Raw genomic sequence first — 57,671 nt, forward strand, 5'->3', positions numbered from 1 at the left:
TCCTGAGACCCCGGAGGCCCCCGCGCCGAAGCCCGCCACCAGCGGCCCGACGCCGGGCACCTCCATCCCCACCGGTGGCTCGCTCTTCGACATCGTCGCCCCGGAGACCCCGGCCCCCGCCGTGAAGGCGGAGTCCGCTCCGAAGGCGGACCCCGCCGCCCCGGCAGCGGAGGTCGCGGACGAGGCCGAGCCGCAGCCGGCGGCCGAGCCCGAGCCGACGGTCACCGAGGAGCCCGAGGCGACGGTCACCGAGAAGGCCGAGGCGCCTGCGCCGAAGCCCGCCGCCAGCAGGCCGACGCCGGGCACCTCCATCCCCGAGGGCGGCTCGCTCTTCGACATCGTCGCTCCGGAGGCCCCGGCCCCCACAGCGGCGGCCGAGGTCGCCCCGGAGCCCGAGCCCGAGCCGGAGCCGGAGGCAGCCGTCACCGAGGCCGAGGAGGCCACCCCGGCAGCCCAGGACAGCGTCGAGGTCACCGAGCCGGAGCCGTCCGAGGCGGAGCCCGAGCCGGCGGACGAGGCCCCGACCGTCGAGCCCGACGCCACGGAGCCCGAGCCCGAGGAGAAGCCGAAGCCGACGTCCAGCGGCGCGACGAACGAGCCGCGCACCGACGTCGACATCCACGGGAGCAGCTCGCTCTTCGACCTCTGAGCAAGCCTCACCCGATCGGGGTGATCCGGTGCCACCTCATGGCACCGGATCACCCCGATGGTCATTTCGCCCCGCCCCCGATCGCTCAGCCCCAGCCCCCACCCCGTGTAACGCGGTGTCCAGGCGTCTGAGTGCGCGTTCTTACGCGTGTGCAGTAGCCCGGACACCGCGTTACACGGGCGGACGGGCGAGGACGACTCAGGCCCGGCTGCGGCGGGCGACGTACGCGCCGCAGGCGAGGGCGGCGAGGAGCAGTCCCGCGACCCACACGACGACGCCGTCCCAGCCGGCGCCGCCCCACGCCGTACCGACCCAGGCGCCGAAGAGGCTGGACCCCGCGTAGTAGCCGCAGACGTAGAGCGCGCTGGCCTGGGTGGCGTGGGGGCCGGCGAGCTGGGGCGCCCAGCCGCTGGCCACCGCGTGGGCGGCGAAGAAGCCGGCCGTGAGCACGACGAGCCCGACGACGACGAGGGGCAGCACGTCGGGCACCGTGAGCAGCAGGCCGCCGAGCATGACGAGCACGCCGCCCAGGAGCACGGTGGGGCGTCCCACGCGGTCGGCGGCGAAACCGGCGACGGCGGACGACGCCGTACCCGCCAGGTAGGCCAGGAACACGAGCCCCACGATGGCCACGGGGAGCGCGAACGGCTCCTCGACGAGCCGGAACGTGAGGTAGTTGTAGACGGCGACGAAACCGCCCATGAGCAGGAACGGGATGGCCACGAGCGCCAGCACCGCGGGGTCGCGCAGCAGGGCGCGGAAGGCCCGGGGGCGTACGGCGCCCGCCCGCCGCCCGGCGGGCCGGTCGTTGACCGCCGGGGGCAGGAGCCACCAGAACGCCGCCGTCGCGGCGAGGGCGGCCGCGGCGAGCAGGGCCAGCCCGAGGCGCCACGAGCCCAGGTCGGCGACGCCCGCGGTGACGAGCCGGCCACCGACACCGCCGAGCGAGTTGCCGGCGACGTAGAGGCCCATCGCCCCACCGATGCCGCTCGGGTGCACCTCGGCGCCCACGTGGCCCATCGCCACCGCGACGACGCCGGCGAGCACGAGACCGAGCAGGCCGCGCAGGGTGACGAGCACCCCGAGGGTCGGGGCGACCGAGCAGGCGAGGGCGAGGGCCGTGGCGAGCAGGAGGCCGGCGCGCATCGTCCGGACCCGGCCCCACCGCAGCGCCATCGCCGTCACGGGTACGACGGCCACCGCCAGCGCACCGGTGCTGGCCGAGACCGTCAGGGCCGCGGTGGCCGGGTCCGCGTCGTACGCGACCGCGATCTCGGGCAGCACGGGCTGGGTGGCGTAGAGCATCCCGAACGCGGCGAGCCCGGCGCAGAGCATCGCGAGGTTGAGGCGGCGGTACTCCGGGGAGCCCGGTCGGTGCCGCTGCACCCCGGTCCCGTCGTCCACCACCCGGCCAGGATCCCAGCCGCCTGGGAGCGCCTCCCCACCCGGGGTGGTCCTGGTCGTCGAGGGCCTCAGCCCTTCATCGCCACGCCCTCGCGCCAGTAGCCCATGAAGGCCACCTGGCGCCGGTCGATGCCGAGGTCCTTCACGAGGCGTCGTCGCAGGCCGGTGACGAGTCGCGACTCGCCCGCGATCCAGGCGTAGAGGCCGGCGTAGGGGCCGTCGACGGCCGTCGCGGTGGCGTCGGCCACCTCCTCACCCGCCCCGGAGAAGACGGGCGTCTCCCAGACGAGGTCCTCCCCGTCGTCCTCGACCGGCTCGGCGTCGTCGACGCCGGCCTCGTGCGCCAGCCGCGCCGCGTGGGCGTCGGCGGTGCGGTCGAGCCGCTCCAGCACCCGGTCGACGATCGCCGCGCCGCGCTCGGCGCCGTCGCGGGGCAGCCAGACGACCTCGACACCGGCGGGGCCCACGACGTCGTCGAGCACGTCGTCGGTGCCGGGCACCTCGAGGTACGCCGTGCCGTGGGCGCCGGCGGGGAGGTCGCGGAGCACGCCGTACACGGCCGGGACGGCGGTCTCGTCGGCGACGATCAGCAGGTCCGTGGCGTCGCCCGGCTGCCACTCGATGCCGCCGTAGACATGACCGCGGCGGGGCGCGAGCACCAGCACCCGGTCGCCGACCGTGGCGGCACGGGCCCAGTCGTTGCCGGGACCGGACGACTCGCCGTGCTCCCCGGGGTCGTGCACGACGATGTCGACCACCATGCGGGTGTCGACGCCCTCGCCGACGATGTCCCGGATCGTGTAGGTGCGCATCGAGCCGCGCTCGTCCTCGGGCACGGCGAGCCACGCGCCGTACCAGTCCTCGGTCGGCTCGATCACCGGCAGCCGCCCGCCCACGCCCGGGAAGACGAGCTTGATGCGCTGGTCGAGGATGGGGCCGTCCGGGCCGAGCTCGGCGAACGAGTCCGCGCCCAGCTCGACCCGCACGAACGACGGGGAGACACGACGGACGGCGCGCACCTCGGCCACGTCGAGGATGGTCGGGAGGCTCACTGGTTCTCCTTCATGTTGTCGAGGGCCACGACGGCACCGCGGGCCGGGCGACGCCCGACGGGCAGCACCAGCGGCGTGTGGGAGACCGGGTCGGTGATGACCCGGTTCTCGAGCCCGAAGACCTCCAGCACGACGCCCTCGGTGACGACCTGCTCGGGCGTGCCCTCCGCCACGATCCGGCCCTCCTTGAGGGCCACGAGGTGGTCGGCGTAGCGCGCCGAGAGGTTGAGGTCGTGGAGCACCATCACGATGGTCGTACCGGCGCGGGTGTTGAGCTCGTGGAGCAGGTCGAGCATCTCGACCTGGTGGGCGACGTCGAGGTACGTCGTGGGCTCGTCGAGCAGCAGCAGGTCGGTGCCCTGCGCCAGGGCCATGGCGATCCACACCCGCTGGCGCTGGCCGCCGGAGAGCTCGTCGACGATCCGCTCGGCCAGGTCGGTCGTGTCGGTGAGGGCGAGCGCCTCGGCCACCGCCGCGTCGTCCTCGGCGCCCCAGCGCCGGAAGGCGCTCTGGTGGGGATGCCGACCGCGGCCGACGAGGTCGACCACGGTGACGCCCTCGGGCGCGATCGGGTTCTGCGGCAGCAGACCGATGCGCTGGGCCACCTTCTTGGTGGGCAGCGTGTGCACGGCCTCGCCGTCCAGCAGCACCGCGCCGCCGCGCGGGCGCAGCAGGCGGGCCATGCCCCGCAGGAGCGTCGACTTGCCGCAGCCGTTGCCGCCGACGATGACGGTGACCTTGCCGTCGGGGATCGCGACGGTGAGGTCGTGCACGATCGTGCGGTCGTCGTAGCCGAGCGAGACGCCGTCGGCGCACAGCCGGGTCGGGGCGCTCTCGGAGCCGGTCAGGGGCGTGGCCGCGCTCATCGCGGACTCCTTCCACTGGCCCCTCGGGCCATGAGCCAGAGGAGGAACGGGGCACCGACGGCGCCGGTGATGACGCCGGCGGGCATCTTGACCCCGCCGATCAGGTACTGGCCGACGTAGTCGGCGCCGAGCAGGATGGCCGCGCCCACGAGGGCGGCGCCCGCGATGCTGGTGCGCCCCTTGTTGAGACCCCGCGCGATCGGTCCCGAGAGGAACGCGAGGAAGGCGACCGGGCCGGCGGCGGCCACCCCGGCCGCCACGAGCAGCACCGCCACGAGCATGAGCAGCTCGCTGCGACGTGGGGTGACGCCGAGCCCGGACGCGGCGTCCGTCCCCAGCTCCGTCACGCGCAACGCGGCCGCCGACCACCACAGCAGGGGGAGCAGCACCACCAGGACGATGACGATGGTGCGCACGCGCGACCAGTCGGCGTCGTTGAGGCTGCCCGACAGCCAGCGCAGGGCGAGCTGGGCGTCCCAGATGGCGGCCCGGCTGAACAGGTAGTGGATGACGGCGAGGAGCGCGGCCCCGGTGCCGACGCCGACGAGCACGAGCCGGAAACCCCCCGCACCGCCGGCCACCCAGCGCACGAGCAGCGCGGTGGCCACCGCTCCGATCGCCGCCGCCAGCGCGACCGCGTCGCCCCGCAGGTCGAACGTCAGCAGCGCCACGACGGCCGCTGCACTCGCGCCCGTGCTGATGCCGATGATGTCCGGGCTCGCCAGGGGGTTGCGCAGCGTCGTCTGGAACACGGCCCCGCCGGCGCCGAAGCAGAGGCCCACGAAGACGGCGAGGAGCGCGCGGGGCAGCTTGGACTCGGTGAAGATGTACGCCGCGGTCGGGTTCCCGATGTCGCCGCCGAACGCCAGCACCGCCGCGTCGGGCAGCGTGAACGTGTAGGAGCCGAGCAGCAGGTTGACCAGGAACAGGGTCGTCACGGCCGCGGCGAGGCCGAGCAGGACGACGCCGTGGCGGCGGCGCGGGACCCGGCGGGCGCGGCGCACCCGCTCGATGTCCGGACCGGGTGCGGTACGTCGGGGGCTCGCCGTGGTCGTCTCGTCGAGGGCGGTCACAGGCTTCCCAACCTTCCACGACGGATCATCACGAGGAACACGGGTGCGCCGATGACGGCGATCATCACGCCCACCTCGATCTCGCCCGGCGGCAGCAGCACCCGGCCCAGCGCGTCGGCACCGACCATCAGCGCGGCGCCCCAGGCGGCGCTGAAGGGCAGCACCCGGGCGTAGTCGCCGCCGACCTGCATCCGCACCAGGTGCGGCACGAGGAGGCCGAGGAAGACGATCGGACCGGCGACCGCGACCGAGGCGCCGACGAGCAGCATCAGGGCGACCCCGACGACGGCCCGGTCGCGACCGGTCTTCCGGCCGAGGCCCTTGGCGAGGTCGTCGCCGAGCGCGAGGGCGTTGAGGATCCGAGCGCTCGCGAGCGCGAGCACGATGCCGGCGAGCACGAAGGGCAGGGCGGTGAGCACGACGTCCTGCTCCTTGCCGGCCACGCTGCCGATCTGCCAGCGGCGGATGGCCTGCAGCGTGTCGCGGTTCGTGAGCAGCACGCCCGTGGTCCAGCTCGTCAGCGCCGCCGTGAGGGCGGCGCCGGCGATCACGAGCTTCGCGGGCGTCGCGCCGCCGCGGCCGATGCTCGCGACGAGGTGCACCCCGAGGGCGGCCAGTCCCGCACCGACGAAGCCGAACCAGATGTACTCCGAGAAGCCCGACGCTCCGAGGTAGGTGATGCCGACGACCATCGCGAAGGCCGCGCCGGCGTTGATGCCGAGCAGTCCCGTGTCGGCGAGCGGGTTGCGCGTCAGGCCCTGGATGGCCGCGCCGGCGACGCCGAAGGCGGCGCCGAGGAGCAGGCCGACCCCGGTGCGGAGCAACCGCGCCTCCATGAAGACGTGGTCCGGGTGGTCCCCGTCGAACAGCGCGGCGAGCGGCACGTGGCGCGAGCCCAGGAGGAGCGAGGCGACGCAGACGACGACGAGCGCCGCGAGGACGATCGCGACGCTCGTCGTGAGTCCGAGGCGTGCTCGGGTGTTCCGTGCCCGGCCGGCTGTGGCGGTCCGGCCGGGCAGGTCGGGAGGAGCCTGTGCGGTCACACGCTCAGAGCTCGCCGGTCGTCGGTCACGTCTGCGGCTGGCCGTCGACGGCCAGCGCGAGCTTCGGGATGAAGTTCTCCATCACGTACTCGAGCGCCAGCGGCGACGGTGCGGAGAGCCCGGCCGAGTCGGCGGGCGTGATCGAGATCAGCGTGTTGCCGGCCGCGACCGGCGGGATCTGCGAGACGAGCGGGTTCGCGACCAGCTGGGCCGCCTCCTCCTCCGAGGTGGCGTACGCGATGAACACGTCGGCCTCGAGCTCGGCGGCACGCTCCAGCGAGACGTCGAAGTAGAAGACGTCGTCGGCGCCCTCCGCGATGATCGGCGGGTTGACCATGCCCATCTCCTCGAGGATCCGGGGACGGTTGTCGACGCTGGTGTAGAGACCGACCTTGGAGAGGTCCGTGGCGTCGAAGTAGCCCCACAGGAACGAGGCGCCCTCGAGCTGGGGGTGCTCGGCGACGGTGTCCGTGAGCAGCTGCTCGGTCTCCTCGGTCACGTCGGCGGCCAGCTCGGCCCGGCCGAGCGCCTCCCCGACCATCTCGAGCGACTCCTGCCACGTGGTGGTCCACTGGACGCCCGGGTAGCCGACGACCGGGATGCCGGCGTCCATCAGCTCGTTGAAGTCGTCCTCGGTGATGCCCGAGTTCGTCGCCAGCACCACGTCGGGCTCGAGCGCGATGATCTCGTCGACCGGCGTGCCGTCGGTCGTGTCGAGCAGCTGCGGGTCCTCGGCCCCCTCGATCTCGGCGAAGGCCTCGTCGAACCACAGCGTCCGGCCCTCGTCGCCGCCGGCCCAGTCGTTGCGCTCGATCGCGATCGGCGCGACGCCGAGCGAGAGGGCGACCTCGGAGTCGGGACCCAGGGCGACGACCCGCTCGGGCACGTCGTCGATGGTCACCTCGCCGAAGCTGGTGTCGATGCTGACCGGGAAGACCTCGGCGTCGGCCGACGTGTTCGCGGTCGGGTCGGCCGCGTTGTCCGCGGTGGAGGAGCCCGTGGAGCAGGCGGTGAGGCCGACGAGGGTCACGCCGGCGGCGGCGACGAGGGCCGACGTACGACGGAGGGGGAGCTTGCGCAACGAGCTGTCCTAACGAGGGGGGATGACAACCCCACGGACGCTACTAAGGCCAGCCTTACCTGTGCAAGCCCTCGCGAGACCGCATCACGGCCCCGGACAGTGACTGCCGTCACGTCCGACCCCGCGCGGAGCGCCCCTCAGATCTCCGTGCGGTGGAAGTTCTGGAACGACCGCGACGCCGTCGGGCCCCGCTGACCCTGGTAGCGGGAGCCGTAGCGCTCCGACCCGTACGGGTGCTGCGCGGCCGACGTCAGGCGGAAGAAGCAGAGCTGGCCGATCTTCATCCCCGGCCACAGCTTGATCGGCAGGTTGGCGACGTTGGCGAGCTCGAGCGTCACGTGGCCCGAGAAGCCGGGGTCGATGAAGCCGGCCGTCGAGTGGGTGAGCAGGCCGAGCCGGCCCAGCGACGACTTGCCCTCGAGCCGCGCCGCGATGTCGTCGGGCAGGCCCACGACCTCGTACGTCGAGCCGAGCACGAACTCCCCGGGGTGGAGGATGAACGGCTCCTGCCCCACCGGCTCGACCGGGCGCGTGAGGTCCGGCTGGTCCTCGGCGGGGTCGATGTGGGGGTAGAGGTGGTTGTCGAACACCCGGAAGAAGCGGTCGAGCCGTACGTCGACCGACGACGGCTGCACCATGTCGGGCTCGAACGGGTCGAGGGAGACACGACCTGCGTCGATCTCGGCCAGGATGTCGCGGTCGGAGAGCAGCACGCGCCCAACCTAGGCCATGTAGGCCGCTTCCGATCCGTGCACTGCACAATGAAGCCATGCCTACCGCGCCGCCGTACCACCGCTTCGTCGCCCTCGGGGACTCCTTCACGGAGGGTGTCGGCGACCACGACCCCACCCGCGCCAACGGCGTGCGGGGCTGGGCCGACCGGGTGGCGGAGGCCCTGGCGCGCCAGACGGACGACTTCGCCTACGCGAACCTCGCGATCCGCGGCCGCAAGCTGCTGGGCATCCTCGACGAGCAGGTCGACCCCGCCCTCGCGCTCGCGCCCGACCTCGTCACGATCTACGCCGGCGCCAACGACATCGTGCGCCCGAAGGTCGACCTCGACACGTTGGCCGAGGCGTACGACGTCGCCGTGGGCCGCCTCACCGCCACCGGCGCCCAGGTCGTGCTCTTCACCGCGTTCGACCCCGGCAACGGCGGCATCTACGCCCCCATCCGCGGCCGGTTCGCCCTCTACAACGAGCACGTCCGCGTCATCGCCGACCGCCACGGGGCGACCGTCGCCGACTCGTGGCGCATGGCCCACCGCCTGCCCGACGGCGTCGTCGCGAGCGACGCCCGCCTCTGGGACGTCGACCGCATGCACCTGGGGCCCGCCGGCCACCAGCTCGTCGCGATCATGGTGCTCGACGCGCTCGGCGTCACCCACGACCTGGAGCCGCTGCCGCTCGACGACCTCGCCGACGTGAGCCGCCTCGAGCGCCTCCGGGCCGACGCCGCGTGGACCAGGGGGTTCCTCGTCCCCTGGATCCAGCGCCGGCTCACCGGACGGTCGTCGGGCGACTCGATCAGCCCTCGACGCCCCGGGCTGGCCCCGGTCGAGTAGCATTCCCTGCGGTCGTCGGTCAGCCGACGTCCATGCGGACGTAGCTCAGTTGGTAGAGCGCGACCTTCCCAAGGTCGATGTCGCGAGTTCGAGTCTCGTCGTCCGCTCCATGTCCTCACCCACCTTCGGCGGCTTCCCCGAGGCCGCGCTCGACTTCTACGACGACCTCGAGCTCGACAACACCCGCAGCTTCTGGCTGGCCCACAAGCAGCAGTACGACGACGCGGTGCGCGCCCCGATGCTCGCCCTGACCGCGGCGCTCGAGCCGGAGTTCGGGGCCGCCAAGGTGTTCCGCCCCTACCGCGACGTCCGCTTCCGCACCGACAAGACGCCGTACAAGACGCACCAGGGCGCGTTCGTCGCGGCCGGTCCCTCCTGCGGCTGGTACGTCCAGGTGTCGGCCCGCGGCGTCAACGTCGGCGGCGGCTTCTACCGGGCGGACGCCCCCCACCTCGCGCGCTTCCGGGCGTACGCCGCGGACCCCGACACCGGACCGCTGCTCGAGGAGATGCTCGCCGACCTCCAGGCCGACGGCTGGAGCCTCGGCGGCGACCGGCTGAAGACCTCGCCGCGCGGCTACAGCGGCGACCACCCGCGCATCGGGCTGCTGCGCCACCGGTCGGTGACGCTCAACCGGGACTACGGCTTCGAGCCCACGACGATCGGCGTGCCGGCGCTGCTCGACGACGTACGACGCGACTGGCAGGCCCTGCGCCCGCTGGTGGAGACCCTCGCCGAGGTGCTCGAGGACCCGTTCGCCCCCGACGTCGACTGAGTCGTCGACCGAGCCGTCGACCGGGCGCTCAGCGCGTCTGCCAGGCGTCCTCGTCGGCGGTGCGCCGCGTGACGACCTCGGGCAGCTCGCCGGTGGCGAGCTGGGCGATGGTGACGTTCTCGAAGACGTCGCGCAGCGAGTGGCGCGCGGCGATCCACACGTGCTGGAGCACGGCGGCCGAGTCGTTGTAGGTGACCGACTCCGGGCGCAGGCCGTAGACGGAGACGAGCGGGCCGTCGACGGCGCGGATGACGTCGGCCACGGAGATCTCGGCGGCGGCGCGCTGGAGCCGCCACCCGCCGTACTGGCCCCGCTGCGACACGACCACGCCGGAGCGGCGCAGGTCGGCGAGGATCGCCTGGAGGAAGCCGTGCGGGATCTCCTGCAGCCGGCCCAGCTCCTCGGCGCTCACGGGCCGTCCGTCGTCGCGTCCCGCCATCTCGATGAGCGCCCGGAGGGCGTAGTCGGACTTGGCAGAGACGCGCATGCGGCGATTCTGTCAGACGCGACGCCCGTCACGACCGCAGGCGGCGGGTCGGACGGGCGGTCAGGTGGTCGCGGGCTCGCGCTCGCCGGCCCGGGCGGCCTCGAGCCGGCGGGCGATCCGCTCGTGCTTCACGGCCCAGGCGATGCCGCCGATCCACAGCACGGCGAGCGTCCCGGTCACGGCGCCGACCTGGCCGCCGCTCGCGCCGAGCACCTCGGCGATCGTCTTGGAGTTGGTCACCACGATGAGGCCGCCGGCCGCGACGCCGAGCACGCGGGCCGGGAGGATCTTGACCAGGTACGCCGCGATCGGCGCCGCGACGACGCCGCCCGCGAGGAGCGCGATCGCGTAGCCCCACTCGATGCCCGCGGCCCCGAGGCCGAGGAGGAACCCGAGCGAGCCGCCCACGGCGACCACGAACTCGGACGTGTCGATCGAGCCGACGACCTTGCGGGGCTCGAGGCGACCCGACGAGAGCAGGGACGTGGTGCCGACCGGGCCCCAGCCGCCGCCGCCGATCGCGTCGAGCGCGCCGCCGAAGAACCCCATGGGTACGAGGAAGCCCGCTCCGGGCCGGCCCTTGAACGTCGGACGGCGGCCGCCGAGCACCAGGAACCGGAAGATCACGTAGAGGCCGAGGGCCAGCAGGATGCCGGCGACCCACGGCTTGGCGACGTCGGCCGGCAGCGAGACGAGGAACGTGGCCCCGATGAAGGCGCCGACGAACCCGGGGCCGGCCAGGATCGACACGGTCCGCCAGTCGACGTTGCCGAGCTTGTGGTGGGAGAAGCCGGAGACGAGCGAGGTGCCGATCTCGGAGAAGTGCACGGCCGCCGACGCCGCGGCCGGGGCGACCCCGACGGCGAGGAGCAGCGTCGACGACGTCACGCCGTACGCCATGCCGAGCGACCCGTCGATGAGCTGGGCGAGGAAGCCGACGACGCCCAGCACGATCAGCTTGCGCACGGCGGGTCTCCTCGTTCGGCGGTCCCGGGGCCGATGTCGACCGCAGGAGGTATCTCGACCAGAAAACCTAGGTTAGGAGCCCCACCCGGACGCGTCGCGTTCGCATCCCGAGACATCCCGACGGGGCGCAGCCCGGGAGGGCGGCGCCAGAACGTGACCGATCAGCCGCGACCAGTTCGTCGGTTCGACTTGAAATTGCCGCGCACCCTGAGGATGATTGAAGTTACTGGCCGGTAGCGATTGCGTCGGCCCACCCCGCACTCCTGAGAAGGTGGATGTAGTGAGCCACTACAAGAGCAACCTCCGCGACATCGAGTTCAACCTGTTCGAGGTGCTCGGCCGCGACGAGATCCTCGGCACCGGCCCGTTCGAGGACCTCGACGGCGAGACCGCCCGGTCGATCCTGGCCGAGGTCGAGCGGCTCTCCCGCGAGGACCTCGCCGCGTCGTACGACGACAGCGACCGCAACCCGCCGGTCTTCGACCCCGCGACCAACACCGCGCCGGTCCCGGCCAGCTTCAAGAAGAGCTACGACGCGTGGATGGACGCCGAGTGGTGGCGCCTGCAGACCACCGAGGAGCTCGGCGGCCAGAAGGCCCCCGCCTCGCTGGTGTGGGCGCTCGGCGAGTTCGTGCTCGGCTCCAACGCGCCGATCTGGATGTACGCCGCCGGTCCCGCCTTCGCCGGCATCGTGCACCGCAACGGCACCGACCGCGACAAGCGCATCGCGCAGCTCATGATCGACAAGCGCTGGGGCGCCACGATGGTGCTGACCGAGCCCGACGCGGGCTCCGACGTCGGTGCCGGCCGCTCGAAGGCCACCCCGAACGAGGACGGCTCCTGGAACATCGAGGGCGTCAAGCGCTTCATCACCTCGGCCGAGTCCGACCTGCAGGACAACATCATCCACCTCGTGCTGGCCCGCCCCGCGGGCGTCGAGGGCGTCGGCGGACCCGGCACCAAGGGCCTCAGCCTCTTCGTCGTGCCGAAGTACCACTTCGACCACGAGACGGGCGAGCTGACCGGCGAGCGCAACGGCGTCTACGTCACGAACGTCGAGCACAAGATGGGCATCAAGGTCTCCAACACGTGCGAGGTCACCTTCGGCGACCCGCAGGTCGGCGGCGGCGAGCCCGCCCGGGGCTGGCTGCTCGGCGAGGTCCACGACGGCATCGCGCAGATGTTCCAGGTCATCGAGAACGCCCGCATGATGGTCGGCACGAAGGCCATCGCGACCCTCTCGACCGGCTACCTCAACGCGCTCGACTACGCCAAGAGCCGCGTCCAGGGCGCCGACCTCACCAACTCGGCCAAGACCGCGCCGCGCGTCACCATCACGCACCACCCCGACGTACGCCGCTCGCTCATGACGCAGAAGTCGTTCGCCGAGGCCATGCGGTCGCTCGTGCTCTACACCGCCTCGTGGCAGGACCGCGTGCTCATCGCCGAGGCGGCGGGCGAGCGCGACGAGATCGCCGAGAAGGTCAACGACCTGCTCCTGCCGATCGTGAAGGGCTACGGCTCGGAGCGCTCGTGGGTGCTCCTCGGCACGGAGTCGCTGCAGACGTACGGCGGGTCGGGCTTCCTGCAGGAGTACCCGATCGAGCAGTACGTCCGCGACGCCAAGATCGACACCCTCTACGAAGGCACCACCGCGATCCAGGGCCAGGACTTCTTCTTCCGCAAGATCGTCAAGGACCAGGGCACCGCGCTCGGCCACCTCGCCGGCGAGATCAAGGCCTTCATCGAGTCGGAGGCCGGCAACGGTCGCCTGAAGACGGAGCGTGAACTGCTCGCCACCGCGCTCGACGACGCCAACGCGCTCGTCGGCCTGATGATCAACGACCTCATGTCGGCCGACGCCTCGTCGGGCGGCGACATCCGCAACGTCTACAAGGTCGGCCTCAACACCACGCGCCTGCTCATGGCGCTGGGCGACGTCGTCTGCGGCTGGCTGCTGCTCCGCGGCGCAGAGGTCGCGCTCGGTGCGCTCGCCGGCGACCCGGGCAAGGACAAGGCGTTCTACGAGGGCAAGATCGCGGCGGCGCAGTTCTTCGCGCAGACGAACCTGCCCCGCATCTCCGCCGAGCGGAAGATCGCCGAGGCCGTCGACCTCTCCCTGATGGACCTCGACGAGTCCTCCTTCTGAGGCACCTGCACCACCCAGCACGTACGACGACGGCCCCGGGCGCTCCGCCCGGGGCCGTTGCCGGTTTCACCGGCTAGGTGACGAACCCGGCACCTGTCACGCGAACCTTCGTGCGCCAGGTGCCGGTTTCACCGGCTAGCCGGTGAAACCGGCGCAGCCTCCCGCACCGCCCCCGTCAACCGGCCGATCAGCTCGGACGAGATCCGCCAGCGCTGCCAGTAGAGCGGTACGACGAGCGGGCGCCCCGGCGACAGCTCGACGACGTCGTCGCCGCGCCGTCGGGCGGCCGCGAGCTGGCCGTCGAGGTACATGCCCCAGCCCAGCCCCCGGCGCACCGCCTCGGCGAAGTCGACGGTGGTCGGCACGCGGTGCACCACCACGGGCTCCGGCCTCCCCGTGGCGCGCAGCCACTCGTGCTGCAGGTCGTCGATCTCGTTGAACCGCACCATGGGCACGCCTCGCCAGTCGACCGCGTCCGGTCCCCCGGCCCGCGCGAGCAGCGACGCGTCGACGACGGGGTGGTAGCTCAGCGACCCGATGGCCTCGACGCTGCAGCCCTGCACGGGGTGGGCGTCGGAGGTGACCGCGGCGAGCACCTTGCCGTCGCGCAGCAGCCGCGCCGAGTGGGCCTGGTCCTCGACGAACAGCTCGAGCGCGACACCCTCCCAGGTGGCGACGGCGTCGAACACGTCGCGGAACCAGGTGGCGAGCGAGTCGGCGTTCACCGCGACGGCCACCCGCCGTACGCCCGACGAGCCACCCAGCCGCTCGGCCGCCTCGGCGCCCATCAGGGCGGTCTGCCGTCCCAGCGCGGCCAGCACCTCGCCCGCCTCCGTCGCCCGGCACGGCAGCGACCTCGTCACCAGCACCTGGCCCACCTGGGTCTCGAGCGCGCGGATCCGCTGGCTGACCGCCGATGGCGTCACGTGCAGCGCACCGGCCGCCGCGTCGAAGGTGCCGTGGTCGAGCACGGCCACGAGGGCCGCCAGCTGGGCGGGTGGGTACATGAAGCAACGCTAAGGCATCGCCAGATTCATTCGCTTCCCTGCAGAGCGCCGCGACCCTAGCGTCGTCGGCGTGGACCTCCTGCCCGCCGGCGCCACCGGCACCCTCCTCACCGGCCTCCTGACCGGCCTCACCCTCATCGTCGCCATCGGCGCGCAGAACGCGTTCGTCCTGCGCCAGGGGGTCCTGCGGCGGCACGTCGGGCCGGTCGTGGCGGTCTGCGCCGTGTCGGACGCCGTGCTCATCACGGCCGGCGTCGCAGGCTTCGGCACCCTGGTCACGGCCGCGCCCGCGCTGCTCGAGGTGGCGCGGTGGGGCGGGGTGGCGTTCCTCGTGACGTACGGCGTGCTCGCCCTGCGGCGCGCGGGCAGCGGCGCGGCGCTCACCACCGACCAGGCGGCCGGCTCCGTCGCGGGCGCCGTCGGCGGCACCGCCACCCGCGCCCTGCTGACGGCCGCGGCGCTGACGTGGCTCAACCCGCACGTCTACCTCGACACCCTGCTCATGCTCGGGTCGGTCGCGCAGCACGAGGGCCCCACCCTGCGCTGGTGGTTCGCGGGCGGCGCCGTGGCCGCGAGCCTCGTGTGGTTCACGCTGCTGGGGTACGGCGCCTCGCGCGCCCACCGCGTGCTGGGACGGCCCGGAACGTGGCGGGTCGTGGAGCTGCTCATCGGCGTCGTGATGCTCGCGGTCGCCGCCCGGTTGGCGCTGCACGCGCCTGCGTGAGACCGGCCCGGGGTACTGGGACGTCGTCGATGGGAGCCACTCCCCATGGCTGTTCGTGGTCGCTGCGGGGCGGCGGCGGGCGTGGCGCTCTCGACTAGGATGGAGCCGATCCCCCGACCTTCCGTTGCCCCCCTCCGCTGCCGCACTCCACCGGCCGCGCCGACCACGAAGGCCGCACCACGTGCTCGCAGTCGTCCTCGCCCACTTCGTCGCTGCCATGATGGCGCCCGCGCTCGTCCGCCTCCTCGGCCGACGGGCGTTCCTGGCGCTGGCGCTCGTCCCCCTCGTCACCACCGTCTGGGCCTTCAGCCTGTACGGCGACGTGCGCGACGGCGGCACGGTCACGACCGTCGTCCGCTGGGTGCCCGGCCTCGACCTCGAGCTCGCCTTCGCCGTCGGCACGCTGCAGTGGGTCATGCTGCTGATCGTCGCCGGCATCGGCGTGCTGGTGATGAGCTACTGCGCCTGGTACTTCAAGGACGGCGACAAGGGCCTCGTCATCTTCACGACGAGCTTCACGGCCTTCGTCGGCGCGATGCTCGGTCTCGTCATGTCCGACGACCTGCTCGTGCTCTTCGTGTTCTGGGAGCTCACGACGATCTTCTCCTTCCTGCTCATCGGCTTCGAGCCGACGAAGCGCGCGAGCCGGCTGGCCGCGATGGAGGCGCTCATCGTCACCACGCTCGGCGGCCTGGTGATGTTCGTGGGCATGCTGCTCCTCGGCCAGGAGGCGGGCACCCACCGGATCTCGGAGATCCTGGCCGACCCGCCGAGCGGCACGCCCGTGACGATCGCGATCCTGCTGATGCTGGTCGGCGCGCTGAGCAAGTCGGCGATCTTCCCGTTCCACTTCTGGCTCCCGGGCGCGATGGCGGCGCCGACGCCGGTCAGCGCCTACCTCCACGCCGCGTCGATGGTGAAGGCCGGCATCTACCTCGTCGCGCTGCTCGCCCCCGCGTTCGCGACCGTGCCGGGGTGGCACCTCAGCCTGCTGACGCTGGGCACGGTGACGATGCTGCTCGCGGGCTGGCGGGCGCTGCGCCAGATCGACATCAAGCTGCTGCTCGCGTACGGCACGGTCAGCCAGCTCGGCTTCCTCACCGTGATCTTCGCGATCGGGTCGCAGACGGCGGCCCTCGCCGGCCTCGCCGTGCTGCTGGGCCACGCGCTCTTCAAGGCCACCCTCTTCCTCGTGGTCGGCATCGTCGACAAGCAGACGGGCACGCGCGACCTCCACGAGCTCTCCGGGGTGGGCCGGGCGATGCCCGCCGTGGCCGCCGCCGCCGTGCTCGCCGGGTTCTCGATGGCGGGCATCCCGCCGCTGCTCGGCTTCGTGGGCAAGGAGACGGTGTTCTCCGGCCTCATCGAGCTCGCCCACGGCGAGACCGCCGGCGTGCCCGGCTGGGCGGGCTGGCTCGTCGTGGCCGGCCTGGTCGCGGGCTCGGCGCTGACGGTCGGCTACACGACCCGCTTCCTCTGGGGCGCGTTCGCCTCCAAGCCCGGCGTCCCCGCGACGAAGGTCAAGCCCCTCAACCCGGCGTTCGCCGTCTCCCCCATCGTGCTCGCCGCGCTGAGCCTCGGCCTCGGCTTCGCGGGCGCCGCCCTCACGACGGCCTTCTCGCCGTACGCCGACACGCTCGTCGCCGGCGAGCACGAGGAGTACCTCGCGCTCTGGCACGGGTTCGGCCTGCCCCTGCTGTTCTCCGTCGTCGCGGTGGTGGGCGGTCTCGCCCTCTTCTGGGTGCGCGAGCCGCTCTGCCGCTTCCAGAAGCGCACCGCGCTGTCGGTGAACGCCGAGGGCGTCTACCGCTTCCTCATGCGCGGCGTCGACCGGATGGCGGTCGAGGTCACCGGTACGTTCCAGCGCGGCTCGGTGGCGGCCTACCTGGCGATCATCCTCGGCGTCGTGCTGCTGCTGCCGGGGTACGCCGTGGTGCGCGGGCTGCTCGGCGACGAGACCCGGATCAACGTGATCGCGTACGACCGGCTGGCCCAGCCGGTGATCGGCGCGGTCATCGTGGTGGCGGCGCTCAGCACGGTCCGGTCGCGACGCCGGATGCGCGCCGTCATCCTCGCCGGTGTCACCGGCTACGGCTGCGCGCTGCTCTTCCTCGTGCACGGCGCCCCCGACATCGCGCTCACCCAGGTGCTCGTCGAGACCGTGAGCCTCGTGGTCTTCGTGCTGGTGCTGCGTCGCCTGCCGGAGCACTTCACGAACCGCCCGCTGAGCCGCCAGCGGTTCTGGCGGATGGGCCTCGCCGCGCTCTTCGCGGTGGCCGTGGCCGGCTTCCTGCTCACCACCGGCAGCGCCCGCGAGGCCGAGCCGATCTCCGCGACGTTCCCGGAGGCGTCCAAGGAGTTCGCCTACGGCAACAACATCGTCAACACCACCCTGGTCGACATGCGCGCCTGGGACACGATGGGCGAGATCGCCGTGCTCGTCGCCGCCGCCACCGGCGTCGCCAGCCTGATCTTCCTCGACACCCGGATGTCGGGCATCCGCCGCGTCTACGACATCCCGTACCCCGAGGGCGTCGAGAAGCAGCCCACCCAGCCCGGCCGTCGCGTCTGGCTCCCGGGCCCGCGCACGATGAGCCCCGACCGGCGCTCGATCATCTTCGAGGTGGTGACGCGGCTGATCTTCCACGTCATCCTCGTGTTCGCCATCTACCTGCTCATCGCCGGCCACAACGAGCCCGGCGGCGGCTTCGCGGCCGGCATGGTGACCGGTCTCGCGCTGATGGTGCGCTACCTGGCCGGCGGCCGCTACGAGCTCGACGAGGCGGCCCCGATCGACGCCGGCATCCTCATCGGCACCGGCCTGTTCATCGCGGCGGCGTCGGGCCTCGGCCCGATGATCTTCGGCGGCACGGTGCTCCAGTCCTACGACACCTACCTGCAGATCCCGCTGCTCGGCGAGATCCACCTCGTGTCGTCCGTCTTCTTCGACATCGGCGTCTACCTCGTGGTGGTGGGACTCATCCTCGACCTGCTCCGCACCTTCGGCTCCCGCCTCGACCGCCAGATCGTGCGGGCCGAGAAGAAGGCCGACGGCAGCCCGGACGACGCGACGACCGAGCAGGCGGTGGTCTGACGTGGACGTCAACCTCACGCTCGTGATCGTCTGCGCCGCGCTCGTCGGCTGCGGCGTCTACCTGCTGCTCGAGCGCAGCCTGACCCGCGTGCTCGTCGGCCTGGTGCTGCTGAGCAACGGCGTCAACATCATGTTCCTGGTCGCCAGCGGCCGCGCGGGCACGTCGCCCCTCGTCGGGTCGTCGGACCCCGAGGACATGGCCGACCCGCTGCCCCAGGCCCTGGTGCTCACCGCCATCGTCATCACGCTCGGCACCATCGCCTTCCTGCTCGCGATGGCCCACCGCAGCTGGCAGATCAACGGCAACGACGACGTCCAGGACGACACGGAGGACGCCGCCATCCGCAAGCTGGCCTACGACGACGCCACCTCGGACAGCTACGGCCTCACGACCGACGGCCAGCACGAGGACGACCCCGAGGAGGACGGCGCCGTATGAGCGACACCATGAACAGTCTCGTCCCCCTGCCCGTGCTGCTGCCGCTGCTCGGCGCCGGCGCGGCCCTCATGCTCTCCAAGCGACCCCAGGCCCAGCGCGCGGTGACCTTCGGCGTGCTCGTCGCCATCGTCGTCATCGCCGCCTTCCTGCTCGTGGCGGCCGACCAGCACGGCCCCCAGGTGGTCTGGCTGGGCGGCTGGACCGACATCGGCATCGCGCTCGTGGCCGACCGGCTGGCGGCCCTCATGCTGCTGGTCTCCGCGGTCGTGACACTGGCGGTCCTCGCGTACTCGATCGGTCAGGGCATGACCGGCGACGAGGCCGAGACCCCCGTCTCGATCTACCACCCGACGTTCCTCGTGCTGGTGGCCGGCGTGTCCAACGCGTTCCTGGCCGGCGACCTGTTCAACCTGTTCGTCAGCTTCGAGATGCTGCTGTTCTCCAGCTACGTGCTGCTGACGCTGGGCGGCACGGCCACGCGCATCCGGGCCGGCACGATCTACGTCGTCATCAACGTCGTCTCCTCGATGCTGTTCCTGGTCTCGCTCGCCGCGGTGTACGCCGCCGTGGGCACGCTCAACATGGCGCAGATCTCCCAGCGCGTGGCCGAGCTGCCCGACAGCGTGAGCCTCACCCTGCAGCTGCTGCTGCTGGTGACGTTCTCGATCAAGGCGGCGGTCTTCCCGCTCTCGCTGTGGCTGCCCGACAGCTACCCGACCGCGCCCGCACCGGTCACGGCGGTGTTCGCCGGCCTCCTCACGAAGGTCGGCGTCTACGCGATCATCCGCCTGCAGACGCTGATGTTCCCGGACAGCCCGCTCACCGACCTGCTGCTGTGGGTGGCGCTCGCGACGATGCTCATCGGCATCCTCGGCGCCATCGCGCAGTCGGACATCAAGCGCATGCTGTCCTTCACGCTGGTCAGCCACATCGGCTACATGATCTTCGGCATCGCCCTGGCGACCGGTGCGGGGCTGTCGGGCGCGATCTTCTACGTCGCCCACCACATCACCATCCAGACGGCGCTGTTCCTGGTCGTGGGCCTCATCGAGCGCCGGGCCGGCAGTACGGCGCTCCTGCGGCTCGGCGGGCTCGCGCGGCTCGCGCCGGTGCTGGGCGTGCTCTTCTTCATCCCGGCGATGAACCTGGCCGGCATCCCGCCGCTGTCCGGGTTCCTCGGCAAGGTCGGGCTGCTGCAGGCCGGTCTCGCGGAGGGCTCGTTCGCGGCGATCGTGCTCGTGGCGGGCGGCACGCTCACCAGCCTGCTCACGCTGTACGCCGTGGCGAAGACGTGGGCCCTGGCCTTCTGGCGCTCGCCCGCCCAGGCCCACGAGATGATGCGCGCCCTGCCCGGGGAGCAGGACCCCGCCGCGGAGGCCGGGTCCGCCACGCCCCACATGGTGCGCCACCGCGGGCACGTGCACGTCGGTTCGGTGGCCTTCGGCGAGAGCGACCTCGACGACGCCCGCCGGGTGGCCGACGACGACAGCTCCGACAAGGACCTCTACCAGCTGATCCAGGAGGACGCGCTGCCCCAGCACCTGCCCTACTGGATGACCGTCCCGGCGGCCGGCCTCGTCGCCGTGAGCCTCGCGATCACCGTCGTCGCCGGGCCGCTGTTCGCCTACACCGATCGCGCGGCCACCGACCTGCTCGACGGCACGCCGTACCTCTCGGCCGTGCTCGGGGAGGACGCCCCGTGAGCCCGCAGATGAAGACCACGCGCAGCGGACGGCAGCGTCCCGCGCGCTACCGGTCGATCCAGTGGCCGATGATCCTGGTGCTCACCCTCGTCTGGTGGATCCTCTGGGGCTCCTACTCGGCGCTCTCGCTGGTCGGCGGGGTGCTGGTGGCGGTGGGGGTCTGCTTCGTCTTCCCGCTCCCCCCGCTCAAGATGCGCCTGCAGTTCAACGCCTGGGCCGCGGTCGTGCTGCTCGGCCGGTTCGTCTTCGACGTGTTCCGGGCGAGCGCCCAGGTGGCGTGGCTGACGCTCTTCCCGCCGAAGCCGCTGATGAACGCGCTGGTCGAGGTGCGCCTGCGCAGCAGGTCGGACTTCGTGCTGACCGTCGTCGCCGAGCTCGTCTCGCTCGTGCCGGGCAGCGTCGTGGTCGAGGCCCACCGGTCGAGCCACACGCTGTTCCTGCACTCGATCGACATCCGTGACCAAGAGGGCATCGACCGGGTGCGCGCCAACGTGCTGGCCCAGGAGGACCGCGTCGTGCGGGCCTTCGGTGGCCTCGAGGAGGACGAGACCCCGTGACCGTGCTGACCGTGCTGCTCGTGATCACCGGGGTCCTGCTCGGCGTCGCCGCCCTGCTCGTGCTCCTGCGCATGACGCTGGGCCCGACCATGCTCGACCGCGCCATCGCGTTCGACGTGCTCATCGCCATCAGCATCTGCGCCATCGCCGTCGAGGCGGCGATCGACCGCAACGCCGAGACGATGCCCCTGCTGCTCGTCGCCACCCTGCTCGGGTTCGTCGGGTCCGTCAGCATCGCCCGCTTCTCGCCGGGCAGCGACGACGTGGAGGCCGAGGAGTCCGACAACCCGGAGAACCGCGCCCGCGGTGTCCGACCCCAGCGTGAGCGCGAGCGCAGCCTGCGCGAGCGGAGCCTGCGGGCGAGGAGGATGAACCGATGACGCTCACCGACGTCGCCGACATCGTGGCCGGCATCCTGCTGATCGCGGGCGCGCTGCTCACCGTCATCGCCGCGATCGGCCTGCTGCGCTTCCCCGACCTGCTGACCCGCATGCACTCGGCCACCAAGCCCCAGGTGCTCGGTCTGCTGCTCGTGGTGGCAGGGCTCGCGCTGCGCCTGCGGGACCCGTCCGCGACGGCCATCCTGCTGCTCGTCGCGGTCTTCCAGATGGTCACGGCGCCCGTCGCGTCCCACATGGCGGGGCGCGCGGCGTACCGCGCCGGTCAGGTCCGCAAGGACCTCCTCGTCGCCGACGAGCTGGGCGACGCGATCCCGCGCCTCAAGGAGAGCCTCCGCGACAGCCGCGGCGCCCCCTGACCGACCACCGACCTCGCGTACGACGACGGGCCGGCCACCACCTCGCGGTGGTGACCGGCCCGTCGCCGTTCTCCGGTCAGGTCAGGTCAGCGACCGGCGGGCCGCTTGCCCTGGTAGCCACCGCTCCGGGCGGGGCGGTCGCCGTACGAGCCGCGGCTGCTGCCGGCGGAGCGGTGGCCGCCCGAGCGCGAGCCGCCGCCGGAGCGACGGGGGCCGCCGGAGCGGGCGCCACCGCCACCGCCACCCGCGAACTTCGTGGTGCCGATCTCGCCGGACTCGCCGAGCGCGGCGGCGGTCATCGGGCGCGGCGCCGTGCGGATGTCGTGCTGGCGCACCTCGACCGCGGCACCCTGCTGGAGGCGGGCGACGGCCTGGGCGAACTTCGGCGTCGTGATGGTGACGACGGCACCGTCGGTGCCGGCGCGCGCCGTACGACCGGAGCGGTGCAGGTAGGCCTTCGGGTCGGAGGCCGCGTCGAAGTGGACGACGAGGTTGACGCCGTCGACGTGGATGCCGCGGGCGGCCACGTCGGTGGCGACGACGGCCTGGGCGCCGCCGGAGGAGAAGCGGGCCAGGTTGCGCTCGCGGACGCGCTGCGAGAGGTCGCCGTGGAGGTCGACGGCGGGCACGCCGCTGCCCTCGAGCGCCTGGGCCAGCTCGACCGCGCCGTCGCGGGTGCGGGTGAAGACGATGGTGCGGCCGTTGGCCTGCACGAGGTCGACGACCGCGGCGACCTTCTCGCGGAAGCCGCCGACGACGAGCGTGTGGTGGGTCATCGTCGTGACCGCACCGGCGCTCGGGTCGAGCTCGTGCAGCTGCGGCTTGCGCAGGTGGGCGCGGACCAGCGCGTCGACGTCGCCGTCGAGCGTGGCGGAGAGCAGCATCCGCTGGCTGCCGTCGGGCGTGCGGCTGACGAGCTTGTCGACGGCCGGGTAGAAGCCCAGGTCGCAGAGGTGGTCGGCCTCGTCGAGGATCGTCAGCTCGATGTCGTCGAAGGAGCAGTGGCCCTTCTCGAGGAGGTCCTCGAGGCGGCCCGGCGTGGCGACGACGATGTCGGCGCGCTGGCGCAGCTGGCGGGTCTGGCGCTCGTAGGGCACGCCGCCGTACACGGTGGTGAGCTTGAGGCCCACGGCGCGCGCGAGGGGCGCGAGGGAGCGGGTCACCTGGGTGGCGAGCTCGCGCGTCGGCACGATGATGACCGCACGCGGGTGGCGCGGACGGCTGGACCGGCCGGCGAGGCGCTCGAGCACCGGGATGCCGAAGGCGAGGGTCTTGCCGGAGCCGGTCTGGGCGCGGCCCAGGACGTCGCGGCCCGAGAGACCGTCGGGGATGACGGCGGACTGGACGGCGGTCGGGCTGGTGATGCCCTGCTCGGCCAGGGCGGCGACGAGCGCGGGCTTCAGCTCGGCGAACACGCCGGACTCGGCGGCCACCACCTCGGCGACCTGCGCGATCTCGTCGGGGCTGAGCGCGTCGGGCCGGACGTCGGGCTGGGTGTTCGGGGTGTCGAGAACTGTCTCGGTCAAGGGGGACCTCTTCGGAACGCGGTGCGGGCATGCGTCTGCGCGCGGAACCGCGGGTGCGGGTCCGGTGAGCCGTACGAGACGCGATCTCTTGAACCCGATCGCTGGTCTCTGCGCTCCAGGAGGAGGAAGCGCACCACACCGGGCCGAAGAAACGAGTGGCCGTGCCCATCCCTGGGCAGCCACTGGCTGTCGCCCAGACTACGGGGCGACGCGCGCGGACCGGGCATCCTCGCGATGTCGACCGGGTCACCCCGGACCGTCGGCGGACGGTGCGGGGCACGGAGTGGCAGGCTGGGCGCGTGCCGACCGAGGAGAGCCCGACCCTGATGCGCCGTCGCTGGTGGGTGACGTTCGCCGTCGCCCTGGCCGCCGTGGTCGTCGTCGTGTGGTGGCTGCGCCAGCCCGAGGGCGACCCCGCCGCCGAGGAGGAGCCCGACACGGGCACCGCCTCCCTCTCCGTGCCCGACGAGGCCGGCGGGTGGGAGCGCGACAGCTCGCCCGAGGCCGACGAGTACGTCGAGGGCGTGCTCGCGGCGTTCCCCGTCGAGGACGCGGGCACCCAGGACTCGCTGCGTGGGGGCACCTACCTGCGCGCGGACGAGGCCGACGGCGTGCAGAGCTTCGTCATGGTGGTGCTCGACCCGACCCCCGAGTCCGAGCTCGGCACCCTCGTCTCCGGCAACCCCGCGGAGGCGGCCGCCACGATCGCGGGCGGCACGCGCGCGGTCGACGTGGTCCGCTACGACGCGGAGACCGACGACGACGTCGAGACCGGGCTGGCCTGCGGCACGCTCACCGTGCCGATCCCCGAGGGCGCCCCGGCCGCGCTCGCCCAGCAGCCGCTGTGCGTCCTGGCGCACGGCCCGTCCGTCGCGGTCCTCTCGTTCGCCGAGTCGTCCTACACCCTCGACGAGGCCGCCGACGAGGCACGGGACGTGCTCGCGGCGGCCGTCGCCTGAGGCGGTTCCGCTCCTGCCCGGGGCGGGCTCAGAACGGGTACGGCGCGATGCCGGGCCGCACCGTCAGCCACTGCACCTCGGTGAAGGCCTCGAGGTTCGCCGCGGCTCCCCCGAACCGTGAGCCGTTGCCCGAGGCGCCCGTGCCGCCGAACGGGGCGTTCGCCTCGTCCGAGACCGTCTGCTCGTTGATGTGCACCTTGCCGGAGCGGACGCGGTCGGCGATCTTCATCGCCTCGCCGACGTCGCCCAGGATGCCGACGGACAGCCCGTACTCGCTGTCGTTGACGAGCGCCACGGCCTCGTCGGTGGTGGCGAAGGAGACGACCGGGGCGACGGGGCCGAAGATCTCCTCCACGTACGCCGGGTTGTCGGGCGTGACGCCCGTGAGCACCGTCGGGGCGAAGAAGAGGCCCTCGCGCGTGCCGCCGGCCTCGACGGTCGCGCCCGCCTCGACGGCCCGGGCCACGATCGACTCCACCCGCGCCGCCTGCAACTCGTCGATGATGGGACCCAGCGCCACCCGACCCGAGGCGGGGTCCCCGACGGGCAGGGTGCGGGCCTTCTCGGCGAGCGCCGCGACGTACTCGTCGACGAGGCTCTCGTGCACCAGGTGGCGTCCGGTGGTCATGCAGATCTGGCCCTGGTGGAGGTAGGAGCCGAAGGCGCCCGCGGAGGCCGCCGCGGCGACGTCGGCCCCCGGCAGCACGACCAGCGCGTTGTTGCCGCCGAGCTCGAGGTGCACGCGCTTGAGGTGGCGCGAGGCGAGCTCGCCGACGGCGCGGCCCGCCGCGGTGGAGCCGGTGAACGAGACGACCGTGACCTCGGGGGCGCTCACCGCGGCCTCGCCGACCTCGGCGCCGCCGGGCAGCAGCTGCAGGAGCCCGTCGGGCAGGCCGGCCTCCTCGAAGATGCGCACGAGGGCCACGCCGCCGCAGACGGCGGTGCGCGGGTCGGGCTTGAGCAGCACGGCGTTGCCGAGCGCGAGCGCCGGGGCCACCGAGCGGATCGAGAGGATGAGCGGGAAGTTGAAGGGCGCGATCACGGTGACGACGCCGGCGGGGCGACGCCGCGCGAACGACCAGCGCGCGTCGTTCGTGGCGAGCACCTCGCCCTGCGGGTGCGTCGGCAGGCTCGCGGCCTCGTAGCACTCGTTGGCCGCGATGTGGGTCTCGAGCCCGGCCTTGGTCGGCAGCCCGCCGCCCTCGCGCACGATCCAGTCGCCGATCTCGGCGGCGTGCTGCTCCCAGAGGTCACCGGCGCGGCGCAGCACCGTGGCGCGGTCCTCGGGGCTGCGGGCGGCCCAGTCCTCCTGTGCACGGGCCGCGGTCGTGGCGGCCGTCCGCACGTCGTCGGCCGAGGCGAGGCCCACCGAGCCCAGCACGCCGCCCGTGGCCGGCTCCACCACGTCGGAGGCGCCACCGCCGCCCTCGGTCCAGGTGTCGAGCTTGATGCGTCCGTCCCAGCGGGCGGGGTCCAGCAGCGTCATGGGGGTCTCCTCTCGGCCGGGCGGCGGTGCCCGTGCCCCGATCGTGTCAGGCGCCCCCGAGCGGCAGCGTCAGCACGGGGGGCCCGTCGGCCGTCACGCGCACCGGCACGCCCCAGTCCTGCTGGTGCAGGTGGCAGGCCGCTCCCTCCGGTACGACGCCGCCCGGCGCCGCGTCGCACGAGGCCGCGCGCGCGGCGACGTGGAGGACGCCCTCGCCGGCGTGCGGGTCGAGCACGAGACGACGGACCAGGTCGGTGCCCCGGCCCTCGCCCTCGCGGAGCAGCCCCGGCGGCGTCGACGACACGTGCAGCTGGCTCGGCGGACCGAAGCGGTCGTCGACCTTCTGGCCCGGCGGGGGCGTGAACGTGATGGTGAGCTCGAGGTCGGCGCCCACCTCGGTGACGGGTCGCTGGGTCGTGTGCGCGAAGCCCGGCGTCGTCACCGCGGCGCCGAGCGGCACCCGGGTGAGGCGGTGGGCCGTCGACTCGACGACCACGAGGTGGTCGCCGTCGACGTACGCCCCGCTCGGCTCGGCGAGCCCGGCGGCCAGGGTCGTGAGCGCCCCGCGACCGCCCTCCGCGGCCGGGTCGAAGCGGCGGACGGCGCCGTTGTAGGTGTCGGCGACGGCCACGGAGCCGTCGGGCAGGGCCGTGACGCCGAGGGGGTGCTGGAGCAGGCCGATGGTGTCGTCGGGTCCTGCGTCCCCGTCGGTGGCGGCGTTGCCCGGGCCGTCCCGGAAGCCGAAGTCGAAGAGCCCCGAGCCGATCGCGGTGCGCACGACGAGCCCGTCGGGGCCCTCCTCCACCCAGCGCAGCGACGAGGTCTCGGAGTCGGCGAGCCAGAGCCGGCTGCCGTCGTCCGCGACCGCGAGCCCGGAGGTCTGCGCGAACCACGCCTCGGCGAGCGGGCCGTCGAGCAGCCCCTCGTTGGTCGTGCCGGCGGCGACGGCGACCTCGCCGGTGCGGGGGTCGAGGGTCCAGAGCTGGTGGATGCCGGCCATGGCCACCCACACGCGGTCGCGCCACCACACGACGTCCCACGGCGACGAGAGGCGGTCGGTGCCGTCGCCCTGCATCCACTGCGTGCCGTCGCCGGCGAGCGTCCGCACGGTGCCGTCGGCCAGCGTGAGCCCCGCGAGCCGGTGGCCCACGGTGTCGGCGACCACGACGTCGTACCCGACCTCGGCGGCCACGTCGGCCGGCAGCGCGCAGAGCCCGTTGGGCTCCCGGAAGCCCTCGAACCGGCGGGCCACCCGACCTGCGCCGGAGGGGTCGAGGTCGAGCTCGACGACCTCGTCGTGGCCCGCGTCGGCGATCAGCACGCGTCCCCCCACCGGCAGGGCCTTCGCGGGGAAGCGCAGGTCGCCGGCGACGACGGGCGGCGGCACGTACGGCGAGTCGCCCGGCTGCAGCGTGCCCCTCGCGCGGTGCTCCTCGGCGAGGCTGGTGACGAGACGGTCGATCGCGTGGGCGTGGCCCTCCCCGGCGTACTGGGCGACGACGTAGCCCTCGGGGTCGACGAGCACCAGCGTCGGCCAGGCGCGGGCGGCGTACGCCTGCCACGTCACGAGCTCGGGGTCGTCGAGCACGGGATGGGCGACGCCGTAGCGCTCGACGGCGGCCAGGAGGGCGTCCGGGTCGGCCTCGTGCACGAACTTGGGGCTGTGCACGCCGACCACGACGAGCTCGTCGGCGTGCGCCTCCTCGACGGGGCGCAGCTCGTCGAGCACGTGGAGGCAGTTGACGCAGCAGAAGGTCCAGAAGTCGAGCAGCACGAACCGGCCGCGCAGGTCGGCGAGCCGCAGCGGACCGGCCGTGTTGAGCCAGCCGCGCCCCACCAGCTCGGGGGCGCGGACGCGGGGGACGGTGCCGTCGGAGCGAGCCATGACCCCGATGCTAGGGCTCCTCTCGATACGCTGGCTGACATGGCTCCCGACCCCGAGACCACCGCTCGCCTCACGTCGTACGGCGACGTCTGGTGGGCCGCGGTCGAGGACCTCCTCGACCTGGTCGCCGACGTGCCCGACGACGCCTGGTCGGCCCCGACCGACCTGGCGGGCTGGGACGCGCACGCCGTGCTCGCGCACCTCGCTCACCTCGAGGCGGTGGCGGTGGACACCCCGCACACGCCCGTCGACATCGGCGACGCCCCGCACGTGCGCAACGACATGGGGCGCTTCACCGAGGAGGGCGTCGTGGCCCGCCGGGACCGGTCGCCCGCCGAGCTCGTCGACGAGCTGCGGACGGCCACCGCCGCGCGGCGCGCCGCCCTCGTGGCCACCCCGCCGACGGAGCCGACGGCGCCCGCCCCCACCGTGTACGGCGCCATCGGCTGGGACACCGAGACGTTCCTCGGCAACCGGCCCCTCGACATCTGGATGCACGAGCAGGACCTGCGCCGCGCGCTCGACCGCCCGGGCGGTCTGCAGGGGGTGCCCGCGGCGTACTGCACGCAGAAGCTGCTGCGCTCGCTCCCGTACGTCGTGGGCAAGCGCGTCGCGCCCCCGGCGGGCACGACGGTCGTGCTGTCGGTGGGCGAGCTGCCGCCCGTCGGTGTCGAGATCGGCGACGACGGCCGCGCGCGTCCGCTGGACGTCGACGGCCTGCCGGGGGACCCGACGACCCGGCTCGCGACCGACCTCGAGACCTACACGATCGCCGCCGGCGGGCGGCGCCCCGTCGACGTGTCGCGCTGGCAGGTCAGCGGCGACGCCGACCTCGCGAGCCGCGTGCTCGAGAACCTGGCGGTGACCCCGTGAGCGCCCACCCCTCCACCTGGAGCCTCGCCGAGATGCCCGACCAGGCCGGCCGCACCGTGGTCGTGACCGGGCCGACCAGCGGGCTCGGCGAGGCCACCGCGCTCGAGCTCGCCCGACGGGGCGCCCACGTCGTGCTCGCGGCCCGCAACCCGGAGAAGATCGCCACGACGACCGCGCACATCGAGCGCGAGGTGCCCGGGGCGCGGGTCGGCTCCCTCGTCGTCGACCTCTCGTCGCTGGCCTCGGTGCACGCCGCGGCCGCCGAGGCGGCGCGCCTCGGACCGATCGACGTGCTCGTCAACAACGCCGGCGTGATGGCCACGCCGGCCCGCCGTACCGACGACGACCTCGACCTGCAGATGGCCACCAACCACTTCGGCCCGTTCCTGCTCACCGGCCTCCTGCTGCCCCAGCTCGCGGCGAGCGGCGACGGCCGCGTCGTGACGGTGTCGTCGTTCCTGCACCGGATCGCGCGCTCCGCCCCGACGCGCGACCCCCGCAGGGTGCCCGGCGGCCGCTACCACCGCTGGCAGGTGTACGGGCAGAGCAAGCTCGCCAACCTGCTCTTCACGTTCGAGCTGCAGCGCCGGGCCACCGCGGCCGGCCTGCCGGTGCGGGCCCTGGCCGCGCACCCGGGCTACGCGTCGACCCACCTGCTCTCCTACGGCCAGACCGGCCGCAGCCAGGGCGGTCTGGCGTCGATCCTCAACGGCGTCGCCGCCGCGACCGCCCAGTCGGCCGCCGACGGCGCGCTGCCCACGCTGATGGCCGCCACGGCCGACCTGCCGGGCGGCACGTTCTGCGGTCCCGGCAGCTTCCAGCAGATGCGCGGACTGCCCCGGGTGGTCGGCTCCAACGCCCTCTCCCGCGACGAGACCGCGCAGCGCGAGCTGTGGGAGGTCAGCGAGGCCACCGCCGGGCTCACGTGGCCCTGAGTCCTGCCTGACCACTGCCTGACCACGCCCTGACCAAAGTCGCACCCGGGGGCTCCCGGCGGCCGATGCGCGCCGGTCGGCGGACGCCCTAGCGTCGGCGGCATGGCCGACGACCAGGGCTGGGAGCTCGACTCCGGGACCCACCTCCACCGCGTGGTGACGGGCGAGGGCGGGACGAACGTGGTCGCCTGGTACGTCGACGGCGCGCTCGTCGCCCGCAAGAAGGCGACCGAGGACGAGGTCGTGCTCGCGCCGGGCGACCGTCTCGCCGACACGACGACCGACGACACCGGAGACGACGACACCGGGGACGCGACCGAGGGGCCGGAGCTCGGTGCGATCCGAGTGAAGCGGACCTGGCTCGGCGAGGTGCGACGGGTGACCTGGTTCGCCCCCCATGAAGACCCTCGGGGTGCGGGTCAGCGCCACGACTGCCGCTCACACGGACGTCGGGGGCCTCGACCTCGATCCGGACCCGGGCACGCCCGCGGCCGTGAGGGACGAGAAGGTCAGGAGGAACCCCCGCCTCTACGCCGCCCGTCACGTGGTCGAGGGCGTCGCCAAGGTCGTCGTACCGATCGTGGTCGTGTGGCTGCTCGCCCGCCTGGCCTTCTCGGTCCCGCTGCCGAACATCCCGTGGCCCGACCTGCCGAGCATCCCCTGGCCGGACCTGCCCTCGATCTCCCTGCCCCGCCTCGACTGGGCCCCGCCGTACTGGCTGCAGGTGGTCGCCGACAACGCGAAGTACGTCGTCCCCGTGCTCATCGGCATCGGTATCGCGTGCGGCGAGGTGCGGCGCCGGCGGACCCAGGACGAGAAGAAGGCGGCCCTGCGGGCCTCGGCGTCAGCGCGAGCGCGGCCCGAAGACCGGGGCGATCTTGGCGAAGGCTGACTCACGCGCGATGCGGGTGTTGCGGGCCAGGAGGAGCACGACCTGCTCGGCCCGCTCGCGGGCGAACGTGCGGCGGGCGCTCGACGTACGGGCTCCGTCGAAGAGGCGCTTCGCGGCGGCGACCGCGTCGGGCGACTTGCCCTTGAGGACCTCGACGAGGGCCTCGGCGGCGGCGACCGGGTCGGAGTCGAGGCCGGTGACGAGCCCGAGGTCGAGGGCCTCCTTGCCGGAGATCACCTCGGCGGTCATCGCCAAGCGCTTCGCGGTGTCGAGGCCGACCAGCTCGGAGAGGCTGCGCACGCCGCTCATGTCGGGGATGAGGCCCCACTTGCCCTCGAGCACCGACCAGCGGGAGTCGGGGGTGGCGAAGCGGAAGTCGGCGCCGAGGGCGATCTGGAGGCCGCCGCCGTAGCAGTGGCCGTGGACCGCGGCGATCACCGGGACGGGGAGCCGGCGCCAGGCCCAGCAGGCCTCCTGGAAGGTGTTGGTGCCACGCCACGGTCGCGGCACCAGGGCGCCGACGACCCGGCTCGGCTTGCGGAGCACCGTGGCGAAGTCGAGGCCGGCGCAGAAGGCGTCGCCGTTGCCGGAGAGGATCACGGCCCGCAGCGTCTTGTCCTGCCGCAGCCAGCGGGCGGTGGCGATGAGGTCCTCGAGCGTGTCGAGGGTGAGGGCGTTCAGCTTCGCCGGGCGGTCGAGCCGCACGCGGGCGATGCCGTCCTCGACGGTGCAGGTCACGTGGGTGGTGGTCGGGGAGGCGGCGCGCATGAGCGCCATGCTACTCGCAGGTAATGGCGCCGGACAGACGTCGAGCTGTCGCGTCCGCACCGACGTACGGGTGCAGACGCGACAGCTCGGCGAGTCAGTCAGTCAGGCTCAGCGGAAGCGGGAGCTCACCTTGGCGGCGCTGTGCGCCGGGGCACCCGCGCCGGGGGACGACGTCGAGTAGGTGACGCTGGAGCCGCCGCGGGCGCCGCCGGACTTGGCGCCGGACTTGGCGCCGCCGCCCGACTTCGCACCACCGGAGCGACCGCGACCACCGGCGGAGCCGCCACGCGACTCACCGCGCGACTCGCCGCCACCGGAGCGGGCAGGCCCGCCGGCGCGACCCGAGCCGCCACGACGACGACCGCGGCCACCGCCGCCGCCCTCACCGGAGCGCCCCTCGGAGGAGCCGCCCTGGCGCTGCTGCTGCACCGGGGTCTCGACCTCGAGACCACCGGGCACGAGCGCGCGCTCGCCGGGAGCGAGCTGGGCCAGCACGGGGTGGGTCGGGCTGCCGAGCTTGGTGATGGTCGGACGGATGCCGGCCGCCTTCGTGAGCTGGCGGACGTCGCGCACCTGGTCGTCCGTCATCAGCGTGATGACGGTGCCCGCGGCGCCGGCTCGCGCCGTACGACCCGAGCGGTGCAGGTAGGCCTTGTGCTCGGTCGGCGGGTCGGCGTGGACCACGAGGGCCACGTCGTCGACGTGGATGCCGCGCGCCGCGATGTCGGTGGCCACGAGGGTCGTCGCGCGACCGGCGTGGAACGCCTCCATGTTGCGGGTGCGGGCGCCCTGCGAGAGGTTGCCGTGCAGGTCGACCGCCGGCACGCCGCTCTTGTTGAGCTGGCGGGCGAGGGCCTTCGCGCCGTGCTTGGTGCGGGTGAAGACCACGGTGCGGCCGGGGGCGCTCGTCAGGTCGACGAGCACCGGCACGCGGTGGTCGCGCGACGCGAGGTGGAGCACGTGGTGGTCCATCGTCGAGACGGGCGACGTGGCCGAGTCGGCCTCGTGGGTGACCGGCTTGGTGAGGAACTGCTTCACCAGGGTGTCGATCGCGTTGTCGAGCGTGGCCGAGAAGAGCAGCCGCTGGCTGTTCTTCGGGGTCGCGCCGAGCAGGCGACGGACGCCGGGCAGGAAGCCGAGGTCGGCCATGTGGTCGGCCTCGTCGAGGATGGTGACCTCGATGTCGCCGAGGTTGCAGTGACCCTGACCGATGAGGTCCTCGAGCCGGCCGGGGCAGGCCAGGACGATGTCGACACCGTTGCGCAGGCCGTTGACCTGCGGGTTCTGGCCGACGCCGCCGAAGACGGTGCGGGTGGTGAGGCCGTTGGCCTTGGCGAGGGGCGCGAGGGCCTCCTCGATCTGGCCCACGAGCTCACGGGTCGGGGCCAGGATCAGCGCCCGCGGGGCCTTGCTGCGCGGCGTGCGCCCGGAGGCGACGAGGCGCGAGACCAGCGGCAGCAGGAACGCGTACGTCTTGCCGGAGCCGGTGCGGCCACGGCCGAGCACGTCGCGACCCGCGAGGGAGTCGGCGAGCGTCGCGGCCTGGATGGGGGTCGGGTCGGTGATGCCGCGCTCGGCGAGCACCGCCACGAGCGAGGAGGGGACGCCGAGGTCGGCGAAGGACGGGGAAGAGCTGGGCGTGGACAAGCGGGGACCACTACTTTCGGTCGAGGCGTCTCGCCTTTCGACCCGGCCGGCGGCCGAGCAGTGTCACGAAGGGCCCGTGGTCGTCGTCCTGTCGGTCAGGACGGGCGTACGACGGGCGGCGCACCACCGGGGTGGTTGCGCTCGGTCCGTGGCAAGACGTGACGGACCGACCGGTACAACGTAACGCGCCGCACCGACATCCGCCGACTCGGCAGGACGTGACGTTCACGACCAGGTCATGACCAGCTCACGACCAGCGCAGCGCCTCGTCGTCCAGGTCGGAGCCACGGATGGCGCGGATGTCGTGCACGTAGTTCTGCTTCAGCTTCCACGGCGTGACCGCACCCTGCTTGGGCAGCTGGTCGATGGACCGCAGCACGTAGCCGGCCTCGAAGTCCATGAACGGCTCCTCGCGCACCGCCGGGTCGCGCTCGACCACGACCTGTGCACGGCCCTCGCCCGACCCGCCGTGGAGGCGCCCGAGCAGCCGCGAGACGAACTCGGCGACGAGGTCGGCCTTGAGCGTCCAGGAGGAGTTGGTGTAGCCGATCGTGTAGGCGAAGTTGGGCAGGCCGCTCAGCATCAGCCCGCGGTAGCTCATCGTCTCGGGCAGCTTCACGTCGGCGCCGTCGACGCTGAACGAGATGCCGCCGAACGCGAGCAGGTTGAGGCCCGTCGCGGTGACCACGATGTCGGCCTCGATCTCCTCGCCGCCGACGAGGCGCACCCCGGTGGGCGTGAAGGTCTCGATCGATCCCGTCGCGATCGACGCGTCGCCGGAGCGCAGCACGCGGTAGAGGTCCGCGTCGGGCACCACGCAGAACCGCTGGTCCCACGGGTCGTACGGCGGGTTGAAGTGCGTGTCGACGTCGATGTCGGGCAGCTGCTTCTTCGTGTAGCGCCGCACGATCGCCCGCGCCGGACCCGGGAAGGCCTGGCTGAGGTTGAAGAACGCCATCTGCCGCAGCACGTTGCGCCACCGCACGACCTGGTAGGCCGTCATCTCCGGCAGCACCTTGCGCAGCGCGAGCGAGAACTGGTCACGCGCGGGGATCGAGATCACGTACGTCGGCGTGCGCTGCAGCATCGTGACGTGCTCGGCCTCGCGCGCCATCGACGGCACGAGGGTGATGGCCGTGGCGCCGGACCCGATGACGACGACCTTCTTCCCGGCGTGCTCCAGGTCCTCGGGCCAGTGCTGCGGGTGCACGAACGTGCCCTCGTACTGCTCCTCGCCCGGGAAGGTCGGGCGGTAGCCCTCGGCGTAGTCGTAGTAGCCGGAGCAGCAGTAGAGGAACCCGCAGGTGTACGTCGCGGGCTCGCCGTCGACGAGGACGTCGACGGTCCAGCGGGCGTCGGCCGAGCTCCAGGCGGCGCTCACGACCTGGTGGCGGTAGCGGATCCGCTCGGTGACGCCGTACTCGGCGGCGGTCTCCTCGACGTACGAGCGGATGGCGTCGCCGTCGGCGAGCGCCTTCTCCCCCAGCCACGGCTTGAAGCGGTAGCCCAGCGTGAACATGTCGGAGTCGGAGCGGACGCCGGGATAGCGGAAGAGGTCCCAGGTGCCGCCCAGCCGCTCCCGGCTCTCGAGCACGAGCAGCGAGAGGCCGGGGTGGTCGGTGGTGAGGCGCGCTGCGGCGCCGATGCCGGAGAGACCGGCGCCCAGGACCAGCACGTCGACGTGCTCGACGTGCCCGTCGTGGGCGTCAGGGGTGCTGCGCGGAGCCGGGGTCTGGGCCATGACACGCATCATGGCCCAGACCCCGGCTTGTTGTCACGCGTTCAATAGCCGGTTTCCCGGCGTCGCGCGACGGTGGTGCTCAGTACGTGCCGATGCTCAGCGAACCGGTCGGCGGCGCCGTGCTGGGGAGGGCGAAGTAGTCCTCGACCACCACGGTGTAGGTGCCCGCGGCCGCCTCGAAGGTGCAGACCTCGTCGTCGTAGCGGAGACCGGCGTCCGCGTTGCAGACCTCCTGGTTGTTCGCGTCGTACACGTACAGCTCGATGTCGACCTCTTGGTAGAAGTTGATGACGTTGACGTTGAGCACGCCCGCCTCGGTGACCGTGAGGACGCCGTTCCAGTTCGCCTTGCCGTCGGCCGGGGCCGGGTAGGTGATCTGGGCGTTGGAGATGCTCGGCGCGCCACCGGCGAAGCTGGCGGTGGCCGGCGGGCCCGTGGGCGTCGGGTCGGGCTCGGGGATGTCGTAGCCCTCCTCGATGGTGAGGCCGGGCTCGAGCGCCAGGGCGAGGATCTCGCCGTCGAACGTGCAGGTCTCGCCGTCGCCGCAGCCGTCGCTCGTGTACATGCCGGTCGGCACGTCGTAGTCGGCGTCGGAGAGGTCGTAGAGCGCGGCACCGAAGCCCTCGCTGCCGATCTCCTCGACCTCGTCGCCGTCGGAGAGGGCCGCCTCGTCGACCACGTCGACGAACACGTCGATCTCGTCGGGGGCGTCGGCCTCGTCACCGTCGAAGGTGAGCGTGACCGTCGGGTTGTCGTCGCTGGCGACGAAGACGGAGTAGCCGAGGCCGTCGGCCCAGCCCTCGTCGACCGAGAGGTCGGCGTCGTAGTCGGGCTCCGCGAAGTCGTCGACCTCGGCGGAGACGGCCACGACCTGGTCGGCGTCGGCCGGGACCTCGAAGGTCACCTCGCCGTTCTCGACCGTCAGGGTCGAGGTGTCGCCGAGGGTGACCTCGCCGCCGCCGTCGGTGCCGGTGGTGCTGTCGCCGCCGTTGTTGTCGTCGGCGTTGTCGTTGTCGTCCTTGTTGAAAACGAAGACGAAGAGCAGCACGACCACGAGGGCGATCACCAAGGCGATCACGCCGCCCCAGATGGCGTAGAGCTTGCCCTTGCCACCGGAGCCGGAGCCGTTCGGCGGGCCGCCGTACTGGCCGCCGCCGTACCCGCCCGAGCCGTAGCCCTGGTCGCCGTACCCGCCCTGGTTGCCGTAGCCACCCTGGTCGTTGCCGTACCCGCCCTGGTTGCCGTAGCCGCCCTGGTCGCCGTACCCGCCCTGGTTGCTGTAGCCGCCCTGGTCGTTGCCGTACGAGCCCTGGGCGCCGTAGGCGGGGGTGCTGCCGTAGCCGCCCTGGTCGCCGCCGTAGCCCGGGGCGCCGTAGCCGCCCTGGTCGGCGGGGGGCTGGCCGTACGGCGAGGAGGGATTGCTGGGCGAGCTGGACACGGTCGTCGGCGACTCGCCCGACGGCTCGGAGCCGAAGGGCTGGGTCGGGTAGGACCCCGACCCGGAGTCGCTCGGCGTACCGCAACGCTCGCAGAACGCAGAGTCGGGCGGCAGTGGCGTGCCGCAGGCAGAGCAGTTGGTCATGACCGTTTCCTTCCAGTGGCCGAGCCCCGGGCACTCTCGCGGGCTGAGAGATTATCGGGAAAGGGGTCGGGCGCGGGGTGCTTCCTACCCCCTCGCCCGACCCCTCAATCCACCCGGGTCCTCCCCTGGTCGACGCAGGTCAGCGCAGGGTCACCAGCACCTGCCCGTCGGCGCTCCCCTGCTCCTCGTAGTCGCGGACCTCGACGGTGTAGGTGCGGCCCGCCTCGGCCTCGAACTCGCAGGCCTCGTCGCCCATCCCGGGGCCGTCCTCGGTGTAGATGTTGTAGTCGGAGTAGCAGGCCTCCTCGCCCGCGTCGTCGAGCACGGTGAGCTCGATGTCGAGGTCGGCGTACGCGTTGGCCGCCTCGACGACGACCACGCCGGCCGCCGTCACCGTCAGGTCGGCGGACTCCTCGACGTCGGTGAGGTCGAACGACCGCTCCGTCGCGCCGTCGGCGAAGGTCGGGCCGGCGAGCCCGTAGGCCTCCGGCTCGAGCTCGGGCTCGTAGCCGTAGGACCCGTCGAGCTCCTCGTCCGAGTACTCCTCGAGCGTCACGACCGTGCCGGGCTCGGTGGCGATGACGAGGGTGCGGCACTCGTCGCCCTGGTAGCAGTACGACGACACGCCGCGCTCGCCCGTCGAGAGGAAGCTCGTGTCGGTCTGGACGGCGCCCACCACCTCGGCGACCCCGTGGTCGCCGTACTGGAGCGGCACCTCCTCGCCGAGCGCGATCTGGGGCACCTCGTCCACGACCACCTCCACCTCGACCTCGGCCGGGCCGGAGAGGAAGTCGTCGCCCGAGAGCGTGACGAGCTGGGTGCCGGACGTCGTGGCGATCCGGGCGGTCAGGGACGGCGAGGTCAGCTCCGTCCACGCCGTCGAGACCTCCGAGCCGTCGAACGTCGGGTCTCCCTCCGCGTCCGCGAACATGACGTGGACCTCGTCGTCGTGCCGGACCATCACGGCCTGGCCCGCCTCGGCCTCGACCGCGAGGGTCGCCGAGCCGAGCGCGTCGAGGGTCACCGTGGTCGGGACGCCGGCCTCGACGGCCTGCGGCTCGGCTCCCTCGCCGAGGTCGAGAAGGCTGAGCAGCACGTCCTCCGGCACGTTCTCGGCCGCGGTCTCGAGGTAGGAGAACAGGGTGGCGACGGGGTCGACCTGGTAGCCGCCGTCGACCTCGCGGACCGTGACGGTGAACCCGTCGATGCCGGTCAGCTCGGTGAGGCGCTCGGGCAGGCACGACTCGTCGCCGTCGAACGCCACGCAGGGGCCCTCGACGGTCATCGTGCTCGTCTCCGCGTCGGTGTACTCGTCCGTGTAGGAGGCCTCGACGGTCGCGGCGTCGACGGCCAGCGTCAGCAGGTCGCCGTCGCGGGAGACCTCGGAGGTCGCGATGTCGGTCACCTCGAGCTCGACGTCGACGCCCTCCGCGTCGAGGGAGTCCTGGATCGCACCGGCGTACGGGTAGAGCCCGCCGACCTGGCTGAGCGGCAGGGCGTCGAGGACGGTCGGGACGTCCTCGCTGGAGACGGCCTCGAGGAGCGACGCGATCGCGCCCTCGGGGGTCGGGGCGGTGGTGCGGTCACCCGTGACGGCGGCGCTGAGGGCCTCGAAGTCGGGCTCCGGACCGTCGGCCATCGCGTTCACCACGTCGGCGACCGTGCCGATCATGCTGACGTGCCAGCCACCGTCCTCCTGGACGACGATGAAGGCCGGGTCGGGCATGTCGAACCCGAAGTCGTCCTCGAGATACTCGGAGTACCGGTCGACCTCTCCGTCCGGTCCCACCGCGCTCCACCCGTACTCGGACTCGTCGAGCTCGCTGGAGAACGCCTCGCTCTCGTAGACGCCGGTGAACGAACCCTCGTCCATCCCTCCGAAAGCGGCCATCGACGCCAGGCCCGGCAGGACCTCCCACGCCTCGGCCAGGTCGGCCTCGATCTCCCCGTCGGCGTCGGACGTGCCCGTGAACACGGCCTGGTCGACGGTCACCCGGTAGGCGTGGTCGGAGAGCCGCTCGGCGGAGAGCTCGACGTCACCGAGCTCGATGGCCAGGCCCTCGGCGACCGCGTCGGCCGGGTCGGCGCCGACTGCCTCGAGCCGCTCGGTCAGCGCGGTCTCGAACGCCTGGACCCCGGCGGTCTCGCCCGGGCTCACCGCGCCGAGCACGGCCACGCCGTCCTGGTCGGCCACGCCCTGCAGGAGGTCCTCGACGGCCTGCTCCGGCGACGTCGCGCCGGACGCGGCCGCGAACGCGACCCGCCACACCACGACGGCCAGCAGCGCCACCGCGAGCACGGAGAGCGCGGCGAAGATCCAGCCGCGCGATCCTCCCGAACGCCCCGACGCACCGGGCGGCAACGGCGGGAGCGACCCGCCCAGCACCTCGACCTGGCTCATGACAGTTCCTTCCCACGCCGCGAGACCACCTCGACGACGACAGCGGCGAGGGCGACGGACGCCCCCAGAGCGGTGACCCAGGCGCCGGCACCGAACCGGCTCGGGTCGAGGTGCACGAGGTCGGCCAGCAGGACGACGGCCACCGCGACGGCGACCAGTCCCGCGGCCGCACGCACGCGCCGTACGACGAGGTGCCGCGCCGGCGCAGCCACCAGCAGCCCGGCGCCGAGCACCGGCAGCACGAGCAGCGACCACGCCGACAGCGGGCTCACCGAGGTGAGCGAGCCGGCGCGCACGAGCGCGACGACGTCGACGGGGCTGGTGCTCGACAACGACCCGCGGGACGTCCACACGAGGAGCACCTGGACCACGAGGGCGAGGCCGGCGACGACCCACAGGACGGGCACGACGAGGCCGCGGTGGGCACCGCTCACGACGACCTCCCCCGGGGTCCCGACAACCCGCGGTCGCACGACCCCGGCGCCGCAGCGTAAGGACTCGCGGACGCGCGCGGAGGCGACTTGAGGAGTTGTTGAGCCAGTGGTCCAGCCGGGAGACGCCCGGATACCCGGAAATGGGTACGTCGCCCGCCACCCCACGCGGGGGTGACGGACGACGTGGTGGAGCGGGAGGTGCCGGGGCGGTCAGGCCGCGGCGGTCGCCTGCTTCTCGGCCTTGGCGCGCTCGATGCGACGGGCCTGCTGCTCGAGGCGCAGCTGGGCGACGCGACGGGTCTTCTTGTCGCCGGTGGTCATCGCGTAGAGCATCTTCATCTGCTGCGGCAGGTTCTTCGCGGTGGTGGTCGCGAGGAAGCCGTTGGGCAGCGAGAGACGCACGACCTTGTGCCAGGCCGAGTAGACCTGGGCCGGCAGCGGGGCCTCGTGGTAGTTGAGGTCGTACTTGTCGAAGAGGGCCTTCACCTTCGGGGCCACCTCGGCGTACCGGTTGCTCGGCAGGTCGGGGAAGAGGTGGTGCTCGATCTGGTGGCTCAGGTTGCCGGTCATGAGGTGCATGGCCTTCGAGCCCGAGATGTTGGCGGAGCCGAGCATCTGGCGCACGTACCACTCGCCGCGGGTCTCGTTGTCGGGGATCGCCTTCTTCTCGAAGGTCTCGACGCCCTCGGGGAAGTGGCCGCACATGATCACCGAGTGGCTCCACAGGTTGCGCACCAGGTTGGCCGTGAAGTTGGCCGCCAGGGTGGGCAGGAAGGAGCCGGTCGGGATCGACAGCGCCGGGTGGACGACGTAGTCCTTCGTGGCCTGCTGGCGGATCTTGCGCAGCGTGTTCTTCGCGCGGCGCTTGAACTCCTCGCTGCGCTTCTCCTTCGGCATCGAGAGGTTCTTGCCGAGCTCGAGGTCGTAGGCGGCGATGCCGTACTCGAAGAAGCAGGCGTTGATGAAGTTCCACACCGGCTGCGCGAGGTACATCGGGATCCAGCGCTGGTCCTCGTCGACGCGCATGATGCCGTAGCCGAGGTCGTTGTCCTTGCCCACGATGTTCGTGTACGTGTGGTGGATCTCGTTGTGCGAGTGCTTCCAGCCCTCGGCGGTCGACGCGTTGTCCCACTCCCAGGTGGTCGAGTGGATCTTCGGGTCGCGCATCCAGTCCCACTGGCCGTGCATGACGTTGTGGCCGATCTCCATGTTCTCGAGGATCTTCGCCACGGCGAGGCCCGCCGTACCCAGGAGCCACGCGGGCGGCAGGGCGCTGAAGAGGAGGACGGCACGGCTGCCGAGCTCGAGCTTGCGCTGCGTGTCGATCACCCGGCGGATGTACTTCGCGTCGCTCTCGCCGCGGTCGTCGATGACGCTCTGGCGGATGGCGTCGAGCTCGACGCCGATCTGCTCGATGTCCTCGGGCGTGAGGTGAGCGGTCGGGTTGACGTCCTGCTTGGTGATGACGGTCATGGGGTCCTCCGTGATCGCGGTGATCGGGTGGGTGTGGCGTGGGGGTGGGGCGGGCTTCAGTAGCCGATGTGGCAGGGGCCGGCAGCCGCGGTGATGCAGGTCTGGATGGGGACGCCCTCGGGAGCGGTCTCGCCGGGGACGGCCGTGGTGATCTCGCCGTTGCGCAGGTCGCGGACCGACCCCTCGCGCAGGGGGACGACGCAGCCGAAGCAGACGCCCATGCGGCAGCCGCTCGGCATGAGGACGCCCGCGCTCTCGCCGGCGTCGAGGAGCGTGGTGGCGCCGTCGGCGGTGACGCTGGCGCCCGAGGTGAAGGACACCTCGCCGCCGTCGCCGACCGCGACGAGCGCGGGCCGGAACTGCTCGGTGAAGAGGTCGAGACCGGCCTCGGCGTGGTGGGCGTCGAGGGCGTCGAGGAGGCCGCCGGGCCCGCAGGCGTACGTCGTGCGCTCGGCCAGGTCGGGCACCAGGGTGGCCAGCTCGGCCACGTCGAGGAGGCCGTGCTGGTCGTCGTACCGCGCCACGAGGCGGATCGAGCCGCTCGCGTCGAGCGCCTCGAGGTCGCGCAGGAAGATCGAGTCGGGGCGGGTCGGCGCCACGTGGACGACCGTGATGTCGAGGCCGCGGCTGCGGTCGAGGTGCACGACGCCCTCGTCGGCGACCGGGAAGAGGTTGCGCAGCATCCCGATGACGGGCGTGACGCCGGAGCCGGCGGTCACGAAGAGCAGCTTGGTGCCGGCCGGGTCGCTCGTGAGGGTCTCGGGGAGCACGAACTCGCCGGTGGCCTGCTCGAGGTGGACGACCGAGCCCACCGGGCAGCTGTGCACGAGGTGGTTGCTGACCTTGCCGCCCGGCACCGCCTTGACCGTGATCGAGATGAGGCCGTCGGCGCGGGGGCCGTGGGTGAGCGAGTAGGCGCGCCACTGGCGGACGCCGTCGACGTCGATGCCGATGCGCAGGTACTGGCCCGGCACGTGGCCCGCCCAGTCGGAGCCCGGCTTGAGCACGATGGTGGCCGCGTCCTTCGTCTCCGGCACCAGCTCGACGATCCGGCCGCGCAGCGGCGCGCCGGAGCGGAGCGGGTGGAAGAGGTCGAGGTAGTCGGCCGGCATGAGCGGCGTGACCGCGGCGTTCGCCACCTTCTCGAGGCGCGTGCGCACCTCCGACCACGTCGTACGACGTCGGCCGGCGCTCTGCAGCAGGGGGGAGAACGAGCTCATGTGTTCATGATGCTGCCGTCGGGGCGTAAAGTCGTCACGCCCAGCGGGTGAATCACCCCTGGTTCTTTGTTCCCCAGGGACAAAGAACGACTCAGAAAGAGGCGTCGCATGGCCGAACCGTCCGAGCCGACCGGGCGTCCCGCCGGCATGGCGGCCATCCCCGAGTCGGTCGTGGCGCCGCTGCGGGCCGCACTGCCCGGCGTGGCGGAGCGGACCGTCGACGCCGTCATCGCCGAGGTACCCAGCTACGCCGGCGCGCTCACCGGCCCGATGGGGTCCACCATCCGCAAGGCCGTGCAGCTCGCGCTGGGCGGGTTCGTGTCGCTCGTCTCCGGGCGCAGCGCCGATCCCCGCACCCCCACGGCCGTCTCCGTGCGGGGCGCCTACGACCTCGGGCGCGGCGAGGCCCGCAGCGGGCGCTCCATGGAGGCGCTGCTGGCGGCGTACCGGATCGGCGCGCGCGTCTCGTGGCGCGAGCTCTCCCACACGGCGGTCGAGGCCGGTGTCGAGGCGGCGACCCTGGCCGACTTCGCCGAGCTGGTCTTCGCCTACATCGACGAGCTCTCGGCGGCGAGCGCCACGGGGCACTCCGACGAGCTGGCGGCGAGCGGTCGCGTGCGGCGTCGCCGGCTCGAGCGGATCGCCCACCTGCTGCTCGAGGGCGCCTCCGCCGACGCGCTCCACGCGGCCGTCGAGGGCGTGGACTGGGAGCCGCCCACGACCCTGACGGCGGTGGTGGTGCCGAGCGAGCAGGTACGGCGCGTGCTCACCGCCGTCGACCCCGCGACCCTCCAGCCGACCGAGGACCTGCCCGAGCTCGGCGACGGCGAGCGCGTGCTGCTGCTCGTGCCGGACGCCCACGAGGCGCGCCGGGCGGCGCTGCTGCGGGGCCTCGAGGCCCGGGACGCCGTCGTCGGTCCGCCCGTGCCGTGGCTGGAGGTGCGCACCTCGTGGGACCACGTGGCCCGCGCGCTCACGCTCGTCGGCGGCCCGGTCGGCCTCGTCGACACCGACGAGCTGCTGCCCGAGCTCGTCGTGCACGCCGACCCGACCGCGCGGGCGGCGCTGCGGGCGCGGGCCCTCGCGCCCCTGGCCGACCTGCGGCCGTCGACCGCCGCGAAGCTCGAGGAGACCCTGCGCGCGTGGCTGCTGCACCAGGGCCGGCGCGAGGAGGTGGCGGCCGCGCTCTTCGTGCACCCCCAGACCGTGCGCTACCGCATGGGGCAGGTGCGGGAGCTCTACGGCGACGCTCTCCTCGACCCGCGGGTCGTGCTGGAGCTGACGGTCGCACTCGTGTGACGGGTCATCGGTCACACTGGCCCGCATGCGCACGCTCCCCCGCCGCCGACCGTCCGTGACCCGGTACGGCGCCCCCCTCGTCGCCCTGCTCCTCGCGGCGACCCTCGCCGGCTGCAGCGACGACGGCCCGACGCCCGGCCGCGCGGACGGCGGGTCGAGCTCGTCGCCCAGCAGCGACTCCGCGGACGCGGACGGGCCCGAGGTGCCCGTCGACGACTCCGACGACTTCGCCGACCAGGTGTACGTCGCGATGGGCGACTCCTACACGGCGGCGCCCGGGGTGGAGCCGGCAGACGCGGACTCGGGCGCCTGCAGCCGGTCCGACGTGAACTACCCGCACCTCGTGCAGGGCGCGTTCGGCGGCTCGCAGCTGCTGGACGTGTCGTGCTCGGGGGCGACGACCGCCGACCTCACGGCCTCGCAGACCTTCCGCGGCGAGACCTTCCCGCCCCAGATCGACGCCGTCACGGCCGACACCGACATCGTCACCGTGAGCACGGGCGGCAACGACTTCGGGGCCTTCGCCATCCTGGCGGGACAGTGCGACCCGACCGCCGCCGAGGCCACCGCCGACTGTCCGACCCTCGACCTCGACGCCGCCGCCGCGGGGCTCGCCGAGATCACGACCAACCTGGCCGCGACCATCGCCGAGATCCAGGCCCGCGCGCCCGAGGCCCGCGTGCTCGTCGTGGGCTACCCGCAGGTCGTGCCGGCCACCACGGAGGGCTGCGACGACCTGCCCGTCACGGGCGAGCAGATCGGCCTCGCGCGCCTGTTGAACCAAGAGCTGGCCAACGCCCAGCAGCGCGCGGCCGAGGCCGCCGGGGTCGAGTTCGTCGACACCTTCCCGGCGACGGAGGGCCACTCGCTCTGCTCCGACGACCCGTGGATCAACGGCGCGAACTTCGACGGCGCCGCGCCGTACCACCCCTTCGAGTCCGGGCAGCGCGCCGTCGCCGCCGCGGTCGTCGAGGTGCTGCAGGCGGGCTGAGCCCGTCGGCTGTCCGTCGTCACCCGACGGGGAAGGCTCAGCGACCGACCCGCGTCAGGTCGGTGGTCCCGTCCGGGTCGCGCCTGAAGCGCTGGCCGTGGGGGTCGGTCCACTCGTACGACGCCGGGCCCGCGCGGCGGTAGCGCCACCCCGCGTGGGTCTTGAGGCGGTGGTGGTGGCGGCAGAGGGGCGCGAGGTTGAGGGTGGAGGTCTGGCCGGGTGGCGCGCCATTCCGTGGACCCTCCGGGCCCGGCGGAGCCGCGGCTCGAGGGTCCCGCCACGGGTCGACATGGTCGAGGTCGCAGCCCCGCGCGGTCTTCGCGCAGTACGGGAAGACGCAGGTGGGGTGCACCGCGAGCACGTGCTCACGGACCCGGTCGGGGATCTCGTAGCGGTCGACCCCGACCGTCTCCCGGGTGTCGATGACGGGCCGCACGACGAGGTGGGTGTCCGTGCGACCGCACCAGTCGCGCACCTGCTCCGCCAGCACGGGCCGTCCGGCGCCGCTGCCGGCGACCTCGCGCCCCACGACCGACCGGTCCTCCAGCGCGGCAGCGTCCAGATGGAGGTGGAGCACCGTCTGCTTGCGCGGCGCCGGCAGCCGCACGCCCGCCGGGTCGACGCCACCCTCGGCCGCCGCGAGGAGGGCGGCCGCACGGGCGGGGTCGGCCAGCACACCGGCGGCGAGCGAGCGTCGTACGTCGAGCGTGGGCACCCAGTCGCCGGCGGCGCTCGACTGCGCGCCCAGCACGTGGGCGATGTCGGTGAGGGTGCGGTGCAGGTCGGTGAGGTCCTTCGCGTCCGCCACGATCGACATCGCCCCCACACCGGGCGAGCCGACGGTGCGCTCGTCGAGCACCACCCGCCGGGCGTCAAGAGCCTCGGCGTGCGCGAGCTCGGCGTCCTCGGGGTGCAGCCGCAGCAGCGCCTCCTCCACGAGACGGTCCAGGGTCACGGCACCGACCGTGGCCAGCACCGGCGCGACGCGGGCGTCGACGTCGGCCACCACGTCGTCGGGCTGCCCCGCGACCGCGGCGGCGATCCTCCGGGCGCGCCACGCGGGCGGGATCACTACGGGACGCGAGCGCTCACCGCTGAGGACGAGCCCGTGCTGCTCGAGGGCGGTCGTGAGCCGGGCCCAGCAGCGCGGGAGCCGGTGGCGCAGCACCAGCGCATCGCGCAGCAGCGCGTTGCCCGCGGTCGTGGTCATGCGGTTCGCCGCCGCGAACCCGGCCGGCGCGTCCCACGCCACGGCCGGGATGCGGTGCCACCGCCGGTCCTCGACGTCGTGCTCGTCGACCGACGGGACGGCCGCGTAGGCGTGCTCGCCGACCAGGCCGCCGGGATCCGGCGCCCCGCTGAGGTCGGGGTGCGCGTCGGCCCACGCGCACGCCAGGACCAGCAGCTCGACCTCGGCCGCGTCGGCAGTCGCGCGGCGTTCGCGGATGCTGGCCAGCAAGCCCGCGGCGAGCACACCGGCGACCGCTGCGGGCACCGTGGGACCCGTGGCGGTGGGGTGGGCGACTGCCGGACTCATGGAGCGATTCTATTCGCTCGTATGTTCGAACGCCAGGCCTCGTTCCCGACTTGTGGAGAGCCGGATGGGCGTCGATGGTCGTGCCCGCCGTTCATCGATGGATTGCTCAACGTGAACCAGCGGCTTGGGCGATCTGAAGCAGACGCTCGTAGTACGGGCGTGCGTCCACCGGGAACGCCTGGAGCGAGCGGCGCAGCTCCCCAGTCGTCTTCCGCAGTAATTGTCGGTCGGCTCCGCGAAGAGGGTCCTGCATGGCCCAGCCGTAGATGTCGGCGTCGACCATCACCGCGTCGACCTCGCCGTAGATGGCGCCCTTCTCAACCGAGCCCGGGAACGGCTCGGCCAGATGCGCCGCCAGCAGGTCAGCGAGCGCGCGCATCATGAACTGAAAGTAGGCGGTCCAGCTGCGCGATCAAAGAGGGCGGAGGCACTTCGCAGCAGGAGAACTGGCTGGTCGGCGCCTCACCTGACTCGCACGCCGGTGCCAGCTCCGTCTGCGTGCGGCGAGGGCTCAAGCCAAGCCCGTGCCGATCCGTCACGTCGATCGCCCGGGCCGTAGGCCCGCGGAGAACCGGCCACCGTCACAGCCCACGGCACGTCCGCAACCACTGTCCCACTCTCCCTCGCCTGATGACGCTCCGAGTCATCGCGCCGGGTGATCCTCTGCCGGAGCAGGTCAATCACGGGCGTCGAGCATGGTTGGGTTCAGTCATGACGGGAGCGCAGAAGACTCTGATCGCCTGCCAGGTGGTCTCCATCCCGCTCGGCGTGGCGCTGGCCGTCGGATCGGACAGCACGCTCGGTCGCGTCATGGGTGGCCTTCTTGCTGCGGCCAATCTCGTTGGTCTTGCGCTTCAAGTCTGGGAGCTCAGGAGACCCGCGGCCCCTCGAGGGACCCCCTAGGCCTTGCAACGAGGTCCGCCGGCGGCCCAGCTGCAACTCGACTACATGCGACCGCGATTCAGATCCGCAGAGCGCCTGCTACGAATGAGGCCCGGACGAGATCAGGCGGGCCCGCTGCCCGGCTCCAACGTTGCTGAGAACGCCGGGGCTCCGATCTGGCGCACCACGAACCGCCGGCACGCCCCTTGCCGCGCATCACGACGTCCGAGGCGGCAGCAGCCGCTGACCGGACAGCTCGAGCAGCAGCTCGAGGGTGGGGCCCGACGGCACCCAGAACTGCTCGTCGACGTAGAAGTCACGACACTCGCTCCACACGGTGACGGGGTCGCCCCAGGGGTCGCGCCCGGTGATCCGTACCTGGCTCCACGACGGGCAGGCGTAGCCGTCGGCACGCAGCGGCGCGTCGCGCAGGTTGGCCGCGAGGTCCGCGAGCACGACCTCGGTGTGCTCGGGCGTGAGGGGCACCGACTCGAACGACATCCCCTCGGCTGTCACGTCGGTCGTCGCCCAGCAGAGCGTGGCCGACGTCAACCGCGACGGGTCGGACCAGGGCATGACGGCTCTGCCCGCGTCGAGTGCCTCGCACGGCACGGGGGTGTCCGACACGGCGGTGGGCGACGTCGCTCCGCGCCGCTGGACCGCCAGGCGGTCGATGAACTGGTCAACGACGACGGTGGCGACGCCCTCGGCCTCGACGTCCCCGAGCGCGATGTCCTGGCAGCCGTCCTTGTCACCCGTGACGGACCGCACGCTGCCGTCGGGGTACTGCAACGCCATCGTCCACCGCGGGCCCTGGTCGTCGTTGCACGAACGGTCGTCGCCTCCGACCCGGCGAGCACCGTTCACCGTGGTGACGAGGTCGGACACACCCGTGGTCAACGCGTCGAGGGGAACGACGTCGTTCGGGACCGGTTCGAGACCGTAGGCGCACAACCGCGCCGCGATGACCCCCTCCGGCAGCAGCCCGTCGGGGAAGTCGTGAGCCGCGCTGCTGGCCTCGGCGCACGTGAAGTCCCCGGCAACGGCGTCCCCCTCGGCGATGACCTGGGGATCGGGACCGTCGAGCACCTGCCACCCGCCGTACCCGGCGGCCACCACCGCCAGCACACCCGCCGCGGCCACCGCCTTGCTGCGGACGTCGTGCCTCGTCGACCTCTCCACCGCTCCTCCCTCATCGGACCTGCCCGGCACGTCATGCGGACCGGGTGGTCATCACGTCGAGCCTGAGGGATCGAGCGGTGATCCGCCAGCGCCCCACCGGAGTGTCCCGGTGCGCGTGCCCTGGCCGCGGGTTTGCTGACCGATCGGGGGGGGGACCTGTTCCGCAGGGCGGCCCGGGGGTCGCGCGGCGCATCCGGGGGAGAGATCGATGGGCGGCAGGCACCAGACCGAGGCGTCCCGACGATGAGCGCCGGGTTCCACGTCGAGGTAGGACACCTCGCCGGTTTCGGAGCGATGACCGCGGTCCTGCACGAGCAGCTGCTGTCATGCTCCGCCCACGTCGACGAGGCGCGGCCCGGAGGCGGGTACGAGGGCCTGATGTCAGCACTCGTCAGCCCGATGGGCACCCTCTGCGACGGGATCACCAGCCGGGTCGGCTCGCGCGGTGAGCTCGTCGGCGGGCTGCGCGACACCCTCACCGTCACGGCCTGGGACTACAACGGCACCGACGCGTCGGTCTACACCGAGGTCACGTTCATCCCCGTGGCCGGCCCCGGAGTCTTCGAGACCGCCATCCTCGACTTCCCGGACGCCGTCGCGTACGACACCGGTACCGACCCTGCGCTGCCGGTTCCCGCACACGAGGAAGCCGACATCCAGGCGCTTCTCGACGAGGTGGGCGGCTCGATCAAGGTCGTCGACTGGGCCGTCCGCGAGGTCACGGGATGGAGCCCGGTCGAGACGATCGTGGACCCCTTGGCCGGCAACTGGACCGAGCTCACGCGCGCGGCCACCGTGCTCGAGCAGTTCGGCGCCGGGTCCGAGCAGGTGGCAGCCAACCTCACCGCCCCGCTGGCCCGTCTCTCCGAGCACTGGCAGGGCGGTGCGGCGACCGACTTCGAGAGCTACCTCATCCGGCTGGCGGCAGCGATCGAGATCGAGGGCCCGATCCACCGCCTCGTCGCCTACGTCCTGAAGGAGATCGCCGGTGAGTTCGAGGCAGTGGCGGAGTACATGGTGACGACCCTCAAGTCGGCCGTGGACAAGATCGCCACCAGCATCGCGACCGGCTGGGTCCCGTTCGTCGGGTGGTACAAGGTCTACGAGGCGGTCATGGCGGTCATCGAGATCCTCACCGAGGCCAAGAACCTCATCGACGAGCTCGACGCTCTCGTCGACCAGGTCGTGGCCGTGCTCGACGCGGCCCAGGACCCCGTGGGGTTCGTGCAGGACCAGGCTGCGGACGTGCTGGCGCCGTACCTGGGCGGTGCCGAGGTCGCCCAGGACCTCGCGCGGCTCGATCCCAGCGACCTCGAGGACGCCCCGGACGACCCCTACTCCGTGGGCACGGACCCGCACCGCGCCAGCTGACGGCGCGACTTCCCGATCCGCTGCAGCGGTCCGCGGTCGACCGTGGGTGAAACCCTCGTCTCGAACTCGTCGTGTGCACCCGCCCGAACCCCGCCGGAACCGGCGATTGCTGAGTAACGTGACCCGGACCGGCATTTCGGCCGCGTGGGACCTGACCGATCGCACCCCCTCATCACCTCGGGCCCTGCGCGACCTGTGGACGTGGTGCCACGTCATGCCACGCGACGGGCGAGAAGCTCCCGCTCCGACGCACGAAGGAGATCCGCCTTGTCCCGCACCGAGAACGACGACCCTGATCAGCTGGGCTCGCCCCACCGGCTGGCCGACCTCGAGGCATCCGGCCTGCTCGACCACAGCATCGCCGCCCTGGACGCGCTGACCCTCGTCGCCTGCAACGCCCTCGGGAGCGACATCACCGCCGCGGTCACCGCCGTCTCGGACCACGACCAGCTCGTGGTCAGCATCTCCGCTGCCGCCGAGTCGCTGCCCGCCGGAGCGACCACTCCCCTGTCGCACTCGATGTGCAAGAACGTCGTCGTCAACGGCGCGCCCCACATCGTCGACGACGCCTCGCTCGACGACAGCCACGCGCTCGCCTTCCGGGACCACGGCGTCGGCGCCTACGCCGGCTTCCCCCTGCGCGGATCCCAGGGGACCGTCCTCGGGGCGGTGTGCGCCACCACGCCGGGCCCTCGCCGGTGGAACGCGTTCGACCTCCAGATCCTGGGCTCGCTCGCCACCGCCGCCAGCTCCGTCGTGGCGATGCACACCGCCACCCACCGTGACCGTCTCGCGCGGATCAGCGGGGCCGTCCCCGCCGACCCCTTCGCACGCATCCAGCACGGGCTCCGCACCCCGCTGACCAGCCTGTTCGGGTTCCTCGACCTGATGCTCGACGGCACCGTCGGTGACTTCACCCCCGCACAGCTCGACGCCCTCCGCCGCTGCCACACCAACGCCGAACGCCTGCGGGAGGCGGTCGAGGCGCTCGGATAGACGTCGGCCCCACCGACTGGACCCCGAGCACGACCGACCCCGGCGACGTACGCCCTGTGGGGATCTCTCCCCACGCCTCGTCACGACCAGGTCACACCGGCTCCTAAAAGGTGCGCATGATCGTCGGGCGACTGTTACGTTCCGCCTCGTTTGCATCCGCCACGAGGGCGGGCCGAAAGAGGAGAGCACCTTGAAGAAGACCGCATTCGCGCGCGTCGCCACCGCCGGACTCGCGCTGACCGTCGCGGCCGTCCTGGGTGGTTGTGGCAGCGACGACGAGGCCCAGCGCGACGACACCAGCGGCGAGATCACCAGCAGCGGCGAGGCCGACGTCTTCACGCTGGAGGTCGGCGACTGCCTGCTCGACACCGACTCCGAGCAGCTCACCGACGTGCCCGCGGTGCCGTGCACCGAGGCCCACGACACCGAGGTCTTCCACTCGTTCGAGATGCCCGACGGCGACTGGCCCGGCGACGACGCCATCGACACGGCCGCGCAGGAGGAGTGCCTCCCCGCGTTCGAGGAGTTCGTCGGCCTCGCGTACGAGGAGTCCACGCTCGAGGTCGGCCCGATCACGCCGACCCAGGACGGCTGGGAGGAGCTGGACGACCACGAGGTCCTCTGCCTCGTCTACGACCCGGCCGGCCAGACCGAGGGCAGCCTCGCCGGCGCCGCCATCTGACCTGCACCACCCCGGACGCCGCTCCTCCACCTCGGAGGGGCGGCGTTCGTCGTACTCCGACCGTGCAGACCCGACAGCTCGACGCTCTCCAGCCGTGCAGAGCGGGCCGGAGCAGGTCAGAGCGGGAGCGCCGCCTCGTCGGGCGTCGACAGCGTCAGCACGGCGTCCTCGATCTCGGTCCGGCGCTCGAGCTCGGCCTCGAGGCGGCGCAGGCGTACGGCGAGGAGCGGCTCCGCCTCGTCGCCCACGAGGTCGACGGCGGCCACCACGAAGAGGCGCATCGGGCCGACGTACTCGATGTGCAGGTAGGTCACCTTCGCGACCTGCGGGTGGGTGAGCAGCACGCGGAGCACGGCGGAGCGCACCTCCTCCGGCACCTGCTTGCCGACGAGGTACTCCATGTTGCGGCGGATCAGGAACAGCGCCACGAACGCCAGCAGCACGCCGACCGCGACCGACCCGAGCGCGTCCCAGACCGGGTTGCCCGTGGCCTGGTGCAGGCCGATGCCCGTCGCGGCGAGCACGAGGCCGACCAGCGCGGAGGAGTCCTCGAGGAACACCGCGCGCAGGGTCGGGTCGGAGGTGCGGCTCACCAGCTGCAGCGGCCGCAGGTGGAAGCGGGCGGAGCGGTCGCGCACCTGGTTGAGCGCCTGGAGGAACGACGCGCCCTCGAGCACGAACGCGACCGCCAGCACGACGTACCCGACCGTGAAGTAGCCCGGCTCGTCACGCGCCTCGCCGCCCGCGATCGCGACGATCTCGGTGACGCCGTGCCAGATCGAGAGCACCGCGCCCGCGACGAACAGCCCGAACGCGGCGACGAGCGACCAGAGGTAGGTCGAACGCCCGTAGCCGCGGGGGTGCACCGCGTCCCGGGGCCGCGCGCCGCGCTTCTCCGCGACGAGCAGGGCCACCTCGTTGCCGGTGTCGGCCCAGGAGTGCGCCGCCTCCGCGACCATCGACGCCGAGCCCGTGAGGCCCGCCGCCACCGACTTCGCCACCGCCACGAGCGCGTTGGCCGCCAGGGCCACGAGCACGGTGACCAGCGAGGACGACGTGGACGCAGGCGTCTTCCCGGGCGCTGCTGCCGTGGGGTCCTGCGCCGGCGTGCTCACCCGAGCGTGATGCCGTCCCCGTGGGCGACGCGGCCGCCGACGTACGTCGCGGCCACCGGCATGTCGCGCAGCCAGGCGGCCTGCTCGGCGGCGGTCTCGCGGGCGGCGTACGGGTCGGCGTCGAGCAGCACGAGGTCGCCGGGGTGGCCCGGGGCCACGGTGCCCCAGCCGTCCGTCGAGGCCGTCAGCGCCTCGGCGACCGTGAGCGCCTGCTCGCCGTGCCAGGCCTCGCGCTCGTCGGCGCTGCGGTGCACCGCGGCCGCCATCGCGAGCCACGGGTCGAGCGGCGACACGGGCGCGTCGGAGCCCAGCACCAGGTCGACCCCGTCGTCGAGCATCCAGCGGTAGGCGAAGCAGCGCGAGGACCGCTCCTGCCAGATCTTCTCGGTCAGGTCGCGGTCGTCCAGCAGGTGCGCCGGCTGGACGCTCGCCCGGATGCCGAGCTCGGCCATGCGGCGCACGTCGGCCCGGTTCACCATCTGCGCGTGCTCGATGGAGCCCCGTGCACCCGTCGTCGCGTACGCCGACAGCGCGGCCGCCGCGGCCGCGTCGCCGATCGCGTGGGTGGCGACCTCGAGGCCGTGCGCGTGGGCCCGGGCGAGGAGGTCGCGCAGCTCGGCGCCCGACAGGTTCGGCTGGCCCGCCGGGTACTCGAGCCGGTGGCCGTCGGCGTACGGCTCGCAGCACCACGCCGTGCGGGTGTTGAGCGAGCCGTCCGAGATGATCTTCAGCGGCCCCATCGTGAGCCGGTCGTCGTGCGGGCCGGTGAGGTCGGCGACGCCCGGCAGCACCTGGCCGGTGCGCAGCCCGAGCCGCAGCACCTCGTCGAGGCCCTCGGCGTAGGTCGACATGCGGATCCGCAGCCGGTCGCAGCCGGCGCCCCAGCGCTCGAGCCAGTCGGAGGCCCCGCCGGAGAACTCGAAGTCGACCAGACCGACGACGCCCATCGCGGCCGCCGCGTCGAGGGTGCGGCGGTAGGCCTCCGGGGAGGTGCCGTCGTTGCCGACCAGGGTCGCGAGGCGCGGGTAGGCCGCGAACCACTCCGCCTCCCGGACGACCGAGTCGCGCACCGGCATCGCCAGGTGCAGCAGCGCGGTGGTGTTGAGCCACGCGTGGTGGCCGTCGCCCGAGATCAGCACGACCGGCACGTCGCCCGAGACGGCGTCGAGCTCGGAGACGGTGACGTCGCGCTCCCAGCCGCCGGAGCGGTGGCCCCAGCCGATGACGGGGTAGCCGGGGTACTCCTCGAGGCGCTCGGCGACGAGGCGCGTGGCGTCCTCGGGGGCCCGGGCCGCCGCGAGGTCGAGGCGCTGGGAGGCGAGGGTCCACTGGGCGAGGTGCACGTGCTGGTCCCACAGACCGGGGATCAGCCAGCGCCCCTCGGCGTCGACGACCTCGGCGTTCGTCGCCCCGCTGGGCACCGGCAGCTCGGGGGCCACCGCGGTGACCCGGCCGTCGGTGACGGCGATGTCGACGGGGCGCCCCGAGGGGCCTCCGACGACGCCCGGTCCGACGGGGACCAGACGCGCCTGGTGGATCAGCAGGTTGGCCATGAGCCGCACCCTAACCAGCCCGGGCCAGCCCGCCTGATCCGCGCGTGCATTAAGTTCGCCACTCGGGGGTATGGCTCCCGGTCGGCGCCTCGGACGCGACCGACGAACGACCGATGATCGACCGGCGGCCGCCCAGCGGCGCGACCACGAGGAGACGCATGGACCACGGCGAGATGGCGCTGCGGCCGCTGCAGCCGCGCGACCACGCCGCCGTCATGGACCTCAACGACCGCAACGAGGACGTGCTGGCGCCGATGGGCGAGGAGCGGCTCTTCTACCTGCTCTCGCTCGCCGACCGGACCGACGTGGTCGACGTCGCGGGCCACGTCGCCGGCTTCGTGATGACCTTCGTCCCGGGCGTCGACTACGACTCGGGCAACTACGCGTGGTTCAGCCGCCGCTTCGGCTCGGACTTCTACTACATCGACCGCGTCGTCATCGACGAGCGGTTCCGGCGCCGCGGTCTCGCCCGGCTGCTGTACGACGACCTCGACCGCGCCGCCGCGCCGTACGGCCGGCTGACGTGCGAGATCAGCGTCGACCCGCCCAACACCGAGTCGCTGGCCTTCCACACGGCCCGCGGCTTCGTGGAGGTCGGTCGGCGCGAGGACGGTCCGAAGACCGTCGTCATGCTGAGCAAGACGATCGACAGGGAAGACTGATGCCATCCTCGCTCCCGCCGCTGCCCGGCCAGCCCTCAGGCCAGCCCTCCGGCCAGCCCTACGGCCAGCCCTACGGCCAGTCATCAGGCCAGCCCTACGGCCAGCAGCCCTCCGGTCCCGCCGGGCCTCCGCCGTACGGCGGGCCGCCCCCGGGCAGCGGGTCGCCGACGGGCGGCGGGTCGCGCGGACCCCGGTCGCGCACGCTCGTCGCGCTCGTCGGCGCCCTGGTCGCAATCGTGCTGGTCACGGCGGTCGTCGTGGTCGTCGTCGTGATGAACCGGGACGACGACGGCGGGACGGACGAGGCCGGCGGTGACCGCTCGTCGGACGAGGCCGGGCTCCCCGACCCCGACGAGGACGAGGCCGGCTCCGGCCTCGAGGCGCTCGAGGTGGACGACGACGGTCGGCTGCCGGCCGTCGAGGTGCCCGACGAGTCCGAGCTCGAGGTCGCCCGCAGCACGCCGCGCGAGGACAGCGTCTACCCGGCCGTCGGCGACCCGGGCGTCGACGCCCTCCACTACGACGTCGACCTCACCTACCTGCCCGACGACGAGGTGCTCGAGGGCATAACGCGCCTCACCTTCCGGGCCACCACCGCCGCGGAGGGCTTCCGGCTCGACCTCGCGCCCAACCTCGAGGTCGAGGAGGTGTCGCTCGACGGCTCGTCGGTCGACGCCTTCCGCCACGAGGACAAGGACCTGATCGTCGACGTGCCCGTCGTGGCCGACCAGGTCTACGAGGTCACCGTGGCCTACGCCGGCCCCCCGGAGCCGGCCCAGGCGCCGACCACCCGCTCCGACTTCAGCGGCGTCGGCCTCACCGTCTCCGACGAGCCGGACCACGAGGGCTGGCTGTGGACCATGCAGGAGCCGTACGGCGCCTACACCTGGTATCCCGTCAACGACCAGCCGTCCGACAAGGCGCTCTACGACTTCACCGTCTATACGCAGCCGGAGTGGAAGGGCGTCGCGAACGGCGTGCTGGTCGCCGACCAGACGACCGAGCGCGACGGCACCGAGATGCGCGCCACCCGCTTCCACACCGACGCCCCGATGTCGTCGTACCTCACGACGCTGGCCGTGGGCGACTACGTGCTGACGGAGGGCGAGAGCGACTCCGGCGTGCCGCTGAGCTACTGGACGCCGGCCGGTGACGACGACTCCCTGGAGGCCCTCGAGGTCACCAACGAGGCCCTCACCTGGCTCGAGGCGAAGCTCGGCCCCTACCCGTTCTCCAGCCTCGGCTCGGTCGTCGTGCCGTCGGAGAGCGCGATGGAGACCCAGACGATGATCACCTACGGCAACACGGAGTACACGCTGTCGCCGTCGACGATCGTCCACGAGATCGCCCACCAGTGGTGGGGCAACAAGGTCTCCCCGAACGACTGGCGCGACGTGTGGATGAACGAGGGCATGGCGATGTACCTCCAGTTCCTCTGGGAGGCCGAGGAGGAGGGCGTCAGCCGCGGCGCGTACGTCGAGAGCTACCGCTACGAGGACCAGCTGCTCCGCGACGAGTCCGGGCCGCCCGCGGCGTACGACCCCACGATGTTCGCCGAGAGCAACGTCTACATCCCGCCCGCGCTCATGTGGAACGAGCTGCACGACCGCATCCGCGACCAGGCGTTCTGGCGCATCGCGCGCACGTGGCCGGCGCTCGAGGGCGAGGACGTCTACCGCAGCGTGGGCCGCGACGAGATCTACCCCTGGCTCTCGGAGATGGCCGGCGGCGACCTCACCGCGTTCCTCGACGCCTGGCTGCTCGGCACCACGACACCGCCCGAGTAGCCGCCCGGCGAGCACCCGCTTGGAAGTCGGCGGTAAGCAAGGGGGTATGCCCGAGCCGCAGACACCCCCGCCGCACGTCGTCGTCCTCTTCGGCGCCACGGGCGACCTCGCCAAGCGCAAGCTCTTCCCCGCCCTCTACCGGCTCGCCTCGTGCGACTGGCTGCCGGAGGCCTACGCGGTCATCGGCAGCGGCCGGCACTCGCCGGGCACCGACGACGAGTTCCGCACCCAGGTGCGCGAGGGGCTCGACGAGTTCGCCTTCGACGACGAGGAGCCCGACACCGACGCGCTCGACGCGCTCATCGAGCGCGTCTCGTTCCAGACCGCGTCGGCCGACGACGGGGCCGACCTCGGCGCGGCCGTCGAGAAGGCCGAGAAGGAGCTGGCCGAGCAGGCGGGCTGCGACGTGGGCGACGTGCGCCGCCTCGTCTACCTCTCGGTGCCCCCGTCCGCGATGAAGGACATGATCGCGATGCTCGACCGCGAGGGCCTCACCGACCGGGCCCGCCTGGTCGTGGAGAAGCCGTTCGGGCTCGACCTCGCTTCCGCGGAGGAGCTCGACGCGGCCCTCCTCGACGTGGTCGACGAGGACCAGGTCTTCCGCATCGACCACTTCCTCGGCAAGGAGGCGGTGCAGAACATCCTCGCGCTGCGCTTCGCCAACGGGCTGTTCGAGCCCGCGTGGAACCGGCACTCCATCGCGTCCGTGCAGATCGACGTGCCCGAGAAGCTCACCGTCGAGGGTCGGGGCAGCTTCTACGAGTCCACCGGCTGCCTGCGCGACATGATCTCGACCCACCTCTGCCAGCTCATGGGCTTCGTCGCCATGGAGGACCCGGGGGCCTTCGAGGCCAAGGCCGTCCGCGACACGAAGTCGGCGCTGTTCGCCGACGTACGCCCGCTCGACCCCGCTCGGGTGGTGCTCGGCCAGTACGACGGCTACCGCGACGAGGAGGACGTCGACGACGACTCCGACGTGGAGACGTTCGTGGCCGCCGAGGTCTTCATCGACAACGACCGGTGGGAGGGCGTGCCCTTCCTGCTGCGCACCGGCAAGGCGCTCGCCGAGGGCCGGCGCACCATCACGCTGCGCTTCCGCGACCCCGAGTCCGACATGTTCGACGAGCCCGCCTGCGGCAACGAGCTCGTGCTCGAGCTCACCGACGACCCCGAGATCACGGTCGACCTGCGCGCCAAGCGCCCCGGTCCGAGCTTCGACATCACGATGGGCACGATGGACCTCAAGATCAGCGAGCGCTCGCCGGAGGCGTTCCCGCTCGAGGCCTACGAGCGGCTCCTGCTCGACGTGCTGCGTGACGACCAGACGCTGTTCACGCGCTCCGACGAGGTGGAGCGGCTCTGGGAGGTCTGCCAGCCCGTGCTGGACGACCGGCCCGAGGTGCACGCCTACGAGAAGGGCTCCTGGGGCCCCGACGCCGCTCTCGAGCTGGTGCCCGGCGGCTGGCGCCTGGGTGGCTGAGACCGGGCGCGACCGCCCCGACGTCGACATCGCCCAGCACGGCCTGATCGGCGACCTCCGCACGTGCGCCCTCGTGGGCACCGACGGCACGATCGACTGGTTCTGCCCGGCGCGGTACGACGCCCCGAGCGTCTTCGGGGCGATCCTCGACGGCGAGCGGGGCGGCTCGTGGTCGCTGGCCCCGACGGGCGAGGTGGCGCGCACCCAGCAGTACTACTTCCCCGACTCCACGATCCTCGTCACCCGGTTCCTCACCACCGAGGGCGTCGTCGAGGTGCACGACTTCATGCCGGTGCTGCGTCCGCACGACCCCGACCACCGGCAGCGGCTCGTGCGGCGCGTCGTCGCCGTGCGCGGCTCGGTCACGATGCGCACGGTCATGGCGGCGCGGCCCGACTACGGCCGGGAGCAGCCGGACCTCGAGCGTCTCGGCGCGGAGGACGGGGCGGAGGACCGGGGCGAGCACGCGCGCGCCGTACGCCTGCACGACGGCCACGTCGACCTCGTGCTCTCCTCGACGCACGACCTCGAGGTCGACGGCCCCGACGTGAGCGCCGAGCTGACCCTCGGCACGGGCGAGTCGGCGCTGTTCGTGCTGGAGGTCCTCGAGAAGGGCGCCGAGGTGCACCCCTGCGCCGTCGACGATCACGACGAGCTCTTCGACGCCACGGCCGCCTTCTGGCGCGGCTGGCTCGCGCAGTCGACGTACACCGGTCGCTGGCGCGGCGTGGTGGAGCGCTCCGCGATGACGCTCAAGCTGCTCTGCCACGAGCCCAGCGGCGCCGTCGTCGCCGCCCCGACGACCAGCCTGCCCGAGGAGATCGGGGGCGAGCGCAACTGGGACTACCGCTACGTCTGGGTGCGCGACGCCGCGTTCAGCCTCTACGCGCTGCTGCGGCTCGGGTTCACCGACGAGGCGGCC

The 57,671-nt window shown here is 72.8% G+C and carries 50 protein-coding genes, 1 tRNA gene and 1 pseudogene (1 of these 52 only partly in view); 25 read left to right on the forward strand and 27 right to left on the reverse strand.

What is annotated here, in order from left to right:
* A pseudogene (locus K329_RS29865) lies at positions 1-649 on the forward strand (hypothetical protein); the annotation flags it as partial.
* 198 nt (positions 650-847) lie between these two features.
* On the opposite strand, the gene K329_RS0118520 reads toward K329_RS29865, so the two are convergent.
* The 7 genes from K329_RS0118520 to dcd form a co-directional block, all read right to left on the reverse strand.
* The gene (locus tag K329_RS0118520) at positions 848-2,056 is read right to left on the reverse strand and encodes an MFS transporter (protein WP_028474210.1); all 1,209 of its coding nucleotides are present in this window, start codon (positions 2,054-2,056) and stop codon (positions 848-850) included.
* A gap of 65 nt (positions 2,057-2,121) precedes the next feature.
* The gene (locus tag K329_RS0118525) at positions 2,122-3,105 is read right to left on the reverse strand and encodes a siderophore-interacting protein (protein WP_028474211.1); all 984 of its coding nucleotides are present in this window, start codon (positions 3,103-3,105) and stop codon (positions 2,122-2,124) included.
* Positions 3,102-3,971 (reverse strand): ABC transporter ATP-binding protein, encoded by an 870-nt coding sequence (locus tag K329_RS27935; RefSeq protein WP_052337099.1) that lies wholly within the window; start codon positions 3,969-3,971, stop codon positions 3,102-3,104. The genes K329_RS0118525 and K329_RS27935 overlap by 4 nt, the downstream gene beginning before the upstream one ends.
* Positions 3,968-5,044: a FecCD family ABC transporter permease gene (locus K329_RS0118535; protein ID WP_245596603.1), complete on the reverse strand. Its 1,077-nt coding sequence runs from the start codon at positions 5,042-5,044 to the stop codon at positions 3,968-3,970. Before K329_RS0118535 ends, K329_RS27935 begins: the two co-directional genes overlap by 4 nt.
* The gene (locus K329_RS0118540) at positions 5,041-6,087 is read right to left on the reverse strand and encodes a FecCD family ABC transporter permease (protein ID WP_245596604.1); all 1,047 of its coding nucleotides are present in this window, start codon (positions 6,085-6,087) and stop codon (positions 5,041-5,043) included. The genes K329_RS0118535 and K329_RS0118540 overlap by 4 nt, the downstream gene beginning before the upstream one ends.
* Before the next feature lie 25 nt (positions 6,088-6,112).
* Positions 6,113-7,168 carry an ABC transporter substrate-binding protein gene (locus K329_RS0118545; RefSeq protein WP_028474214.1) on the reverse strand — a complete coding sequence of 352 codons (1,056 nt, stop codon included), beginning with the start codon at positions 7,166-7,168 and terminating at the stop codon, positions 6,113-6,115.
* A gap of 137 nt (positions 7,169-7,305) precedes the next feature.
* On the reverse strand, positions 7,306-7,881 hold the full coding sequence (gene dcd, locus K329_RS0118550; protein ID WP_028474215.1) for a dCTP deaminase: 576 nt from the start codon (positions 7,879-7,881) through the stop codon (positions 7,306-7,308).
* 56 nt (positions 7,882-7,937) lie between these two features.
* On the opposite strand from dcd, the gene K329_RS0118555 reads away from it, so the two are divergent.
* From K329_RS0118555 to K329_RS0118565, 3 genes are all read left to right on the forward strand, one after another.
* Complete coding sequence (locus K329_RS0118555; protein WP_028474216.1) at positions 7,938-8,732, forward strand: SGNH/GDSL hydrolase family protein; 795 nt, start codon at positions 7,938-7,940, stop codon at positions 8,730-8,732.
* 34 nt (positions 8,733-8,766) lie between these two features.
* Positions 8,767-8,842, forward strand: a tRNA-Gly gene (locus K329_RS0118560).
* The gene (locus K329_RS0118565; RefSeq protein ID WP_028474217.1) at positions 8,842-9,507 is read left to right on the forward strand and encodes a DUF2461 domain-containing protein; all 666 of its coding nucleotides are present in this window, start codon (positions 8,842-8,844) and stop codon (positions 9,505-9,507) included. The genes K329_RS0118560 and K329_RS0118565 overlap by 1 nt, the downstream gene beginning before the upstream one ends.
* Before the next feature lie 28 nt (positions 9,508-9,535).
* Here the strand turns inward: K329_RS0118565 and K329_RS0118570 are convergent, their stop codons facing one another.
* Together K329_RS0118570 and K329_RS0118575 are read right to left on the reverse strand one after the other, a co-directional pair.
* Positions 9,536-9,994 carry an RrF2 family transcriptional regulator gene (locus K329_RS0118570; RefSeq protein WP_028474218.1) on the reverse strand — a complete coding sequence of 153 codons (459 nt, stop codon included), beginning with the start codon at positions 9,992-9,994 and terminating at the stop codon, positions 9,536-9,538.
* Between the two features lie 60 nt (positions 9,995-10,054).
* Entirely contained in the window at positions 10,055-10,960 is a 906-nt protein-coding gene (locus K329_RS0118575) for a sulfite exporter TauE/SafE family protein (RefSeq protein ID WP_028474219.1), read from the reverse strand.
* A 280-nt stretch (positions 10,961-11,240) separates the two neighbouring features.
* Between K329_RS0118575 and K329_RS0118580 the strand changes: the two genes are divergently transcribed.
* Positions 11,241-13,109: an acyl-CoA dehydrogenase gene (locus tag K329_RS0118580; RefSeq protein ID WP_028474220.1), complete on the forward strand. Its 1,869-nt coding sequence runs from the start codon at positions 11,241-11,243 to the stop codon at positions 13,107-13,109.
* Between the two features lie 128 nt (positions 13,110-13,237).
* Here K329_RS0118580 and K329_RS0118585 read toward each other — a convergent pair whose 3' ends face one another.
* Positions 13,238-14,116 (reverse strand): LysR family transcriptional regulator ArgP, encoded by an 879-nt coding sequence (locus tag K329_RS0118585; RefSeq protein WP_028474221.1) that lies wholly within the window; start codon positions 14,114-14,116, stop codon positions 13,238-13,240.
* Positions 14,117-14,186: 70 nt separating this feature from the next.
* On the opposite strand from K329_RS0118585, the gene K329_RS0118590 reads away from it, so the two are divergent.
* The 7 genes from K329_RS0118590 to mnhG all read left to right on the forward strand — a co-directional run bounded on the left by K329_RS0118590 (position 14,187) and on the right by mnhG (position 21,390).
* On the forward strand, positions 14,187-14,840 hold the full coding sequence (locus tag K329_RS0118590; protein ID WP_052337100.1) for a LysE/ArgO family amino acid transporter: 654 nt from the start codon (positions 14,187-14,189) through the stop codon (positions 14,838-14,840).
* Positions 14,841-15,021: 181 nt separating this feature from the next.
* Positions 15,022-17,934 (forward strand): Na+/H+ antiporter subunit A, encoded by a 2,913-nt coding sequence (locus K329_RS0118595; protein WP_028474223.1) that lies wholly within the window; start codon positions 15,022-15,024, stop codon positions 17,932-17,934.
* Between the two features lies 1 nt (position 17,935).
* The gene (locus tag K329_RS27940; RefSeq protein WP_043644205.1) at positions 17,936-18,373 is read left to right on the forward strand and encodes a Na(+)/H(+) antiporter subunit C; all 438 of its coding nucleotides are present in this window, start codon (positions 17,936-17,938) and stop codon (positions 18,371-18,373) included.
* Positions 18,374-18,381: 8 nt separating this feature from the next.
* Positions 18,382-20,076 (forward strand): Na+/H+ antiporter subunit D, encoded by a 1,695-nt coding sequence (locus K329_RS0118605; RefSeq protein ID WP_028474224.1) that lies wholly within the window; start codon positions 18,382-18,384, stop codon positions 20,074-20,076.
* Complete coding sequence (locus K329_RS27945; RefSeq protein WP_211225907.1) at positions 20,073-20,633, forward strand: Na+/H+ antiporter subunit E; 561 nt, start codon at positions 20,073-20,075, stop codon at positions 20,631-20,633. Before K329_RS0118605 ends, K329_RS27945 begins: the two co-directional genes overlap by 4 nt.
* Positions 20,630-21,013 carry an MrpF/PhaF family protein gene (locus K329_RS30465; RefSeq protein ID WP_211225908.1) on the forward strand — a complete coding sequence of 128 codons (384 nt, stop codon included), beginning with the start codon at positions 20,630-20,632 and terminating at the stop codon, positions 21,011-21,013. The genes K329_RS27945 and K329_RS30465 overlap by 4 nt, the downstream gene beginning before the upstream one ends.
* Positions 21,010-21,390 (forward strand): monovalent cation/H(+) antiporter subunit G, encoded by a 381-nt coding sequence (mnhG, locus tag K329_RS0118620; RefSeq protein ID WP_028474225.1) that lies wholly within the window; start codon positions 21,010-21,012, stop codon positions 21,388-21,390. The genes K329_RS30465 and mnhG overlap by 4 nt, the downstream gene beginning before the upstream one ends.
* 86 nt (positions 21,391-21,476) lie before the next feature.
* On the opposite strand, the gene K329_RS27955 is transcribed toward mnhG, so the two are convergent.
* Positions 21,477-22,916, reverse strand: a complete 1,440-nt coding sequence (locus tag K329_RS27955; protein WP_052337101.1) for a DEAD/DEAH box helicase — start codon at positions 22,914-22,916, stop codon at positions 21,477-21,479.
* A gap of 299 nt (positions 22,917-23,215) precedes the next feature.
* On the opposite strand from K329_RS27955, the gene K329_RS0118630 reads away from it, so the two are divergent.
* Complete coding sequence (locus K329_RS0118630; protein ID WP_028474226.1) at positions 23,216-23,875, forward strand: hypothetical protein; 660 nt, start codon at positions 23,216-23,218, stop codon at positions 23,873-23,875.
* Positions 23,876-23,903: 28 nt separating this feature from the next.
* Here the strand turns inward: K329_RS0118630 and K329_RS0118635 are convergent, their stop codons facing one another.
* Both K329_RS0118635 and K329_RS0118640 read right to left on the reverse strand, forming a co-directional pair.
* A complete protein-coding gene (locus K329_RS0118635) occupies positions 23,904-25,361 on the reverse strand; it encodes a benzaldehyde dehydrogenase (RefSeq protein WP_028474227.1) in 1,458 nt (485 codons plus the stop codon).
* Positions 25,362-25,407: 46 nt separating this feature from the next.
* Positions 25,408-27,246 (reverse strand): NHL domain-containing thioredoxin family protein, encoded by a 1,839-nt coding sequence (locus K329_RS0118640; RefSeq protein ID WP_028474228.1) that lies wholly within the window; start codon positions 27,244-27,246, stop codon positions 25,408-25,410.
* Positions 27,247-27,285: 39 nt separating this feature from the next.
* Between K329_RS0118640 and K329_RS0118645 the strand changes: the two genes are divergently transcribed.
* From K329_RS0118645 to K329_RS0118655, 3 genes are all read left to right on the forward strand, one after another.
* Positions 27,286-28,119: a maleylpyruvate isomerase family mycothiol-dependent enzyme gene (locus K329_RS0118645; protein WP_043644209.1), complete on the forward strand. Its 834-nt coding sequence runs from the start codon at positions 27,286-27,288 to the stop codon at positions 28,117-28,119.
* A complete protein-coding gene (locus K329_RS0118650; protein ID WP_028474230.1) occupies positions 28,116-29,054 on the forward strand; it encodes an oxidoreductase in 939 nt (312 codons plus the stop codon). Before K329_RS0118645 ends, K329_RS0118650 begins: the two co-directional genes overlap by 4 nt.
* Before the next feature lie 397 nt (positions 29,055-29,451).
* Positions 29,452-29,946: a hypothetical protein gene (locus K329_RS0118655; protein ID WP_028474231.1), complete on the forward strand. Its 495-nt coding sequence runs from the start codon at positions 29,452-29,454 to the stop codon at positions 29,944-29,946.
* Here the strand turns inward: K329_RS0118655 and K329_RS0118660 are convergent.
* The 8 genes from K329_RS0118660 to K329_RS0118700 all read right to left on the reverse strand — a co-directional run bounded on the left by K329_RS0118660 (position 29,899) and on the right by K329_RS0118700 (position 41,212).
* On the reverse strand, positions 29,899-30,714 hold the full coding sequence (locus tag K329_RS0118660; RefSeq protein WP_043644755.1) for a crotonase/enoyl-CoA hydratase family protein: 816 nt from the start codon (positions 30,712-30,714) through the stop codon (positions 29,899-29,901). The two genes, K329_RS0118655 and K329_RS0118660, sit on opposite strands and share 48 nt — an antisense overlap.
* Positions 30,715-30,822: 108 nt before the next feature.
* Entirely contained in the window at positions 30,823-32,361 is a 1,539-nt protein-coding gene (locus K329_RS27960) for a DEAD/DEAH box helicase (protein ID WP_052337102.1), read from the reverse strand.
* 247 nt (positions 32,362-32,608) lie between these two features.
* Complete coding sequence (locus K329_RS0118670) at positions 32,609-34,102, reverse strand: flavin-containing monooxygenase (RefSeq protein WP_052337103.1); 1,494 nt, start codon at positions 34,100-34,102, stop codon at positions 32,609-32,611.
* A gap of 79 nt (positions 34,103-34,181) precedes the next feature.
* On the reverse strand, positions 34,182-35,684 hold the full coding sequence (locus tag K329_RS31515) for a zinc ribbon domain-containing protein (RefSeq protein ID WP_052337104.1): 1,503 nt from the start codon (positions 35,682-35,684) through the stop codon (positions 34,182-34,184).
* Between the two features lie 139 nt (positions 35,685-35,823).
* Complete coding sequence (locus tag K329_RS0118685; RefSeq protein WP_028474234.1) at positions 35,824-38,085, reverse strand: hypothetical protein; 2,262 nt, start codon at positions 38,083-38,085, stop codon at positions 35,824-35,826.
* Positions 38,082-38,519, reverse strand: a complete 438-nt coding sequence (locus tag K329_RS0118690) for a hypothetical protein (protein ID WP_028474235.1) — start codon at positions 38,517-38,519, stop codon at positions 38,082-38,084. Before K329_RS0118690 ends, K329_RS0118685 begins: the two co-directional genes overlap by 4 nt.
* A 210-nt stretch (positions 38,520-38,729) precedes the next feature.
* Positions 38,730-39,992, reverse strand: a complete 1,263-nt coding sequence (locus K329_RS0118695) for a fatty acid desaturase family protein (RefSeq protein WP_028474236.1) — start codon at positions 39,990-39,992, stop codon at positions 38,730-38,732.
* A 56-nt stretch (positions 39,993-40,048) separates the two neighbouring features.
* Positions 40,049-41,212, reverse strand: coding sequence for a ferredoxin reductase (locus K329_RS0118700; RefSeq protein ID WP_028474237.1), 1,164 nt, complete (start codon positions 41,210-41,212; stop codon positions 40,049-40,051).
* Positions 41,213-41,320: 108 nt separating this feature from the next.
* Here K329_RS0118700 and K329_RS27970 point away from each other — a divergent pair, with 108 nt between their 5' ends.
* On the forward strand, positions 41,321-42,511 hold the full coding sequence (locus K329_RS27970; protein WP_052337105.1) for a helix-turn-helix domain-containing protein: 1,191 nt from the start codon (positions 41,321-41,323) through the stop codon (positions 42,509-42,511).
* Between the two features lie 25 nt (positions 42,512-42,536).
* The gene (locus K329_RS27975; protein WP_052337106.1) at positions 42,537-43,502 is read left to right on the forward strand and encodes an SGNH/GDSL hydrolase family protein; all 966 of its coding nucleotides are present in this window, start codon (positions 42,537-42,539) and stop codon (positions 43,500-43,502) included.
* Between the two features lie 37 nt (positions 43,503-43,539).
* Here the strand turns inward: K329_RS27975 and K329_RS0118715 are convergent, their stop codons facing one another.
* The 4 genes from K329_RS0118715 to K329_RS0118725 all read right to left on the reverse strand — a co-directional run bounded on the left by K329_RS0118715 (position 43,540) and on the right by K329_RS0118725 (position 47,103).
* Positions 43,540-45,039: an HNH endonuclease signature motif containing protein gene (locus tag K329_RS0118715; protein WP_028474238.1), complete on the reverse strand. Its 1,500-nt coding sequence runs from the start codon at positions 45,037-45,039 to the stop codon at positions 43,540-43,542.
* 106 nt (positions 45,040-45,145) lie between these two features.
* On the reverse strand, positions 45,146-45,421 hold the full coding sequence (locus K329_RS0118720) for a hypothetical protein (protein WP_028474239.1): 276 nt from the start codon (positions 45,419-45,421) through the stop codon (positions 45,146-45,148).
* Between the two features lie 323 nt (positions 45,422-45,744).
* Positions 45,745-45,897: a hypothetical protein gene (locus K329_RS31060; RefSeq protein WP_157571822.1), complete on the reverse strand. Its 153-nt coding sequence runs from the start codon at positions 45,895-45,897 to the stop codon at positions 45,745-45,747.
* Between the two features lie 240 nt (positions 45,898-46,137).
* Complete coding sequence (locus K329_RS0118725) at positions 46,138-47,103, reverse strand: hypothetical protein (protein ID WP_028474240.1); 966 nt, start codon at positions 47,101-47,103, stop codon at positions 46,138-46,140.
* 243 nt (positions 47,104-47,346) lie between these two features.
* Between K329_RS0118725 and K329_RS0118730 the strand changes: the two genes are divergently transcribed.
* The 3 genes from K329_RS0118730 to K329_RS31325 all read left to right on the forward strand — a co-directional run bounded on the left by K329_RS0118730 (position 47,347) and on the right by K329_RS31325 (position 50,152).
* Positions 47,347-48,474, forward strand: a complete 1,128-nt coding sequence (locus K329_RS0118730) for a hypothetical protein (protein ID WP_157571823.1) — start codon at positions 47,347-47,349, stop codon at positions 48,472-48,474.
* A 267-nt stretch (positions 48,475-48,741) separates the two neighbouring features.
* Positions 48,742-49,470 (forward strand): GAF domain-containing protein, encoded by a 729-nt coding sequence (locus tag K329_RS0118735; RefSeq protein WP_028474242.1) that lies wholly within the window; start codon positions 48,742-48,744, stop codon positions 49,468-49,470.
* A 190-nt stretch (positions 49,471-49,660) separates the two neighbouring features.
* Entirely contained in the window at positions 49,661-50,152 is a 492-nt protein-coding gene (locus tag K329_RS31325) for a septum formation family protein (RefSeq protein WP_052337107.1), read from the forward strand.
* A gap of 116 nt (positions 50,153-50,268) precedes the next feature.
* Here the strand turns inward: K329_RS31325 and K329_RS0118745 are convergent, their stop codons facing one another.
* A complete protein-coding gene (locus K329_RS0118745) occupies positions 50,269-51,267 on the reverse strand; it encodes a cation diffusion facilitator family transporter (protein ID WP_245596605.1) in 999 nt (332 codons plus the stop codon).
* On the reverse strand, positions 51,264-52,820 hold the full coding sequence (locus K329_RS0118750; protein WP_028474245.1) for an amidohydrolase: 1,557 nt from the start codon (positions 52,818-52,820) through the stop codon (positions 51,264-51,266). The genes K329_RS0118745 and K329_RS0118750 overlap by 4 nt, the downstream gene beginning before the upstream one ends.
* Positions 52,821-52,978: 158 nt before the next feature.
* Here K329_RS0118750 and K329_RS0118755 point away from each other — a divergent pair, with 158 nt between their 5' ends.
* The 4 genes in view from K329_RS0118755 to K329_RS0118770 are tightly spaced (at most 46 nt apart) and all read left to right on the forward strand, a layout consistent with a single transcriptional unit that may run on beyond the window.
* Positions 52,979-53,482 carry a GNAT family N-acetyltransferase gene (locus tag K329_RS0118755; protein ID WP_043644213.1) on the forward strand — a complete coding sequence of 168 codons (504 nt, stop codon included), beginning with the start codon at positions 52,979-52,981 and terminating at the stop codon, positions 53,480-53,482.
* Entirely contained in the window at positions 53,482-55,269 is a 1,788-nt protein-coding gene (locus K329_RS27985) for a M1 family aminopeptidase (protein ID WP_052337108.1), read from the forward strand. Before K329_RS0118755 ends, K329_RS27985 begins: the two co-directional genes overlap by 1 nt.
* 46 nt (positions 55,270-55,315) lie before the next feature.
* A complete protein-coding gene (gene zwf, locus K329_RS0118765; RefSeq protein WP_028474247.1) occupies positions 55,316-56,749 on the forward strand; it encodes a glucose-6-phosphate dehydrogenase in 1,434 nt (477 codons plus the stop codon).
* Positions 56,742-57,671, forward strand: partial view of a glycoside hydrolase family 15 protein gene (locus tag K329_RS0118770; protein WP_028474248.1) — the 5' end (the start) only. 975 nt of this gene lie beyond the right edge of the window; 930 of the gene's 1,905 nt are visible here — the first part of the coding sequence; it begins with the start codon at positions 56,742-56,744; its stop codon lies beyond the right edge, outside the window. The genes zwf and K329_RS0118770 overlap by 8 nt, the downstream gene beginning before the upstream one ends.

The organism is Nocardioides alkalitolerans DSM 16699, from assembly GCF_000426525.1.
Classification (GTDB): domain Bacteria; phylum Actinomycetota; class Actinomycetes; order Propionibacteriales; family Nocardioidaceae; genus Nocardioides; species Nocardioides alkalitolerans.

Bases quoted from the DNA above. Each gene is read 5' to 3' on its own strand.
- K329_RS27935 (WP_052337099.1), bottom strand. From the start codon at position 3,971: ATGAGCGCGGCCACGCCCCTGACCGGCTCCGAGAGCGCCCCGACCCGG.
- K329_RS0118555 (WP_028474216.1), top strand. From the start codon at position 7,938: ATGCCTACCGCGCCGCCGTACCACCGCTTCGTCGCCCTCGGGGACTCC.
- K329_RS0118565 (WP_028474217.1), top strand. From the start codon at position 8,842: ATGTCCTCACCCACCTTCGGCGGCTTCCCCGAGGCCGCGCTCGACTTC.
- K329_RS0118570 (WP_028474218.1), bottom strand. From the start codon at position 9,994: ATGCGCGTCTCTGCCAAGTCCGACTACGCCCTCCGGGCGCTCATCGAG.
- K329_RS0118585 (WP_028474221.1), bottom strand. From the start codon at position 14,116: ATGTACCCACCCGCCCAGCTGGCGGCCCTCGTGGCCGTGCTCGACCAC.
- K329_RS0118605 (WP_028474224.1), top strand. From the start codon at position 18,382: ATGAACAGTCTCGTCCCCCTGCCCGTGCTGCTGCCGCTGCTCGGCGCC.
- mnhG (WP_028474225.1), top strand. From the start codon at position 21,010: ATGACGCTCACCGACGTCGCCGACATCGTGGCCGGCATCCTGCTGATC.
- K329_RS0118635 (WP_028474227.1), bottom strand. From the start codon at position 25,361: ATGACGCTGCTGGACCCCGCCCGCTGGGACGGACGCATCAAGCTCGAC.
- K329_RS0118640 (WP_028474228.1), bottom strand. From the start codon at position 27,246: ATGGCTCGCTCCGACGGCACCGTCCCCCGCGTCCGCGCCCCCGAGCTG.
- K329_RS0118645 (WP_043644209.1), top strand. From the start codon at position 27,286: ATGGCTCCCGACCCCGAGACCACCGCTCGCCTCACGTCGTACGGCGAC.
- K329_RS0118655 (WP_028474231.1), top strand. From the start codon at position 29,452: ATGAAGACCCTCGGGGTGCGGGTCAGCGCCACGACTGCCGCTCACACG.
- K329_RS0118660 (WP_043644755.1), bottom strand. From the start codon at position 30,714: ATGCGCGCCGCCTCCCCGACCACCACCCACGTGACCTGCACCGTCGAG.
- K329_RS0118670 (WP_052337103.1), bottom strand. From the start codon at position 34,102: ATGGCCCAGACCCCGGCTCCGCGCAGCACCCCTGACGCCCACGACGGG.
- K329_RS31515 (WP_052337104.1), bottom strand. From the start codon at position 35,684: ATGACCAACTGCTCTGCCTGCGGCACGCCACTGCCGCCCGACTCTGCG.
- K329_RS0118685 (WP_028474234.1), bottom strand. From the start codon at position 38,085: ATGAGCCAGGTCGAGGTGCTGGGCGGGTCGCTCCCGCCGTTGCCGCCC.
- K329_RS0118695 (WP_028474236.1), bottom strand. From the start codon at position 39,992: ATGACCGTCATCACCAAGCAGGACGTCAACCCGACCGCTCACCTCACG.
- K329_RS0118700 (WP_028474237.1), bottom strand. From the start codon at position 41,212: ATGAGCTCGTTCTCCCCCCTGCTGCAGAGCGCCGGCCGACGTCGTACG.
- K329_RS27970 (WP_052337105.1), top strand. From the start codon at position 41,321: ATGGCCGAACCGTCCGAGCCGACCGGGCGTCCCGCCGGCATGGCGGCC.
- K329_RS27975 (WP_052337106.1), top strand. From the start codon at position 42,537: ATGCGCACGCTCCCCCGCCGCCGACCGTCCGTGACCCGGTACGGCGCC.
- K329_RS0118715 (WP_028474238.1), bottom strand. From the start codon at position 45,039: ATGAGTCCGGCAGTCGCCCACCCCACCGCCACGGGTCCCACGGTGCCC.
- K329_RS0118720 (WP_028474239.1), bottom strand. From the start codon at position 45,421: ATGATGCGCGCGCTCGCTGACCTGCTGGCGGCGCATCTGGCCGAGCCG.
- K329_RS0118730 (WP_157571823.1), top strand. From the start codon at position 47,347: ATGAGCGCCGGGTTCCACGTCGAGGTAGGACACCTCGCCGGTTTCGGA.
- K329_RS0118750 (WP_028474245.1), bottom strand. From the start codon at position 52,820: ATGGCCAACCTGCTGATCCACCAGGCGCGTCTGGTCCCCGTCGGACCG.
- K329_RS0118755 (WP_043644213.1), top strand. From the start codon at position 52,979: ATGGACCACGGCGAGATGGCGCTGCGGCCGCTGCAGCCGCGCGACCAC.
- K329_RS27985 (WP_052337108.1), top strand. From the start codon at position 53,482: ATGCCATCCTCGCTCCCGCCGCTGCCCGGCCAGCCCTCAGGCCAGCCC.
- zwf (WP_028474247.1), top strand. From the start codon at position 55,316: ATGCCCGAGCCGCAGACACCCCCGCCGCACGTCGTCGTCCTCTTCGGC.